At 58.4% G+C, this 57671-nt stretch carries 49 protein-coding genes and 1 pseudogene; 28 read left to right on the top strand and 22 right to left on the bottom strand.

All coding sequences use genetic code 11. The features are described from left to right. The 3 genes from H8F23_RS29280 to H8F23_RS09550 form a co-directional block, all read right to left on the bottom strand. A partial coding sequence (locus H8F23_RS29280) for a hypothetical protein (protein WP_194934177.1) occupies window positions 1–142 on the bottom strand: 142 nt, incomplete at its 3' end. A gap of 126 nt (window positions 143–268) precedes the next feature. After that, complete coding sequence (locus tag H8F23_RS09545; protein ID WP_008084998.1) at window positions 269–784, bottom strand: Hcp family type VI secretion system effector; 516 nt, start codon at window positions 782–784, stop codon at window positions 269–271. 453 nt (window positions 785–1237) lie between these two features. Beyond that, window positions 1238–3442 carry an OsmC domain/YcaO domain-containing protein gene (locus H8F23_RS09550; RefSeq protein WP_194934178.1) on the bottom strand — a complete coding sequence of 735 codons (2205 nt, stop codon included), beginning with the start codon at window positions 3440–3442 and terminating at the stop codon, window positions 1238–1240. Window positions 3443–3663: 221 nt separating this feature from the next. Here H8F23_RS09550 and H8F23_RS09555 point away from each other — a divergent pair, with 221 nt between their 5' ends. Next, the gene (locus tag H8F23_RS09555) at window positions 3664–6276 is read left to right on the top strand and encodes a bifunctional diguanylate cyclase/phosphodiesterase (protein WP_194934179.1); all 2613 of its coding nucleotides are present in this window, start codon (window positions 3664–3666) and stop codon (window positions 6274–6276) included. Window positions 6277–6320: 44 nt separating this feature from the next. Here the strand turns inward: H8F23_RS09555 and H8F23_RS09560 are convergent, their stop codons facing one another. Continuing rightward, on the bottom strand, window positions 6321–6536 hold the full coding sequence (locus H8F23_RS09560; RefSeq protein ID WP_093433233.1) for a hypothetical protein: 216 nt from the start codon (window positions 6534–6536) through the stop codon (window positions 6321–6323). A 211-nt stretch (window positions 6537–6747) separates the two neighbouring features. Continuing rightward, window positions 6748–7563 carry a polyphosphate kinase 2 gene (ppk2, locus tag H8F23_RS09565; RefSeq protein ID WP_194934180.1) on the bottom strand — a complete coding sequence of 272 codons (816 nt, stop codon included), beginning with the start codon at window positions 7561–7563 and terminating at the stop codon, window positions 6748–6750. A 189-nt stretch (window positions 7564–7752) separates the two neighbouring features. Here ppk2 and H8F23_RS09570 point away from each other — a divergent pair, with 189 nt between their 5' ends. Both H8F23_RS09570 and sseB read left to right on the top strand, forming a co-directional pair. Next, window positions 7753–9879 carry a TonB-dependent receptor family protein gene (locus H8F23_RS09570; RefSeq protein ID WP_194934181.1) on the top strand — a complete coding sequence of 709 codons (2127 nt, stop codon included), beginning with the start codon at window positions 7753–7755 and terminating at the stop codon, window positions 9877–9879. A 228-nt stretch (window positions 9880–10107) separates the two neighbouring features. Beyond that, on the top strand, window positions 10108–10899 hold the full coding sequence (sseB, locus tag H8F23_RS09575; RefSeq protein ID WP_228759177.1) for an enhanced serine sensitivity protein SseB: 792 nt from the start codon (window positions 10108–10110) through the stop codon (window positions 10897–10899). Between the two features lie 114 nt (window positions 10900–11013). Here the strand turns inward: sseB and H8F23_RS09580 are convergent, their stop codons facing one another. The 3 genes from H8F23_RS09580 to H8F23_RS09590 are packed head-to-tail and all read right to left on the bottom strand — an operon-like array spanning window position 11014 to window position 13315. Next, window positions 11014–11991: a hypothetical protein gene (locus H8F23_RS09580; RefSeq protein WP_194934183.1), complete on the bottom strand. Its 978-nt coding sequence runs from the start codon at window positions 11989–11991 to the stop codon at window positions 11014–11016. 48 nt (window positions 11992–12039) lie between these two features. Next, complete coding sequence (locus H8F23_RS09585) at window positions 12040–12909, bottom strand: hypothetical protein (protein ID WP_194934184.1); 870 nt, start codon at window positions 12907–12909, stop codon at window positions 12040–12042. Continuing rightward, window positions 12902–13315, bottom strand: coding sequence for a hypothetical protein (locus H8F23_RS09590; RefSeq protein ID WP_194934185.1), 414 nt, complete (start codon window positions 13313–13315; stop codon window positions 12902–12904). Before H8F23_RS09590 ends, H8F23_RS09585 begins: the two co-directional genes overlap by 8 nt. 292 nt (window positions 13316–13607) lie before the next feature. Between H8F23_RS09590 and H8F23_RS09595 the strand changes: the two are divergent. Further along, window positions 13608–14114, top strand: a pseudogene (locus H8F23_RS09595) (TetR/AcrR family transcriptional regulator); the annotation flags it as partial. Here H8F23_RS09595 and msrA read toward each other — a convergent pair. The 4 genes from msrA to H8F23_RS28840 all read right to left on the bottom strand — a co-directional run bounded on the left by msrA (window position 14077) and on the right by H8F23_RS28840 (window position 15912). Then, entirely contained in the window at window positions 14077–14583 is a 507-nt protein-coding gene (gene msrA / locus H8F23_RS09600; RefSeq protein WP_122609519.1) for a peptide-methionine (S)-S-oxide reductase MsrA, read from the bottom strand. The pseudogene H8F23_RS09595 and the gene msrA overlap by 38 nt on opposite strands. Before the next feature lie 85 nt (window positions 14584–14668). Next, window positions 14669–14962, bottom strand: a complete 294-nt coding sequence (locus H8F23_RS09605) for a hypothetical protein (RefSeq protein ID WP_194934186.1) — start codon at window positions 14960–14962, stop codon at window positions 14669–14671. Window positions 14963–15136: 174 nt separating this feature from the next. Further along, on the bottom strand, window positions 15137–15391 hold the full coding sequence (locus H8F23_RS09610) for a hypothetical protein (RefSeq protein ID WP_194934187.1): 255 nt from the start codon (window positions 15389–15391) through the stop codon (window positions 15137–15139). A 140-nt stretch (window positions 15392–15531) separates the two neighbouring features. After that, window positions 15532–15912 (bottom strand): hypothetical protein, encoded by a 381-nt coding sequence (locus H8F23_RS28840; RefSeq protein ID WP_228759178.1) that lies wholly within the window; start codon window positions 15910–15912, stop codon window positions 15532–15534. A 157-nt stretch (window positions 15913–16069) separates the two neighbouring features. Here H8F23_RS28840 and H8F23_RS09615 point away from each other — a divergent pair, with 157 nt between their 5' ends. From H8F23_RS09615 to H8F23_RS28845, 3 genes are all read left to right on the top strand, one after another. Continuing rightward, complete coding sequence (locus H8F23_RS09615; protein ID WP_095126401.1) at window positions 16070–16519, top strand: hypothetical protein; 450 nt, start codon at window positions 16070–16072, stop codon at window positions 16517–16519. Window positions 16520–16565: 46 nt separating this feature from the next. Continuing rightward, window positions 16566–17363 (top strand): enhanced serine sensitivity protein SseB C-terminal domain-containing protein, encoded by a 798-nt coding sequence (locus H8F23_RS09620; RefSeq protein WP_194934188.1) that lies wholly within the window; start codon window positions 16566–16568, stop codon window positions 17361–17363. 211 nt (window positions 17364–17574) lie between these two features. After that, window positions 17575–17970, top strand: coding sequence for a hypothetical protein (locus H8F23_RS28845; protein WP_228759179.1), 396 nt, complete (start codon window positions 17575–17577; stop codon window positions 17968–17970). Between the two features lie 31 nt (window positions 17971–18001). Here the strand turns inward: H8F23_RS28845 and H8F23_RS09630 are convergent, their stop codons facing one another. Continuing rightward, a complete protein-coding gene (locus H8F23_RS09630) occupies window positions 18002–18865 on the bottom strand; it encodes a M24 family metallopeptidase (RefSeq protein ID WP_228759180.1) in 864 nt (287 codons plus the stop codon). A gap of 454 nt (window positions 18866–19319) precedes the next feature. On the opposite strand from H8F23_RS09630, the gene H8F23_RS09635 reads away from it, so the two are divergent. The 6 genes from H8F23_RS09635 (at window position 19320) to H8F23_RS09660 (ending at window position 26580) form a co-directional block, all read left to right on the top strand. Continuing rightward, a complete protein-coding gene (locus H8F23_RS09635; RefSeq protein ID WP_228759181.1) occupies window positions 19320–20381 on the top strand; it encodes a fimbrial protein in 1062 nt (353 codons plus the stop codon). A gap of 283 nt (window positions 20382–20664) precedes the next feature. Beyond that, entirely contained in the window at window positions 20665–21213 is a 549-nt protein-coding gene (locus tag H8F23_RS09640) for a fimbrial protein (protein WP_093433268.1), read from the top strand. 91 nt (window positions 21214–21304) lie between these two features. Then, complete coding sequence (locus H8F23_RS09645; protein WP_194934190.1) at window positions 21305–22045, top strand: fimbrial biogenesis chaperone; 741 nt, start codon at window positions 21305–21307, stop codon at window positions 22043–22045. A 73-nt stretch (window positions 22046–22118) separates the two neighbouring features. Continuing rightward, window positions 22119–24623 (top strand): fimbria/pilus outer membrane usher protein, encoded by a 2505-nt coding sequence (locus tag H8F23_RS09650; protein ID WP_194934191.1) that lies wholly within the window; start codon window positions 22119–22121, stop codon window positions 24621–24623. A 419-nt stretch (window positions 24624–25042) separates the two neighbouring features. Beyond that, window positions 25043–25405 (top strand): DUF6124 family protein, encoded by a 363-nt coding sequence (locus tag H8F23_RS09655; protein WP_194934192.1) that lies wholly within the window; start codon window positions 25043–25045, stop codon window positions 25403–25405. 461 nt (window positions 25406–25866) lie between these two features. Further along, the gene (locus tag H8F23_RS09660; RefSeq protein WP_194934193.1) at window positions 25867–26580 is read left to right on the top strand and encodes an NYN domain-containing protein; all 714 of its coding nucleotides are present in this window, start codon (window positions 25867–25869) and stop codon (window positions 26578–26580) included. Window positions 26581–26609: 29 nt separating this feature from the next. Here the strand turns inward: H8F23_RS09660 and H8F23_RS09665 are convergent, their stop codons facing one another. Next, entirely contained in the window at window positions 26610–27413 is an 804-nt protein-coding gene (locus H8F23_RS09665; RefSeq protein WP_194934416.1) for a 2OG-Fe(II) oxygenase, read from the bottom strand. A gap of 205 nt (window positions 27414–27618) precedes the next feature. Here H8F23_RS09665 and H8F23_RS09670 point away from each other — a divergent pair, with 205 nt between their 5' ends. Beyond that, window positions 27619–28590, top strand: coding sequence for an AraC family transcriptional regulator (locus tag H8F23_RS09670; protein ID WP_194934194.1), 972 nt, complete (start codon window positions 27619–27621; stop codon window positions 28588–28590). A gap of 242 nt (window positions 28591–28832) precedes the next feature. Here the strand turns inward: H8F23_RS09670 and H8F23_RS09675 are convergent, their stop codons facing one another. Then, window positions 28833–30752 (bottom strand): tyrosine-protein phosphatase, encoded by a 1920-nt coding sequence (locus H8F23_RS09675; protein ID WP_194934195.1) that lies wholly within the window; start codon window positions 30750–30752, stop codon window positions 28833–28835. Between the two features lie 556 nt (window positions 30753–31308). Here H8F23_RS09675 and H8F23_RS09680 point away from each other — a divergent pair. Next, the gene (locus H8F23_RS09680) at window positions 31309–32826 is read left to right on the top strand and encodes an EAL domain-containing protein (RefSeq protein WP_228759182.1); all 1518 of its coding nucleotides are present in this window, start codon (window positions 31309–31311) and stop codon (window positions 32824–32826) included. A 63-nt stretch (window positions 32827–32889) separates the two neighbouring features. Here the strand turns inward: H8F23_RS09680 and H8F23_RS09685 are convergent, their stop codons facing one another. Continuing rightward, entirely contained in the window at window positions 32890–33156 is a 267-nt protein-coding gene (locus H8F23_RS09685) for a hypothetical protein (protein WP_194934197.1), read from the bottom strand. Window positions 33157–33297: 141 nt separating this feature from the next. On the opposite strand from H8F23_RS09685, the gene tspO reads away from it, so the two are divergent. The 4 genes from tspO to H8F23_RS09705 all read left to right on the top strand — a co-directional run bounded on the left by tspO (window position 33298) and on the right by H8F23_RS09705 (window position 35947). Continuing rightward, window positions 33298–33738, top strand: coding sequence for a tryptophan-rich sensory protein TspO (tspO, locus tag H8F23_RS09690; protein WP_007916213.1), 441 nt, complete (start codon window positions 33298–33300; stop codon window positions 33736–33738). Beyond that, window positions 33738–34739, top strand: a complete 1002-nt coding sequence (locus H8F23_RS09695) for an alpha/beta hydrolase (protein WP_194934198.1) — start codon at window positions 33738–33740, stop codon at window positions 34737–34739. The genes tspO and H8F23_RS09695 overlap by 1 nt, the downstream gene beginning before the upstream one ends. Before the next feature lie 93 nt (window positions 34740–34832). Next, the gene (locus tag H8F23_RS29130; RefSeq protein WP_194934199.1) at window positions 34833–35459 is read left to right on the top strand and encodes a DUF3885 domain-containing protein; all 627 of its coding nucleotides are present in this window, start codon (window positions 34833–34835) and stop codon (window positions 35457–35459) included. A gap of 77 nt (window positions 35460–35536) precedes the next feature. Continuing rightward, window positions 35537–35947: a hypothetical protein gene (locus tag H8F23_RS09705; RefSeq protein WP_194934200.1), complete on the top strand. Its 411-nt coding sequence runs from the start codon at window positions 35537–35539 to the stop codon at window positions 35945–35947. A 56-nt stretch (window positions 35948–36003) separates the two neighbouring features. Here the strand turns inward: H8F23_RS09705 and H8F23_RS09710 are convergent, their stop codons facing one another. Then, window positions 36004–36198 carry a hypothetical protein gene (locus H8F23_RS09710; RefSeq protein ID WP_194934201.1) on the bottom strand — a complete coding sequence of 65 codons (195 nt, stop codon included), beginning with the start codon at window positions 36196–36198 and terminating at the stop codon, window positions 36004–36006. 234 nt (window positions 36199–36432) lie between these two features. On the opposite strand from H8F23_RS09710, the gene H8F23_RS09715 reads away from it, so the two are divergent. Further along, window positions 36433–38292: an ABC transporter ATP-binding protein gene (locus H8F23_RS09715; protein WP_194934417.1), complete on the top strand. Its 1860-nt coding sequence runs from the start codon at window positions 36433–36435 to the stop codon at window positions 38290–38292. Between the two features lie 107 nt (window positions 38293–38399). Here the strand turns inward: H8F23_RS09715 and H8F23_RS09720 are convergent, their stop codons facing one another. After that, window positions 38400–39746: a DUF1254 domain-containing protein gene (locus tag H8F23_RS09720; protein ID WP_228759183.1), complete on the bottom strand. Its 1347-nt coding sequence runs from the start codon at window positions 39744–39746 to the stop codon at window positions 38400–38402. Between the two features lie 258 nt (window positions 39747–40004). Between H8F23_RS09720 and H8F23_RS09725 the strand changes: the two genes are divergently transcribed. Further along, window positions 40005–41471 (top strand): DUF1254 domain-containing protein, encoded by a 1467-nt coding sequence (locus H8F23_RS09725; RefSeq protein WP_194934203.1) that lies wholly within the window; start codon window positions 40005–40007, stop codon window positions 41469–41471. A gap of 155 nt (window positions 41472–41626) precedes the next feature. Here H8F23_RS09725 and H8F23_RS09730 read toward each other — a convergent pair whose 3' ends face one another. The 4 genes from H8F23_RS09730 to H8F23_RS09745 all read right to left on the bottom strand — a co-directional run bounded on the left by H8F23_RS09730 (window position 41627) and on the right by H8F23_RS09745 (window position 50085). Beyond that, window positions 41627–42040 carry a PaaI family thioesterase gene (locus H8F23_RS09730; RefSeq protein WP_194934204.1) on the bottom strand — a complete coding sequence of 138 codons (414 nt, stop codon included), beginning with the start codon at window positions 42038–42040 and terminating at the stop codon, window positions 41627–41629. 166 nt (window positions 42041–42206) lie between these two features. Next, window positions 42207–43598 carry a GABA permease gene (gene gabP, locus H8F23_RS09735; RefSeq protein WP_194934205.1) on the bottom strand — a complete coding sequence of 464 codons (1392 nt, stop codon included), beginning with the start codon at window positions 43596–43598 and terminating at the stop codon, window positions 42207–42209. 298 nt (window positions 43599–43896) lie between these two features. Continuing rightward, a complete protein-coding gene (locus H8F23_RS09740) occupies window positions 43897–49365 on the bottom strand; it encodes a trifunctional serine/threonine-protein kinase/ATP-binding protein/sensor histidine kinase (protein WP_194934206.1) in 5469 nt (1822 codons plus the stop codon). Window positions 49366–49413: 48 nt separating this feature from the next. Further along, window positions 49414–50085, bottom strand: coding sequence for a response regulator transcription factor (locus tag H8F23_RS09745; protein WP_194934207.1), 672 nt, complete (start codon window positions 50083–50085; stop codon window positions 49414–49416). Between the two features lie 202 nt (window positions 50086–50287). On the opposite strand from H8F23_RS09745, the gene H8F23_RS09750 reads away from it, so the two are divergent. The 7 genes from H8F23_RS09750 (at window position 50288) to H8F23_RS09780 (ending at window position 57629) form a co-directional block, all read left to right on the top strand. Further along, window positions 50288–51304, top strand: coding sequence for a GlxA family transcriptional regulator (locus tag H8F23_RS09750; RefSeq protein ID WP_228759184.1), 1017 nt, complete (start codon window positions 50288–50290; stop codon window positions 51302–51304). Window positions 51305–51434: 130 nt separating this feature from the next. Next, the gene (locus H8F23_RS09755; RefSeq protein WP_194934208.1) at window positions 51435–51800 is read left to right on the top strand and encodes a response regulator transcription factor; all 366 of its coding nucleotides are present in this window, start codon (window positions 51435–51437) and stop codon (window positions 51798–51800) included. A gap of 217 nt (window positions 51801–52017) precedes the next feature. Further along, window positions 52018–53220, top strand: a complete 1203-nt coding sequence (locus H8F23_RS09760; RefSeq protein WP_194934209.1) for an NAD(P)/FAD-dependent oxidoreductase — start codon at window positions 52018–52020, stop codon at window positions 53218–53220. Between the two features lie 54 nt (window positions 53221–53274). Then, window positions 53275–54204, top strand: coding sequence for an MBL fold metallo-hydrolase (locus H8F23_RS09765; RefSeq protein WP_194934210.1), 930 nt, complete (start codon window positions 53275–53277; stop codon window positions 54202–54204). A 154-nt stretch (window positions 54205–54358) separates the two neighbouring features. Further along, complete coding sequence (locus H8F23_RS09770; protein ID WP_194934211.1) at window positions 54359–55411, top strand: hypothetical protein; 1053 nt, start codon at window positions 54359–54361, stop codon at window positions 55409–55411. Between the two features lie 289 nt (window positions 55412–55700). Continuing rightward, the gene (locus H8F23_RS09775) at window positions 55701–57050 is read left to right on the top strand and encodes a HEAT repeat domain-containing protein (protein ID WP_194934212.1); all 1350 of its coding nucleotides are present in this window, start codon (window positions 55701–55703) and stop codon (window positions 57048–57050) included. A 105-nt stretch (window positions 57051–57155) separates the two neighbouring features. Next, entirely contained in the window at window positions 57156–57629 is a 474-nt protein-coding gene (locus H8F23_RS09780; protein WP_194934213.1) for a short chain dehydrogenase, read from the top strand. Window positions 57630–57671 lie beyond the last annotated feature (42 nt).

A 57671-nucleotide genomic window follows, 5' to 3' on the forward strand; every position in this document is an offset into this window, starting at 1 on the left:
AGGCCTTTTCGCTGACCAGTTCCAGCTCGAATTCGAACGGCGTATTGAGGGCCTCACGACCGGTGAACGACAGCACTTGAAAGTCGCTGTCGATGCCATCGACGGTCAGATTGAAATGAGGCTGGTTTGCCGGTGAGAACATCCCTTGTTCCTCGCGCAGTGCTGCGATGTGCAACAGCCCGCTGCGGGGCTATTGGCAAAAAATCTTTAAAAGTGAGTCCGCCCCGGCCAGCCTTGCCGGCCGGGGCGGTACAACTATCAGCCGCGATTAAACGACTGGAGCACGCCAGTCATCGGAACCCGAAGTACCGGAGACTTCGTGGGTCCAGGTGATTTTGCGGTAGGTGAACTGCACTTCTTCCAGGTGGGTGAAATGCGCGTTGCCTGGGTCCTGGCAGTTGTGCATTTTGTTGTTGATGGCGACGATGATCGCGTCTTCCAGTTTGGTGGTGTAGTAGTGCTCTTGGGTGCCTTGCGCCGAAGTGCGGTACCACTGGATAACGATTTCGCTCATGCGCTCGCCGGAAGTCAGCGCCGCTTGCAGCAGCGGCGAAGCCTTGTCGTAGACCTTGGTGATCACAACTGGCTTGTGAACGCGCTGACCGGTTGGCTGACCGGATTGCGGGTCACGCGGGATGATCACGTCGTGGGTGAAAGCCTGAACCATGACCTGGTCTTCGTGGCCTTCTTGAAAGGTGTTGCCAACGGAATCGGCAGTAAATGCGCCGGCAGTGATCAGGCCTTGTTTTTCGCCAGTGACGGACATGTACGCGGGGGTTGCCATGGAATGCTCTCCTTGCTCAAAAGACACAAGCGACAGGCACCATTGCCTGTCCGTGCGAGTTTGGAGATATCAACTTTCATGCCAGTCATTACATTGCCATTGTTCATCAACAACTTGTGTAAACAACTTCAACAGAAGTAGCTATTGCAACCAGGTAGAGTCGTCGTGACTGCGCAACTTCTTGCGCAGTACTGCGCAAGAAGTTGCGCACTTGGCTGCACGCCCTGAACGGCGAGGCCTGTAGCGGTTTTCAGGGATGTTTTCTGGAAACAACTGCGCAACTTCTTGCGCAGTTGCTAAAAAGCGTTTTTATCGTCAATCGACGAAAAATCTCCAGATAGCCTTACTCTCGTTGGCGTTGCATCCACGCAGTTTTGCTGAATAGGCAAAACATCGCGCGTAAAGAAAAGCCAGGCAACTGCCTGGCTTTTCTGGTCAGCGGAAATAATGTAGTCAGTGCGAAGAAGCCGTCACATTCGCCCGCGCCGAATGCAGCTTTTTATAGCTCTCAATCAAACGCAAATGCCGATCCAGCCCCTCCAGCTTCATGCTCGTCGGCGTCAAACCGTAGAAGCGCACACTGCCGTTAACCGAACCAATCGCCGCATCCATACGCTCGTCACCGAACATCCGGCGGAAGTTGGCTTCGTAGTCTTCCAGTTGCAGATCCTCGTCCAGCTCCATCTCCAACACCACGTTGACCGCTTGATAGAACAAGCCGCGCTCGACGGTGTTGTCGTTGTATTGCAGGAACGCTTCGACCAGGTCTTTAGCCTGTTCGTACTTCTGCAGCGCGAGGCAGATCAGCAGGCGCAGTTCCAGAATGGTCAGCTTGCCCCACGGCGTGTTGTCGTCGAACTCGACGCCGATCAGTGTGGTGATCTCGGTGTAATCGTCCTGCTCGCTGTTTTCCAGGCCTTGGGCGAGGTTGCGCAGACCGACCTTGCTCAGGGTGTGCAGGTTGAGGATGTCGGCGCGGAATTGCAGGGCTTTGTTGGTGTTGTCCCAGATCAGGTCTTCGACCGGGTAGATCTCCGAGTAGTCCGGCACCAGGATGCGACAGGCCTTGGCGCCGATATGCTCGTAGACCGCCATGTAGACCTCTTTGCCCATGTCTTCAAGGATGCCGAACAGCGTCGCGGCTTCTTCGGCGTTGGAGTTTTCGCCAGCGCCTGAGAAGTCCCACTCGACGAATTCAAAATCCGGTTTGGCACTGAAGAAGCGCCACGACACCACACCGCTGGAATCGATGAAGTGCTCGACGAAGTTGTTCGGTTCAGTGACGGCCTGGCCGGAGAAGGTCGGCTGCGGCAAGTCGTTCAAACCTTCAAAACTGCGGCCCTGCAACAGCTCGGTGAGGCTGCGTTCCAGCGCCACTTCCAGGCTAGGGTGGGCGCCGAACGAGGCGAACACGCCGCCGGTACGCGGGTTCATCAGGGTCACGCACATCACCGGGAATTCGCCGCCCAGCGACGCATCCTTGACCAGCACCGGGAAGCCCTGCTCTTCCAGGCCTTTGATGCCGGCGAGGATGCTCGGGTACTTCTCCAGGACCTCTTGCGGCACGTCCGGCAGGGCCATTTCGCCTTCGAGGATTTCGCGTTTGACCGCGCGCTCGAAGATCTCCGACAGGCACTGCACCTGCGCTTCGGCCAGGGTATTGCCGGCGCTCATGCCGTTGCTGAGGTAAAGGTTTTCGATCAGGTTGGACGGGAAGTACACCACTTCGTTGTCGGACTGGCGCACGAACGGCAGCGAGCAGATGCCACGCTGGGTGTTGCCGGAGTTGGTGTCGAACAGGTTCGAGCCACGCAATTCGCCGTCACGGTTGTAAATCTTCAGGGTGTATTCGTCGAGAATTTCGCTCGGCAACTCGTCCTTTGGCCCTGGCTTGAACCACTTCTCGTCCGGGTAATGCACGAACTCTGCGTTGGCGATTTCCTCGCCCCAGAACTGGTCGTTATAGAAGAAATTGCAGTTCAGGCGCTCGATGAACTCGCCCAGCGCCGAGGCCAGTGCGCCCTCTTTGGTCGCGCCCTTGCCGTTGGTGAAGCACATTGGCGAATGCGCATCGCGAATGTGCAGCGACCAGACGTTGGGCACGATGTTGCGCCACGAAGCGATTTCAATCTTCATGCCGAGGTCGGCGAGGATGCCCGACATGTTGGCGATGGTCTGCTCCAGCGGCAGGTCCTTGCCGGCGATGAAGGTGCCTGCGTCCGAACCGCCCACCGGCATCAACAAGGCCTGGGCATCGGCGTCGAGGTTGTCGACTTCTTCGATGATGAATTCCGGCCCAGTCTGCACGACCTTCTTCACCGTGCAGCGGTCGATGGAACGCAGGATGCCCAAACGATCCTTCTCGGAGATGTCCGCCGGTAATTCCACCTGGATCTTGAAGATCTGGTTGTAGCGGTTTTCCGGGTCGACGATGTTGTTCTGCGACAGGCGAATGTTTTCCGTCGGGATGTTGCGCGTGTCGCAGTACAACTTCACAAAGTACGCCGCACACAACGCCGACGACGCCAGAAAGTAGTCGAACGGCCCCGGTGCCGAGCCATCGCCCTTGTAGCGGATGGGCTGATCGGCGATCACCGTGAAGTCGTCGAACTTGGCTTCAAGTCGAAGGTTGTCGAGAAAGTTGACCTTGATTTCCATGCGGGATTACCAGAATACGGCTAAACGAATGGCCGCCATTATCCGGTTTTTGCGCGGGAAGTCTTGCCCTTTCGGGAATCGCCGCTGATCGGCGCACTGCACTCGGGGAGGCAAATCACGCGGGTTTCACTACGCTTTCAATGCAGTCCCCCAGAAGAATCTGAACATTGCGCCCGCGCCGTGGTTCTAGATTCAGAAGACAGCGGATCAAGGACGAGCACATGGACCTTTCCAGCTTTGCAGCCCCGCTTCCACCGCGCCAGAGCGCCGTCACCCGCCGCCTGGCCTTCGCGGTCGGTGCGCTGTTTGTCAGTGGCGTGATTGCCGCCGCCGTGGCCTTGCTCGGCATTGCCGAACGCCTCGACAGCGACGAGATCAACAAAACCCGCTTCTATTCCGCTCGCGCGCTGGAAAACCGCATCACCGCCTCGAAAAACTACATCACCAGCTACGCCTACTGGACCACGGCCTACGAGCATTTGAGCGGTCAGGTCGACACCGACTGGGCCTACACCGAGCAGAACCTCGGCAAAACCCTGTTCACCAGTGACGGTTATGACGGCGTGTTCGTGCTCAACCGTGAAGGCACCCGTTACGCGGTGGTGCGCGGGCAAATGGTCGATGCCGAGTTGTCCGCGTTCGTTCAGGTGAGCGCCACGGAGTTACTCGATCAAGTGTTGGGCCAAGGTGACCTGACCAAACCGATCAGCCGCTATTCGCTGTTCGAAGGCTGGCCGGCGCTGGTCTCGGCGGCGGCGATCATTCCCAACGATGAGCGACCACTCGGCGATCCGCAGACCTCTTCGGTGCTGGTATTCGTCGACAAACTTACGCCGACCAAATTGCGTCTGATTGGCAGCGGTTACGGCTTGAACAACCTGACCCTGGCGCCGGACGAGACCATCGACCCGCAGCGCCCTCGGGTGCCGCTGGACAGCACCGGTTACAGCCTGATCGCCGATCTGGAGCGGCCCGGGCAACATTTATTGTGGTCACTGTTGCCACCACTCGGCGCGACGATAGTGGTACTCATGCTGCTGACCGCGTACTTCTTCCGCCACGCGTTGCGGTCATCGCAGTACGTCGATCAGAGTTTTGCTGTCATGCAAACTTCCAATCACGCTCTGGAGAACGCCAACCGCGAACTGGAAGCCAGCGAAGAACGCTTTCGCGCGGTGGCCGAAGCCGCGTCGGACTGGATCTGGGAAGTCGACCGCACCCTGGCACTGACCTACCTTTCGGCACGTTTTAGCGAGGTGACCGGTTATCCGCAAACCCTGTGGCTGGGGCAAGACATCGGTCAACTTCTGTTTTGCGACACCACGCCTCTGGAACTGTGGCTGAGGAATCTCACCGAGCAAGACAGCGCCAGTGACTTGCGTTGCACCTACCGTGACCACGCCGGCCAGCAACGCCACTGTCGGCTCTCTGCCCGGCCGATCTTCGACAAGCACGTGGTTATCGGCTATCGCGGCACCGCCAGCGACATCACCGACGAAGTCGCCGCCCATGCGCAGATCCAGCATTTGTCGATGCACGACGCCCTCACCGGCCTGCCCAATCGCAACAAACTTGCGCGTTATCTGGATGAAGCGTTGCTGCTCAAGGAACATGCACCGCCGTTGTCACTGCTGATGATCGACCTCGACAACTTCAAACCGATCAACGATTCGCTCGGCCACCCGGCGGGTGATGCGGTGCTGCAGGAAGTTGCCGTGCGCCTGCGTGAATGCACTCGCGAAATGGACATCGTCGCTCGTCTGGGCGGCGACGAATTCATCGTGGTGCTTAATGGCATGGATAGCCATCACGAAATCGACAAGTTCTGCACCCGCCTGATCGGCAGCCTGCATCAACCGGTGGTCTTCGAGCACCACCCGCTGCACATCGGCGCCAGCATCGGCATCGCGCTCAGCCGGCGCCACAGTTATGTGCCCAGCGACCTGATCCGTTACGCCGACATTGCCCTGTATCAGGCCAAATCCGAGGGCAAGAACACCTGGTGCTATTTCGAAGCGCACATGAGCGATCAGATCCAGACCCGCCGACAACTTGAGGATGACCTGCGCCACGCGCTCAAGCACAACGAATTCATCCTGCACTATCAGCCGCGCTACAAGGTCGATGGCAAGCACATCGTTTCGGTCGAAGCGCTGGTGCGCTGGCAACATCCGACCAAGGGCCTGCTCGGCCCTGACCTGTTCATTCCGTTGGCGGAGCAAACCGATCTGATCGTCCCGCTGGGTCGCTGGGTATTGCGCGAAGCCTGCGAAACCGCCCTCGGCTGGCCGGAAGACATCCTGCTGTCGGTCAATCTGTCACCGGCGCAATTTGCCCTCAGCGATGTGGTCGAGGATGTTCGCGAAGTGCTGGTGCAAACGCGTTTCCCGGCCAGTCGCCTGGAACTGGAGATCACCGAGAACGTGATGCTCAACGACACCGACTGCGCGCTGACCACCATGAATGCCCTGAAAGAACTCGGTGTGCGCCTGAACATGGACGACTTCGGCACCGGTTACTCATCGCTCGGTTACCTGCGCGCTTACCCGTTTGACGGGATCAAGATCGACAAGCGCTTTATCGCCTCGATCAGCAGCGGCACTAACGATCGCGCGGTGGTGCAGGCGATCATCGGCCTGGGCAAGGCCATGGGCCTGACCGTGACTGCCGAAGGGGTCGAAACTGAAGAACAACTGGATATTCTCGGGGTCGATCAATGCAATGAAGTTCAGGGTTACTTCATGAGTCGGCCGATCGACAAAGCAGCGTTTGCGCGGTTGCTGCAGGATTCCAGAGGTGCACAGTTGAAAGCGAAGACAGGTCGTGTGACCTGAACGGCTACAGGGCGGATCCATCGCTGTAGCCGTTTGCGGCGGGTTCAACCGTTTGATCGCCCCGTATCCCCGATGAACACATTGCCCGCATCCCGCACCAATTGCCGCCACTCGGCGCTGGTGATCAGTCCCTGCTCCTCCATTTCATCGGCTGCCTTGAGCAGTTCGTCGTACTGTTCCTCTGGGTCCAGACGCATCTGCGATTGCGTCGCCAGCTTTCGCCATGCCGCCAGTTTTTCCTGTTTGCGCTGATCGAACATCGGGGATGATCTCGTGAGGGACTCCCTTGATAGAAAGAAAGGTCATCGCAGTGGTTCAGCGCAGTCGACGGATGGACTGTTTGCTTTGGATACACCACCGAACCCTGTAGGAGTGAGCCTGCTCGCGATAGAGAATTGTCTGTAGCGGATGTGTTGGCTGACACACCGCTATCGCGAGCAGGCTCACTCCTACAGGGATTGGGGCAGTTTGTCAGAATTTCTCGGCCACGCGCCGGTATGGGTAATCCGGATCCCGGTACTTGCCCGGTTTCTGCCGTTTGGGCAACTCGATTTTCTCGCGTTTCACATCCTCATACGGAATGCGGCTGAGCACATCGGTGATGATGTTCAGCCGTGCGCGGCGCTTGTCGTTGGAGTCAGCTACCAGCCACGGCGCGTGTTCGGTGTCGGAGTGTTTAAACATTTCATCCCGCGCCCGTGAGTAGTCGTACCAGCGGCTGTAGGATTTCAGGTCCATGGGTGTCAGTTTCCAGGTCTTGCGACCGTCGTTGATGCGCGCCTCAAGCCGGCGAGTCTGCTCTTCGGGGCTGACTTCCAGCCAATACTTGAGCAGGATCACCCCGGACTGGACGATGGCGTGTTCGACCCAGGGAATCGACTTGAGGAATTTGTCCGTCTGCTCATCGGTGCAGAAGCCCATCACCCGCTCGACACCGGCGCGGTTGTACCAACTGCGGTCGAAGATCACCACTTCGCCCGCCGCCGGTAGATAAGGCAGATAACGCTGCACATGCATCTGGCTTTTCTCGCGATCGGTCGGTGCAGGCAGCGCCACCACGCGAAAGACACGCGGGCTGACGCGCTCGGTCAACGCCTTGATCGTGCCGCCCTTGCCGGCGCCATCGCGCCCTTCAAAAACGATGCAGACCTTGACGCCCTTGGCAATCACCCATTCCTGCAACTTGACCAGTTCGACGTGCAGTTTGCGCAAATGCTCGAGGTAATCCTTGTTTTTCAGTTTCAGACTTTCAGGCGCCGTGGCGGCCTTCTTTTTGCCTTTTGCCATGACCTTGGCCTCTCTCCAATAAATGCAGAAACAGAGTGTTGATTGACGGGACAAACCAGACACGTGAGGTTAGTCCATGCCGTGCTGATTGCCATTGCCGGGCAAAAAGCAAAATTGCCATGTGTTTCATTCGTTCTTTGTTGCGTCGCACTGTTCATTGCCTGCCCTTGTCTGCCTGGAGTTTTCTCGATGCCCGCGTCCAAATCCCTGCCCACCGCCCTGCTCGGCCTGGCCCTCGCCTGCCCGGCAATGGCCGAGACTCAAGGTCTGGAACTGGGGCAAGTGCTGATTTCGGCCGACGAGCAAAGCGGTTCAGATGCGAGCGTCGAAGAAGCCAAAACCCGTCTGGAACAAGTCCCCGGCGGCACTAACGTGGTCGACATGCGTCAGCCATTGCAGGGCCGCGTGGCGAGCAATCAGGATGTGCTGGCCTATCAGCCGGGGGTTTATGCGCAGTCGGCGGGCAACGAAGGCGTGAAGATCTCAGTGCGTGGCTCGGGCATCAACCGCGCGCCGGGTGCCCATGCGTCGGGGCTGTACACCATGCTCGACGGCCTGCCTCTGACTGGCCCGGGCGGCACGCCATACGAATTGCTCGAACCGCTGTGGGTCGATCACGTTGAAGTACTGCGCGGCGCCAACGGTTTTGATCGCGGTTCGCTGGCACTGGGCGGCGCCATCGATTACGTCAGCCACACCGGCTACAACGCGCCGAAACTGCAAGTGCGCTACGCCACCGGCAGCCACGGCTATCAGCAGCGCCAGATCAGTTCCGGGCAAGTGCTCGGCGATTTCGATTATTACGTGTCGCTGACCGATTCCAACGCCGACGGCTATCAGGATCACACCACCAGCGAGAGCAAAGGCGTAATCGCCAACTTCGGCTATCGCTTCAACCCGAACCTGGAAACCCGCTTCTATATCCGTTACCGCGAGACCGACAACGACCTCGCCGGCCGCGTGACCAAGCACTCCATCGAACACTCGCCCCGGGCGGCCAATCCGTCCTATGTGGCGCGCGATGACAGCCGCAAACAGCCGGGCAGCACCTTCATCGGCAACAAGACCACCTATTACATCGACGACGACTCGAGCATCCAGACCGGCCTCGTCTACCACGATTACCCGATGGACCTGCGCGAAGGTCCGAACCGCTTGAAGGTCGCCTACACCGACGTCAGCGGCACCTTCGACTACAAGCGCCGTGACACGATTTTCGGCATGGAAAGCCGCAGCAACGTCGGCCTGCGCGTGACCAAACACCTGCCCAACGACGGTGCCAGCGAGTTTGTGCGCATTCCCACTGGCAACACCGCCAGCTACGCGCCGGGCACGCGCATGCGCAACTTCACCTATCAGGGTTCGGACACCGTTCTGCACTTTGGCAACGATCTGGAAATCGCCGACGACCTCTGGCTGACCACCGGCCTCGCCGCTATCTACACCCGCCGCGAAAGTGCTGTCACCTACCCGCAAAGCGGCGGCAAAACCAGCATGAACGACTGGGACTACGCGCCGCGCCTCGGCCTGCGTTACCAGATCACCCCGGACCTGCAAGTGTTCGGCAACCTCAGCCGCTCGGTTGAGGCGCCGCATCCGTGGTCGCTGATCTACAGCTCCAACGTGCGCTTCCCGGCGGGTAATGGCGCCGCAACCGGCACGCAGAAAGACCCGATCAAACTGCAGAACCAGACCGCGACCACGCTGGAGCTGGGCGGTCGTGGCGACAGCGCCGTCGGCGAGTGGAGTCTGGCGTGGTACTACGCGCAGGTGCGGCATGAACTGCTGTCGGTGTTGCCGGATGCCAACGCCGTTACACCTTATGAGTTGAACGCCAGCCCCACGGTGCACCAAGGCGTTGAAGCGAGCCTGAACAGCAAACTCTGGTCGGCGGCCGATGGCCGTCAGTTGAGTTTGCGTCAGGCGTATACCTTCAGCGATTTCCATTATCGCGATGACGATCGTTTTGGTGACAACCGCCTCCCCGGTCTGCCGATGCATTACTACCAGGGTGAATTGCGGTACGACTGGCCGCAGGGATTCTTTGCTGCGGTGAATACGCAACTGGTGTCCAAAGTTGCGGTGGATTACGCCAACAGTTACTACGCCGATCCTTACGCACTGTTCGGCGCGACGCTGGGTTACAACGCGCCGAAGGGTGACTGGCAGGGTTGGGTGGATATGCGCAATTTGACCGACAAGCACTATGCGGCGACGGTGACGCCGGGGTATGACGACAAAGGGCTGGATGCGGCGCGGTCTACGCCGGGTGAAGGGATGGGGGTTTATGTCGGGGTGTCGTGGAGTTTGCTCTGAAGCCTTCCCCCTGCTGGCGATGGCGGATAGGCTGTGCCAAGGAAGTTGACTGACCCACCGCAATCGCTAGCAAGCCAGCTCTCACAATGATCTGCGCTGTACCGCGACCTTGTGAGCGACCCGGAAACCTGTGGGAGCGGGCTTGCTCGCGAAGGCGTCAGTCGAACCAGTGTCGATGTAACTGATCGACGCTTTGCCCTGTTTTTGACCGAGTCACGGATGAACACCATGGATACCCAACCAGAAAACCTGCTGGAAAAAAGCCTCAAACGGGCCGCCGACGAACCGGCACATCGCCCCGAGTTTTTCAACACACTGTTGAACTCAAACGTTTACATTCTCGGCACCGCCGGAGATGCCGACGACCACGTCAATCTCCAAGCCGGCAGCAACATCAGCATCGCCCATTGGCAAAAACCGGACGGCACCCCGGTCATCCCGTTTTTCTCGTCACTGCAAACACTGCAACAGTCCATCGACAGCGAGCAGACCTACCTCGAAATACCCGCTAGATCATTGTTCGAAATCACACTGGGCGCCCTGCTCTGCCTGAATCCGAAGTCGCCGTACGGCAAAGAGTTTTTCCCGCAAGAGGTGCAAAATTTGCTCGCCGATGCCGTTGGCCAGACCGCCACGCAACGCACGGTCGAGAAAGAAACCAACGTGCTGCTCGGCCAGCCTGCCGAATACCCGTCACAAATGGTCCACTCGCTCACCCAACTGCTCGCCAAACATTCCAATGTGAAGCGCGGATTTCTGGCATTGATGCATGACACCTCGGTGGACGAAAAACCGCACTTGATCGTGGGCATTGAGGCGGACGGCGATATTGAGCGGGTTATGCGTGAGGCGGGCAATGTTGCCGGGGATACCGCGCCACAGGGCGAGCCGGTTGATTTATGCCGGGTATCCCAAGGTGAAGCCGGCCTGAGTGATTACTTTCTCAGGGAGACCACGCCGTTCTATGAACGCAAGTGGGGCAATAAACTGCGTTCTTTTCTGGGGTTTGGCAGTGCGTGATCACGTTCGGTTTTAGCAGTGCAAGCCCGCGCGATCGGGCTTGCTTGTCATGGAGGTGTCATGAGAACTGAAGCAGCTTGAATGCACGGTTCTCAATCTTTAGTGGCTACCTCATCAGATCGAAAGGATGTCCTCGAAGAAAGGTTCTGCCTGCTCCCACTTCCTACCGGATTTGATCATGTTCATGAAGTTTGATGTTTCCTGGATGGCTTTCTCGATATTGGCCTTGTTCATCTCGTAACCTCCATCGAACATGCAGTGCTGCGCACGGTTCTTATCATCGTACCGGTACATTTCCATCAATTTTCCGGTGCCTCCGACCCGTCGTGTGTGCCCGGCACTGTAACTGTCCTGAATCACATGGGCGATAGCGCCAGTCGCTAGCTCCTGCAGAGTCAACTGAAGCATGGCCGGGCTTGCCGGTTTTCCATTCTTGACTCGAAAGTGCAGCTTCATATCGTAAAGATCCAGAACTGTGCACCTCCCACCCGGCGAGGGGCATCCGACTTTTGCAAAGAACTCATTGTAAGGAGTGCTTCTTCGCAGAGTGTTGTAAGGCACTTCGCCGATTGCCACTCGGTAGGAGTACTCCAACCATCTGCGAAGTCGCTGCAAGGCTATGGTCTGGTCGGCATCACTTGGCAACATCGCGTGCAAGAACTGCAAATCTCCGTAGTGCGACCGGTTCATGATGGTGGTGCCTTTTTCCTCCAGAGCAATCTTGCGTCTGAACTCCAAGGCGTTCCGCCAGCCACCGTAATAAAACGCTTTGCGAAGCAGTTCTTCAGGATCGTCATTCCACTCCACGCCCCCCAGTAGAGGTGAAAGCCAAGTCTGCTCTTTTATCGTTGAACCGTAAGCCTTCAGATAAGCGATCCTGATGATGGCCTCGTGGATGGGCTGACCTTTGCCATCTCTCACATAGTTTTTGTCCTTTAGGCAGCGGTTCGCCAGATTGTTGGAGTAGAAGTAGATGTTGGACACGCTCGACAGAGGATCATAGGCCCCACCATCAAGGCTTTCCGGGCGAATCTCGAAGGCCCCCAGATTCGTACAGATCAGTAAAGCAACCGCAGTCACGATACTTCGCATAGAAGCTCCTTCCTCAATCGACTTGAGTCGAAAGCAAATCGTTAGCCGCTAAGGTTCCGCAATTGGGTTGGCGGCACCGGTCGAACGACTGCACATTGCAATCAGATCTTTTTTCTGTGCTGCGTCCGCAGTACTTTTGATCAGGTTCAGGCACTGCTCCAACACGGCATAACGCTGAAGTCCCTGCGTCAGGTTTTGAGCGGCGACTCCGGTGGAAAACATTTTCCCCAATTGATGCGAAACACCGGATGTCCCTTCGCTTTTTAACCCTGAATCAAAGCTGCCGAACACCGACATCGCGTCACGCTTGCTGATGCTCAGTACTTGAGCGATCTCTTTTTTCGTTTCGCCCGCTTCGACTTCTTTCTTATTGATACCTTCGGTCACGCTGCCGACAGTTTCCTTCACTTGCGTTGGAGTGAGTACTTGCTTGGACTCAAGTTTGGTTTCTATGTCTGGGGGTAAAATTAGCAGTTCGGACAACTTTTTAGAAAGCGGCTTTGAGCCAAGAGAAGTTTTATTGTCAATTAGTGTTTTGTGCTCGATAAGCTGGGTTCTCGCCGACTTCAGTAAACTCACCTGTTGTTCTTTTACGACAAGGTCTTTTGTCAGCTTCGCTACTGCCTGTTGTTGCTCCGGGGTTGCAGCAGCCCGTTCAGCTTGCGGTCCCTCGCCATACGTTGCATAAATTTCTTTTATTGGCGTAATAACACCTTCGGTTTCCTTCGACACAGCCAATGGGACATACGCGGCATCGATGTTCTTGAAGCCAAGGTTCATGCTAAAACCCGTTGATTCAGTCGTAGGCGCTGAAATATCAATGCCCAGTACTTGTTTAGAGGTATACACCAGAGGTGCTTGCTGCAACGGTGAACATCCACCGATCAGAAGAGTTGTGGTCAGAATGTATTTATTCATGGAAGGCTCCTTGGGCGGGATAGATGCACAGGGTATTGACATCGACCCCGGCGGATTCAAGAGTCGCTCTTAATGTGTTGGCAGCTTCGGCACTGGTATTGATGAAAACCGCTACGCATTTACTGGTGGGCAGGCTTAGGAAGGTCTCTCTGTTGTAGCCGATAGATAACCCGGTCGGGCCACTAATAATTCCGACACCGCGGCTTTCCAAGAAAAGAGTTTTTTGCGCTTGGGTCGAATCGATGGTGTAAATGGGCAACCCGTAATACTTTTGAACCAATGTGCCCTCGTCATAAACATTAATAACGCTGCAGCCCGATAGCGTCCCCATTGCCAATAGGAGTGTGACGATCGCAATGAACCACCCTCTTCCTGGAGCGGACTTTGTTTTCCGACTATTGAGCATCGAGCATCCTTGCTTGGTGAAAGGTTACGGGGGCTCCACGCACTTCGCGTTGACCTAAAAACCAATATAGACGTGTTTTCTGAGATTGCTGCCAGCACCGCATATTTCTTTATGCAATGTTGTATGTAATGCAATGAACACTATGCTACGGCGTCACTGATCAAAAATATGGCGCCATTATTTTGCAGAGGTGAGTTAACAGGGAATTCAAAACTTGGAAACTAGTGAATAGTTGAAATTAAGAACCTGTAATGAAAAGAGACTGCTTCGACCCGTTTTACCATCACACGAGTCGCAGCATCAGTACTTCCCCAACAAAGCCGCAATCCTGTTCCGCTTGCAGAGCGATGAGTGGCTGCACACCACCCAGATGCTGCAGCGAATTCTGCAGGAGTTTGAACAGCCGCCACTCCAACGCCTGGGTACGCTGGTGCAGGCATTCATTCGTTCAGAGTGCGACGAAGCGCAGATGCGCGGCGCGCTGAACGACGCCGCCCCGCTCTACCGCAACGCCCCCGAGGCCCACGCAGTGCGTGCGGCCGGGCGGCAGATTTTCGCGACATTCATGGAAGAGTTACTGCCCGAGGTCGGTGAGCAGATCCGTACCGCAGCGTGCGATTTGATCCTGACCACGCTCAGTTCGGTCGGCAAGGATTTTTCCGGCAGCCCGCGTACCGAGGAGGAAATCTCGGTATGCGCCGACGGGCTGGCGGATATGTTCAGCGCCTATGTACTGGCGCTGAATGAGCGGCGTGCACCGCTCACGCGCGCTTCGGCAGCTTCCAGTTCGGTCGAATGAAATGGCAGGTGTAGCCATTCGGAATACGCTCAAGGTAATCCTGATGCTCCGGCTCCGCTTCCCAGAACGGCCCCGCCGGTTCGATTTCGGTCACCACACGACCTGGCCACAGTTTTGAGGCGTCGACATCGGCAGCCGTGTCTTCAGCGACATCGCGCTGTTCTTCGCTGAGGTAGTAAATCGCCGAGCGATAGCTGCGACCAAGGTCGTTGCCCTGGCGGTTGGGCGTGCTCGGGTCGTGAATCTGGAAGAAAAACTCGAGGATCTGTCGATAGCTGATCACCGCCGGATCGAAGGTGATTTCGATAGCTTCGGCGTGGTCACCATGGTTGCGATAAGTAGCGTTCGGCACGTCGCCGCCGGTGTAACCGACGCGGGTCTGCAACACGCCGGGATAGCGCCGCAGCAGATCCTGCATGCCCCAGAAGCAGCCGCCGGCGAGGATGGCGGTTTCGGTTTGAGTGGTCATGGCGTGTCGTTCCTCTTCGGGGTGTTGGGTATAGCGATGGTTATGAGGGCGGGTTGGCGGATTCCAAGGGGCTGAGCCAATAGAACTATTCCTGCGCAGAAACCTGATTGGCTTCCTCAAGCAAAGAACCCGTAATCCTTCGGCCGCTGTAATCACTGACAAAGTAATTGATTCGGTTAGCCAGATACTGAATCGATAACCAGCCCAAACCGTGGTAGTCACGCATCTCCTCGGCGTTGAGCTTGATCATGGATTGGTACCCCACAAAAGACGCTTCACATTCAACGAGGATGTAGAAAGAACCATCTTCAGCCTTGAAAAGTCGCCAATAGCTGTCGTCGGTGTGATATTGCGCGGGGGTGAGTCGAATCCGTTCCATGATTTTAATTCCGTGGATTTTCTCTTGGTTTTGAGACCTTAACATGGCTGCAAAGCCACAATTTAGATCAGGTGTTTCTGGCCGGTTGCCGGCGTTAACAACATTCAGCTTCGGGTCCAAAGCGCCAATCGCGGATTGAAGAGACAAAAGTTATGACAACAGCACATTCACCCGCTAAACACCATTAGACGCGAGCTCCAGCAACTTGGTGAATTGAGCAATCGCCCGATGAATTTCATCCTGAGTATCACCATCCCAATCCTCAACGGTCGCCAATTCAGCCTTAAGCGCGTCAATTCGATCGCGAATTTCAGCAATCTCTTCATACCCACACTGGTGCGCAATTGCCGCCCACTTCTCATCCGAAATACGCTGCTGTACGGAAAGGCCCACACTCGCTTGCGCGATCATTGCTGACAGTTTGCTCATCAAATATCCCTCCTCTATTCCTTGCAGACAGTCGGCCCTATGCCCTCACCGGAAATGGGCATGATGTCATTGGCCGCGCTGAGCCTCAGCGCTTTATTACTGAACAGACGCCCAAATCAGCGGGCTAAACGAGACCGGATCTATGCCGACATACGGTCCCGGGATACCTCAACGTAACTCGACTCCCCGCCTCCACTGGCACCGGACAACCACCCCCACACGAAGCTCAAAGTCGTTCGTCCCGCGTCATCCACCCCGACAATGCCACGGGACCAACCGGACAAAACCTCGTCCTCAGTCGTCAGGCAATGAAACAGCAACTCAATGGTGTCAGGGCCGGTCACGCGCCCCACTTGGTGCCCCATACGAATCCGGCCGCCCTGGTAAGTGCTGGAAATGCCCGAACCCTCAACACAGTAATGAAACACCGTGCCGCGACCCGACAGTCCCTGCGTATTATTCGCTACCGCGAATCGGCGATCGTGCAAACGTTCGCTGACTTGAGAAAAAAGGGTTCCCATAAATATCGCGTCCTTGATGTAGAAGGCTATTCCAGTGTGTGAGCATCCTACCCCATCGAATTTTGGATTTATCAGCCGGCTTTTCTGAAAGTTTTTTCAGGCGCGTAAAAAACTGCTCAGGGTTCTGCCGGGCAAGCCGTTACAACAAGGGAGGCGTATGAAAGTAAGTCGCGACGACAGGCCTGAAGCATTCCAACGTTTGGAACACCTTCTATACGGCTTCAACTATCAGGTATGGGTAAACGTCTATGGCCCGCTCGATGCAAGTCAGCCATTAGTTGATGCCCTTGAAAACGCAATCTCGCCGCGCAGTGTGGTCGCCAACATAACGACCACATCCATTGCCGAGGTGCAAAAGGACGTGATCGAGTTACTGCTATATCCCGGTGAGCCAGGGATTGGTCCGATTGAGCTTGACGTTAAACGCGAAGAAATCACGCGACTTGCCAACGAGATGATGCAACTTGCACATGTCGATGAGGCTGACCAGATAAGCGCCTTCAGATACGTAAAGGGGCACCCGGGTTATCCGGTGTTCTGGGAGTTTGCCTACGACGTACACGCTCAAGGGAAACGCTGGATCCTGCTAGGGTGCAGCAGCGACTGATCTACTCTTTGCCATTCATTTTTTGTCTGTTTTTATGGAACCACCGATGGACATCAGCAATACCCTGGAAGAAAACACCCTAGAACAATCGCTCGAGTTGGCTGCGAAAGAACCTGCCCGCCGACCTGAATTTTTTAAGACGCTGTTGAACTCAATGGTTTATGTCCCGGGCTCGACCGGCGCGGGCAAGGGACACATTGACCTTGAGGCTGGCAGCCAAATCAGCATCGCACATTGGGAAAAGCAGGACGGCACGGCAGTCATCCCGTTTTTTACCTCGCTGCAAACGCTGGAACAGTCCATAGCTCGTGGCGAGTCTTACCTGGAAATTCCGGCCAGATCCCTGTTTGAAATGACACTGGGCACTCCGTTGTTCCTGGAACCGAAGTCGCCCTTTGGCAAAGAGTTTCTCCCGGAAGAAGTGCAAAATCTGCTGTCCGCCGAGATTGGCCGGACCACACAACGCACATTGGAAAAAGACGCCCACGTGCAACTCGGGCAGCCCGCGCAATATCCAACAAAAATGGTTAACGCGCTCACGCAGCTATTCGGCAAACATCGCAACATCAAACGTGGGTTTCTGGCGCTGATGTACAACGTAACGACGGATGAAAAACCTCACCTGGTCGTAGGCATCGAAGCGGACGGCGATATTGAATTGATCTTGCGCGAAGCCAGTCAAGTTGCCAGGGACACCGCACCCGATGGCGAAGACGTTGGCCTGTATCGCATTCAGGAAGGCGAACAGGACCTGAGCGATTACTTCTTTACACAAACCACTCCGTTCTATCAGCGGACGTTGGGCAGCAAACTGCGTTCATTGTTTGGTTTTGGTAAAGCGTGACCGAGTTCAACCCCAAACTGACCGCAGATCAGGCGTGCGCAATCGTGCTCGCGCTGTTTGACGGTGTGATGAGAGATGGCAAACCCGAGCGGTTTGTCATTCAGCACTGTGAGCTGTCCGCCAACGGTGATTAATGGGTCATTCGCAGTAACAGCGAGGACTGCGTCGTCCAAGGCATGACAGAGTTCTGCTACGTCGGTTCAATGCACACTTGATCAATGTGGTGACCGGCGAGCGCGAGACGGTCGCCAATTGCTTTAGTGTCGAGGAGTATCTACAGGACAAGTACGACCTGACCGCGGCGGCGGCGGGCAAACAGTATGTACTGACCCCGCAACTCGACCGGGCCGATAAACCGGCACTGATCAATCTGCGCCGGAAACTGCAATGCACCTACCCGCAAACCCTCGCGTTGCTGACGGGCCCGCAACGGCTATGGCTCACGGGTACACGCAGACGTCTGGAAGATGCGCAGCGACTGCTTCGTGAACAAGGCATCACCACTCAAATCGAGTTAGTGCCTGATGCCAGCGAAGCCGTCGCCATCGGCGTCGAAACCTGGTACATCGAGGCGGTGCTGAAGGCGGTGCGTAAGCGCTTGAGTTGAGCGGCGAATGACTCGTCGCGCTCAGTCAGACTCAGTCGATCAACTTGCTCAGGACTCGGTGCCCATCCTCCGTCACCTCGACCATCGCCGAAAGCATCACGCTATCTGCACCGTCCCGGGTGAGCACGGTCCAGAGTTTCGGCGGCAGAAACCGCACGCCGACGCGACCGGACTTTGCCACCACATAAACGTTTAACACCTGCCCGGTCTCCATCAAGGCTGCATCAGCGTACTCGCCCCTGTAACCGAGCACGTGAGGTGCCTGAACCCGCATCTGGCCCATGGCATAACCCGACAGCTCCTGCACGGCGACCGCATCGCCGGCATCAAGCTCCTGTTGAATCGCGCTACCGATATTCGATACACGCTCGCCGGCCCGAATCTGAGCGATACCACTTTGCAGCGCGCGGCGCGCCGTCATCAACAGTTGCCGCTGCTGTTCAGTGGCATCGGGGGTAGCGAATGTCCATGCCTGGGCAACATGGGCTTGGGGTGATGCGGCGATCAACTCCACTTTGACCAATGCAGCCTCGGGGAAAGGCTTGTCAGTGGGAGGAGCGTTGCCCACTTGGTTATTCACTGATACCGGCACTGCCTCCGGGTATCCCTTGTACCCCACGGCCATCGGCCGCCAGCCGTATTGCGAAAACTGCTTCAGTAAAAAGTCCTGAATCGCGATACCGCTACCGCCCTCGCGGATCATCGGTTTGACCTTGAGCAGAAGGTCACTGGCCATGGGGGCGAGCAGTGTTTCCTCAGCCAGAACTGTCCCGCTATCCAGCTGAGCAATGCGCGCACCCAGTTTTCCGTTACCGGCGGCGTACTGGTCGTAGCGCGACTCGGTGGCAATCACACTGTTACAAAACAAAAATGAAAATATTCCAAGCTTTTTCAAATCGTCGCTCCTTTGACGCGAATGACGGGGATCAAGGATCGAAGCCTGCATCCTCACCACAGATTATTTTTCGTTCAGCTTGTATCGGCTCAGTGAGCAGATCTTGAACCAGTCGTGGCCGAGGCAGTGAATTCTCTGCAAGTTGACGGGATCGAGCTGCGCTGGAGCGTAAAACGAGATTCAACGTTAAGTTGATTTTCGGCAGTTTCGAATGACTGCATCAGCAATGTTCGCTGATCAACATCAAGCCGATGCAATTACCTCGAGAAACACGCCTTGAATCTCGCCGCGACCGAAACCTCTGGGAAATTTCCTACACGCCAGCGGGAAGCCGGCTATTCGATGCATGCCTTGTGATCGTGATAATTCAGCCCTTCGTTGGCCAACGCCAACAACGTCCAGATGCAGTCAGCCTGCATTGAATGGCCGTTTTCTTCTCAGGAGGACACATACCATGAAGATCGGGTTAGGGATGCTGGGCGGGCTTGGCGCATCGGCGTTGATGCTGATGGCGGCGCCGGCGATGGCGGCTTGCACCTGGGCGACGGGCAACAATACGGTCAAGCAGTTGACGCTCACCGGTGGTGCGGTGTTCGCACCGCGAGACGTGCCGATCGGCACCACGTTGAACACCAACGCCACCATGCGACAGCTGAATTTCGGTGACACCTTGCAGTGCTATGGCTCCGCCACCTATAACACAACACTGGTCGGTCCGGTGGCGGTGAACATTCCGGTGGACGTGCTGGATGTGCCGGCCAATGCCTTACTGCAGACCAACGTGCCCGGCATTGGCCTGGCCATCTACATGACCGGTTTCGCTACCGCATGGAATACGCCGCCGGGCAACCCCAACCGATTCATTCCCTTCAACATGTATCGCACCGCCGCCAGCCAGGCGAACATGACCCAGGCGATGATGCGGTATGCGCTGATCAAGACGGGTGACATCGCGCCCGGCACCCACACCATCAACCAACTGGTCGCCACGGGCACTTCGGACATGGGCCCCATGTTCGACCTGACCTTCACCGCCACTGTAACTCTGGCCGGTTGCTCCCTGCCAGCCGCACCGGGCAACCAGATCAACGTGCCGATGGGCACTTGGGAAAAACGCGTTTTCAACGGCAAAAACTCCACCACCCAGGCCCAGCCGTTCGCCATTACCCTCAACGCCTGCATCGCCGGCAACAACTACCCGTCGAACACCAACGGCTACTTCAATGGCAACTTCGCCAACATTCAGATCGATGCCGACAAGACCTCAACCATCCTCGACGCGGCCAACGGTGTCCTGAGCCTGTCGAGCGATTCGACGGCGCAAGGCGTGGCCATTCAAGTGTTGCAGGACAACGGCACGCCGATGAATCTGGGCCAGCCCGTGCGCCTCAATCGGATCGTCAACGGTGTGACTTCAGTGCCGCTCCGAGCCCGTTATATCCAGACCGGCGATGGGCCGACGCCGCAGCCCGGCACCGCCAATGGCCATGCGAGTTTCACCGTGACTTACCGCTGAACCCCGCTGCAAAAAAAACCGTTTCAGTTACCCAACGCTCCCCTTTGCCATCGCCGATTCCGCGCGCTGCCAAGTGGGAGCGTTTTTTATGGCGGCGCTGGTTAGCCGGAAGCAAGCGCTGGGAATTTTCCTACAAGCAAAGGGATTTTCCCTACATAGCGCCCTGATCCGCATCCCGATAATGAGCCTCAGACGCCACGCTCTGCCCCCAACGGGATGGCGACGTCGAACCGTCTCAGGGCCCCCGGGCTTAAGGACACCTACTCAATATCTGGAAGTGATCATGAAAAATTTTGCGCTCAAAGGTTTGTCCCTGGCCCTGGTTCTGGCAGCCGCTTCGCAAGCTGCAATGGCCGCCGACGGTGAAATCAACTTTGTCGGCAGCGTGACCGACAACACCTGCCCGGTGGTGGTTTCCGACCTCAACGGTTCGGCCGGTGCCGGCGACGTCGGCCTCGGCAGTGTGCCGGCAACCTCTCTGGCCACGGCCGGCGCAGTAGCGGGCGGCGGCGCGTTCACCCTGACGATCGACACCACCGCACCGGGCTGCAACGTCACCGGCAAGAAAGCCGTGGTCAAGTTCCTTTCGCTGAGCGGCAACGCCGGTTCCAGCGGCCAGTGGATCGGCCTGCTGCCGGAAGCCGGCGTGGCCACCAACGTCGCCGTGCAGATCAAAGATGCGTCCGGCAAAGACGTGCAACTGGGCCTGGAATCCTCGCCTTATCTGGACCTGACCCAGCCGCTGCGCTTCACCGCCAACTACGTCGCCACCGGCGCAGCCACTTCCGGTCCGGCGAACGCCAAAGCCGCGTTTACCGTCGACTACCAGTAAGTCCGGTCAGCCTCCGGCGGCGATTGGCGCCGCCGGATGCCCTTCCCTTTGCCACGGTTTTTGTGGCCGTGCCGACAAGAGGATGAACGCAATGAACCCAGCAAAAACCTCCTTCAAAACCGCATCGGTATTGGCCGTGTTGTTGAGCGCAACGTTGCTCAGCAGTTTCAGCCAGGCCGGTGTGATGCTCGGCGGCACGCGTATCGTGTACGACGGCAACAAACGCGATGCCTCGATCACGGTCAGCAACACCACGGCCGAGCCCTACGCGGTGCAAGCCTGGATCAACACCGAGGCCGACGACAACACCACCGCGACCCCGTTCGTGGCCACCCCGCCGCTGTTTCGCCTCGATCCGCGCAAAGAGCAAATGGTGCGCATCCAGAAAGTCCCCGGCGATCTGCCGCAGGACCGCGAATCGGTCTTCTACTTCAACGCCCAGGAAATTCCACTGGCCGGCAAGGCCGACGCCAACACCCTGAAGATCGCCATGCGTACGCGGATCAAAGTCTTCTATCGCCCGCCCACCCTCAAGGGCAGCCCGATGGATGCGCCGCCGCAACTGCGCTGGAGTCTGCAGCAGGAACAAGGCAAACCGGTGCTGGTGGTCAGCAACCCGACAGCGTTTCACGTGTCCTTTATCGGCGTGAAAGTCGAGGCAGGTGCGCAGGTCGTTGAGGTCAATGAACCGAAGATGGTCGCACCGATGAGCAGCCAGCGTTACGCGCTGCCGGGTTTCAGCGGCCGCAGCGGCGCCGTGGTGTTCTCTGCGATCAACGACTACGGCGGTTACAGCGAGCCGAAAAAAGTCGAGCTAAGCAGCGCCCCGTAAAACCGCCCCCTTTCCTTGCGAACCTGCCTGCACGCTGCCGATGCCGCGTGGCGGCCGAGTGTTGAGTATTGTCATGCGAATCGAAGCCCTGAACCGTCATCGTCAGTCCGCGCCTTTTGTTCCATTGCATCTGTCGGTCGCCATCCTCGCGGCGCTGATGGGCAGCTCGGTAAGCGCAGATGAACCGGCGAAGTTTGATGCCAGCTTCATGCAACCCTTCGGTGGCGCCAGCGCCGGGCCCAACCTCGATCTGGACGCCATCGCTAACAGCGGCAGCATCGGCCCCGGCACCTATCCGGTGGTGATCCGGCTGAACCAGAGCTTTTTCGACCGCCGCGACATGACCTTCGCCAAGGACGCAAAAAGTGCTGAAGTGCGCGCCTGCCTGTCCGAGGCGTTTCTCAAGGAACTGGGGGTCAAGGTCGATGCATTCCTGACCCCGGGTGAAACATTCCCCGCGTGCATCGACCTTGCCGAATTGATCGAAGGCGCCTCGGTGAGTTTCGATGCCGGGCGTCTGACCCTCGACATCAGCGTGCCGCAGATCGCCCTGCGCCGCGATGCCGCCGGTTATGTCGCCCCCGAGGAATGGGACCGCGGGATCAACGCGGCGATGCTCAACTATCAGTTCTCGGCGGCCAACACGCAGTCTGACGCCCGAGGCAACGGCACGCAGTACAACCTCTACGCCAACGGCGGATTCAACCTCGGCGACTGGCGTTTTCGCTCCAGCTCCTCCTTTCGTCAGGATGAAGATGGCCAGCAGGACTGGCAGCGCAGCAACACCTACGCGCAGCGCGATCTGACCGCGATCAAAGGCACGCTGACCCTCGGCGAAAGCTTCACCCCGGGCGACGTATTCGACAGCATTCCGTTTCGCGGCGCCCAGGTGGCGTCTGACATGGGCATGCTGCCGGACTCGATGCAGGGTTATGCGCCGATCATTCGCGGCATCGCCGAAACCCAGGCCAAAGTCGAAGTGCGCCAGAACGGTTACTCGCTGTACACCACGTACGTAGCGCCCGGCGCGTTCGAAATCGACGACCTCAACGCGGCATCGGGCAGTGGCGACCTGGAAGTGATCATCACCGAAGCCGACGGCCGCGAGCGGCGCTTCACCCAGCCGTACGCCACGCTGGCCAACATGCTGCGGGAGAAAACCTGGCGCTACAGCGCCACCGCCGGTGAGTACAACGCCGTCGACGGCGGCCAGCGTCCGGTCTTCGCCCAGGCGTCGCTGGCGTACGGTTTGCCGTTCGACCTGACGTTGTATGGCGGCCTGTTGGGCGCCGACTTCTATCGCGCCGGCGTCGTCGGCGTGGGCAAAAGCCTTGGCAGTCTGGGCGCCGTGTCGTTGGACGTGACCCAGGCCCAGACCGATGTGCCGAGCGGTTCCGGGGTCGCGGCCGGTAAAGAGAAAGGCCAGAGTTTTGGCGTGCGTTACGGCAAGGCCTTCGAGACTGGCACCTCGGTACGCTTCGCCGGGTATCGCTATTCCACCGAAGGCTATCGCGACTTTGATGAAGCGGTGCGTCTGCAAGAGCCGAATGAATTCAACACGTTCTCCAAACGCAGCAAAGTCGAAGCCAGCATCAACCAGGCCCTCGACAGCTACGGCTCGTTCTACCTGAACATGAGCAAGCAGAACTATTGGGGCACCTCGCGAGAAGACAAACAGATGCAACTGGGTTTCAACACCCAACACAAAGGCGTGACTTACGGCATCTACGCCAGCAAGACCCTGACCGACAACTTCGGCCAGAACAATCAAGTGGTGTTCAGCGTATCGATGCCCATCGGCCAGACGCGCAGCACCGGCACTTACACCGTCACGCGCAACAACGACGGCAGCCTCGACCAGCGCGCCGGCCTGAGCGGTCGCGACGGCAACCTCAACTACAACGTCAACGCTAACCGCTCCGACAACGGCGGCAACAACGGTTCCGCCCTGATCGGCTACCGCGCACCGTTCGCCCAACTCGGCGCGGGCGTCAGCGTCGGCAGCGGCTACCGCCAGACCTCGGTGAGCGCCGCCGGATCCGTGCTCGGCCACAGCGACGGCCTCGAGTTCGGCCAGACCCTCGGCGAAACCGTGGCCCTGGTCGAAGTCAAAGACACCCCGGACGTCGGCGTTCTCAACGCTCCCGGCACCCTGACCAACGCCAAGGGTTACGCCCTCGTGCCGTACGTCACGCCGTACCGCAAAAACCGCGTGGCCCTCGATACCGGCGAGTTGGACAACAACATCGACATCGAAGAAGGCGTGACCAACGTCGTACCGCGTCGCGGCGCCGTGGTCAAAGCCAGCTTCGCCGCCAGCCGCTCGGAAAAAGCCCTGCTCAACGTCCGCCTCAAGGACGGCAAACAACCGCCGTTCGGCACCACCATCACCAACGAAAAAGGCACCAGCGCCGGCGTCGTCGGCCAGGCCGGTCAAGTGTTGTTGTCGGTGGGTGAAGGCAAGGTTTACCAAATGAAATGGGGCGAAAAAGCCGAACAGAGCTGCCGCATCGAACTGGATGTAAGCAAAGCACCGATGGTCGACGGTTATCGCGTGGCGGACGCCGTGTGTAAGTAAAACCGAGGGATGATACGCGTTGATGATCGACGCTGTTTAAGGATGCCAGGCCTCACACGCCTGGCATTTCAACGACCGGTTTAAAAACGTTCCGAGATACGTCCGGCAGGCTACAACGCCTTGCGCCGTTACCTACGACTACGCCAGAATCCGCCGGCTTGTGCGCCGGGTGGGCGGGTTCTATCGTGGGTCGGTCACTGAATAGCAGTGATCGGGTTTGGTAGCCCGTGTATACAAGGTGCGCAATTTCACTATTGGCGAAAGTCTTCGCCTGGCTTTTATGGTGGTCATGCGCAGGGCGCTTTCGAGCGCGCCGGTTTTCCTTGTGTCCCGGTCTACCAACCTGTGCATGGCCGCCACCCATCGTTTGGTAGCGAGAGGGTGATGGCTCCTTTTAAGCGACACAAGGGAGTTACATCATGTTCAAAATCACACCGAATCCGCCAGAAACCGATCCAATTTCGGGCGACGAATCCCCCGACGCCAGGAAATTCAACGAAGCCGTCGACCGCGCCCTCTCCCATTACCTCGGCCCCGCCCCGGAAATCATGCTCACCCCGTACCAAACCAACAAGATGTTTATCGCCAACCCGAATACCAAGACTGAGGAATTGCTGGTGAATGCCAGCGAATCACTCGGCTCGGCCTCGGTGATGCTTGGGGATGTGATCGGGCTGGTGCAGGGGCCGGCACGCAAGACGCTGCAAGGCATTGCGCAGGTAGTAATGCTTGGGGAATTGGCGGTGAATCGGGCGTTGGATAACGTGGTGCCGGTGGAGTAGCGAAAATTCCTCCATGACGGGTGGGATGCCGTCATGGAGGTTGATCAGACATGCCCACCAAGACTGCAAATAAATCCGTCCCTTTTTTCTCTTTTCTACTGCCTAGATCGGCAATCGATATGCATCAATATGACTGCCCCGTACAGGCAAGAATGAAAATTCAAAAATGTCTTTTTTCCACCACATTGGGGCTACAACGAGCCGCGCTTTTGCCTACAGAATTTGCGGAAGTAGCCGGCTTGTAGGCTTCCCCCCGGAGCTTTATTGTTTCCCCCGTCACTGCCTTCCAGCAAAAAGCGTCAGGCATACAAGATCCAACCAAAGTTGTTCAAACCGAAAAGGTGTGGTTGACGTCGATGTTGGCTCCACCTAATCTGCTCCCATCCCGCCCAAGGCAGTAAGCAGTCCTAATCATCCAGGACGCGCCAAACCCTTGGGCGTTTTGTTATCAGGAAGAAAGCATGCCTACAGCGGTATTGGTCGATGGCGCTTTTTTTATCAAGCGCTTTCGAAGGATTGAACCTCAAAATGCGTTCAATGCTGAACGTGCTGCCGACCTTGTCCATCGATGGGCAACCGCCCACCTCTTTAGCAAAAATGCTAGTCGCCCGCTCGGCCATCACCAGGATTTAACTCAGCGCCACAGGAAAGAACTGTACCGGATCTTCTTCTATGACTGTCCTCCGCTGGATACCAAGCAACACAATCCGATATCCAAGAAGGCCGTGGATTTCTCCAAGTCTAAAGAGGCGGTATTCAGGAGGGAGCTTCACGCAAGACTGCGTAGTAAACGCAAAATGGCATTGCGGCTCGGCCACTTGTCGAAAGATGTGAAATGGACAATCAAGCCCTTGAAGATCGCAGAGCTCCTGAAAGGAAAAATTCAGATCACAAACCTTACAGAGCATGACGTAAGCATCGAGACCCGACAGAAAGGCGTTGATATGAGGATAGGTGTCGACGTTGCGTCTTTATCGTTTAAACAACAGGTCGATCAGATCGTGTTGATTGCAGGTGACGCAGACTTTGTACCCGCAGCAAAAATGGCCAGGCGTGAAGGCGTTGATTTCATACTTGATCCAATGTGGCAGAACATCCCTGATGGATTGATGGAGCATATCGATGGATTGCGTTCGACATGCCCGAAACCACCTTTAAGGACAAGTGACCTGTAAATGAGCGCTTCCCTGATTGCGCAGCCTCCTCACCCCTTCTTCTTAAACAATTTATTCACGTAATACCTCAAACTCCACCGATCCTTCGGCCGCGGCTTATAGTGCGTTTTATTCCTCTGCCCCGGCTCCCCACCCACTCCACTCGCCGTGTAGTAATAAAGCGCAATCGACCGCCGAGTGATGTGCTCCGGCGTAGTCAACGGCTCCGGATGTCCATGATTACTGTCCTTATCCGTATTGAAAATCACACACCGGTTATAAACGGGCAGCACTTTCTTCAGACACTTCTTCATCCCCACATCCCAAAGCTCCAGGTTGCCGCCGTACGCCTCCTGCCAATCTTCGGTCAGGTAAATGATCACGTTCAACCGACGCTCAACGTTGAGCTTTTTGTTCAGTCGAAAATCCGAGTGCACGCCGAGGAAGCCGCCGGTTTTGGTTTCGTGTAATCCGCCACCCGTAAAGTAGGGATCAGGAATCAGCCCTTGAATGCCGGTGAGTTTTTCGAGGAATTCCAGCATGGGTGCGGAGTTGAAGGTGTTGAACACGTTCTTCAGGTACGGGCTGCAGGCGTTGGGGCTGATCTGGCGTTTGAGTTGGCCTTTGTAGCCGCGCTCGTAGATCTGTTCGTTGTCGGTCGGTTCGACCGGGAAGTGTTCGCGGATGCTGGCGATGACGTCTGCTTGCAGGAAGTTGTCGATGACGATGTGCGGGAATGGCGTGGCCTGGGTGTATTCGCTGGTCAGCGATTCGCCGAAAGCGCTGGCGGCGGTTTGGTCGAAGTCGAGTTCCGGGGTCAGGGTGATGGGGAGTGTTTGTGTGTTGGCGTGCATTGCCGCTCCGATAATCCGTTGAATACAGTGCGAGCAGGTTGCCATGTCGGCCATGGCCTGCCGAGTGTCCTTCGCTTAAACGTGGTGCGGCGCTGTAACGACATGTTTCCGACTGTCACAAACGCGTCATATTGCCTCTGCTAATCTCCTCGGCGCCCTGCCCTACACCACAGTCCTAGAGCCCCCAACCGAAGGTGCCGCCAAGGTGTTTCCGACCCCCGTTCGCCAGCCAATCATCCTGCGCTCCGACAATCTCCGTTCCGATGACTTCGGCGCGCTGTTCTCCCGATTCTTCGGCAACCGTTATTCCGACTCCCCGCCGCTGCCGTCGAACATCATTATCGGCGGCGTTTACGGGCGGCACGATGGCGTCAGTTTCCGGCGCATGCATTACCAAGGCGATTTCAGCGTTTCGTTTCCCGATCCACAGGACGAGATCACGTTTGTGATCCCCACGGCGGGCAAGATCGTTTTCAACCACGCGACCGAGTCCATCGGTGTGACGCATGTGGGCCTGGCGGTTGATAAGGCCGATATTCGTTCGATGCGCTTTGTTGATGATCATGCGCATCACGGCATGTCGATCAATCGTCATCAACTCACCGAACGGCTGTCGATGCTATTGGATAAACCGATTCTGCAGAAGATCGTTTTTGCACCCAGCGTGGATCTAAACACCGCAGCGTTTCAGGGCATTCGGGCGTTGATTGATCTGGCGACGGGGGCGGAGTTTGATCTGTTGCTCAACAGCGGGACGTTGATGCCGTCGCGATTGCGCGAGATGTTGGTTGATGCGGTGCTGGAGGCTTGGCCGCATAACTTTTCCGAGGCGTTGCGGCGGCCCACGGCAATGGTTGCGCCACGGCATGTGAAGTTGGCGGTGGAGTTTATTCAGGCGCATCCGGAGCAATTGGTTAGTGGTGTGGATCTGGCGCGGTTGAGTCATGTGAGTCAGCGGGCGTTGCAGGAGGGGTTTCGGCGGTTTGTCGGGATGTCGATTGTGGCGTATCAGCGGCAGGTGCGGCTGGAGCGGGCTTATGAGGTGTTGAAACGGCGGGATTCGGGGTCGGTGACGGAGGTGGCGTTGCGGTTTGGGTTTAGTAATGTGGGGCGGTTTTGTCGGTATTTTCAGGGGGCTTATGGGGTGAGTCCGGCGGAGTTCAGGGCTCAGGACTAATCAGTTCATAAGATGAAATGCTAATTGTGGGAGCGAGCTTGCTCGCGAAAGCGGTGTATCAGTCGACGATGTGTTGGCTGGTCTGGCGCTTTCGCGAGCAAGCTCGCTCCCACATTGGTTTATGGGGTGTCTTTGGAATTGATGGCATCCCACAAGTTTTTTTGGTGTGCCTGAGATTGATGGCATTCCACAGGGATCTATGGTGTTTGTTGGATGGGGGTCGTCCTTGACCACCACTTGTTTTAGAACGCGTAACTGGCCTTGAGGCCGCCGTTGAAGCCGTGGCTGTCGCCGCCGCCATTGGCGCCCACTTCTGCGCCCAGGCTCAGGGCGCCAAGGCTGGCCATCACATTCACACCGCCACTGAACTGATCGCGATTATCAAAAGCCGCGCGTTGTTCGATGTCCAGGCCCAGCAGGTGACTTTGGCTGTCGACCTGGTTGTCGCCGAGTGTGCGTTCGTAACCCACTTGCACGCCGGGCACCAGTTGCCATGTGCCCATCGTCACCGGGGCGAAACCTACGTTGAGGTTGGCGACGGCGCTGCGGCGGGTGGCGCTGTTGTCGTCGACGTCGAGGGACAGTTCACTGCCCTTCTCTTTGAAGCCGTTGAGGTCGAGGTGGCTGACGCGAAAACCGAGGCTGGGTTCGACGGTCATGCCGTTGACCGGGGCGCGATAGCCCAACGCAAGCGTGGCGCCAGTGAGGTTACCGTGGCTGTCCCCCTTCGCGGTGCCGAGGCCGCCGCCGAGGTCGCGTTTGCTGTCGTAGTCGACATAGCCGGCGCTGGCGTTGGCGTCGAGGAACAGGCCTTGTTCGAGGCTGGTGAAGCCGTAGCGCGCGCCGACGTTGAGGAAGGTGAAGTCGGTGTCGGCTTCGCCACCCGCGCCGCCCACCGTGCCTTTGCTGTAGCCAAAGCCGCCACGTGCGCTGAGCTGTTCGCTGAAGCGCTGGGTGATGCCGACCATCAGGCCTTGGCTGTGTTCGTTGCTGCTCTCGGCGTGGGCCGAGCCGTCGGTGCCGAGGTAGCCAGCGAGCGCGGTGGTCCAGAGGCGATATTGGCCGACCTTGAGGTCAGTACCGCTGGCGAATGGCGCGGCGGCTTGTTCGATCATCGCGTTTTGCCGCAGCAGGTAGCTGGCGGCGTCGGCGTGCACCTGGCCGCCGACCTGGGATTCAACACCGCCGAGGGTGCCGGCGTCGATGGCCGATTGCAGGTAGTAGTTGTAGGCGCTGTAGGTGCCGGACAGGTTGGTGTTCTGCAATTGGCGAAGCAATTCGGCGCCGGCGGCGGCGTTGCCGATCAGCCCGGCCTGACCCGGCAGGCTGTTGTATTCGACCAGTTTGCCGCGCAGGACGTAAATGGTTTCCTGCGACAGACCGAGACCTTGTTTGAGGTAGTTGTCCATGCTGCCGTATTGCGCGGTGACTTCGTCGAGGCCGGCTTGCAGGTAACTGGCCTGCACGCCGAGCAGCGGCTCGTAAATGGCGGCCATGCTCGGCGGCAACGCTTTGAGCGTGGCGGCGACGCGGGCGGCGGTGTAGTCGTTGGTGGCGAGGTAGTTGGCCATGATGGTCGCGTTGTCGACCCCGGCGATGCTCTGCAACACGGCGGCGGTCCAGCCGGTGCGGTCCTTGCCGGCGGTGCAGTGGAACAGTTGCGCGGCGTCGACGCTGGCGAGTGCGTTAAACAGCTTGCCGAACTGGCCGCGCATGCCGGCGTCACTGACGAAGGCGCGGTTGGTCTGCTCCATCATGGCGATGGCGTCGGCGGCGCTTTTAAAGGAGATGTTAGTGATGTTAGAGCCGGAGGTGGTGCTGCCGATGATGTCGATATTCTGGTAGGTCGCGCCGCTCAGCATTGTGTCGGGAGTCGCGGCGATTTCGCTGGGAGTGCGCAAGTCGTAAACGGCTTTGATGCCGAGGCTGTTGAGGGTCGCCAGGTCAGAGGCCGTTGGAGTTACGGCGTTGGCGCGGTAGAACACGCCAGCGCGCATCGTGCCATCGTGTGCGGTGGAATACGCGGTGGTGGTGCCGGCAACATCGCGAAAATTGTCCATGCCCTGAAGGCGCGGAGTGTCGAGCAGCACGGGCTCGGCAGCATGGGCGGCGGCGATGGACAGGCTCAGTACGGACAGCGAACACAGCAGACGTTGAAACACAGTGCAGCCTCATTTCGGTTAGCGTTGAGCTGCCTACTATCTGTACTGAATTGACACGAAATATGACAAATTCGCGTAGCGCGAAAATGCCTGCGCGAATGGGCCGTGGGGTGCGTGAATTGTCCATCGGGTCGGATGGTGGAGTTTGAGCGGCGACACTGTAGGAACTCAGGTTTGTTGGATATCCTGAATTTGACACTAATTTTGTAGGAGTGAGCCTGCTCGCGATAGCGGTGGGTCATTTAGCAATGATGTGGCAGATAGACCCCGATCGCGAGCAGGCTCACTCCTACAGGGTTCTTTGGGCTACTGGAGATCTGTGATTTGCCACAAACCTGTGGGAGCAAGCCACAGGGATTGAAGGCCGGCATTGGAATAATTGATCTACAACAATATCCGCCGATCCCGGCGGCGCTATTCTGCAGTGGCTGAAAACAGCCGTGCTGTGCGCACGTCACAGGCCTTGTGGCCAAGGTGGCGCTAAATGAACAAAAAACGCATTGTCTGGGGGAGCATTCTCCTGGGCCTTCCGTGTGTCTTGCTTCCGGTACTTTTGATGGGTTATGTCGCCTGGATGTTGAATCTGGCGGCTGCGCAGCAACGTCTGGAAACCCTCGCGGCGGTGGCATCCAGCCGCGCCAATGGCACCTTCAGCGAAGCGGCCGGTGCGCTGAAGAGCGTCGCCGGTTCGAACCTCGCCCCCTGCACGCCCGAGAGCATCGACGAGATGCGACTGCTGACCATCAACACCCTGTCAGTGAAGTCGATCGGTTACGTCGAAGAAGAGATTTACGCCTGCGGTTCGTGGGGTACGGTCGGCCAGCATGCGGCGCCGTGGCAGGAAGACTTCATCACCTCCGACGGCGTGCGCGTATCCCTCGGTGTGCAGTCGCGCATCGTCGCGGCCAAGCCGATGATGGCGCTGCAATACGCCGCGTTCAATGTGCTGGTCGATCCCCAGCAGTTCCTGCATGTAACGCTCGATGAGGATCTGCATCTGGCCGTCGGCACCGCTGCCGGGCAACTGGTCAGCGCCTCGCGCCCCGGCGCGGAACACTTTCTCGCTCGGGTGCATTCTGGTCCGCACTCGGGGCTCGACGACGGCTACCTCTACACCCTCGTGCACAGCGGCGACTGGGTGGCGATCGCCGCGCTGTCACGCCATGAGTTGATGCAGGGCTTGGTTCGCCGGGAAATGCTGATGTTGCCCATCGGCGGTTTACTCGCCGGCCTGCTGGTGTTGCTGATCGTGCGCCGCACTCGCCAACGCCTGTCGCCGCTGGCCGAATTGCAACTGGCGGTGCGTAATCGCGAGTTCGTCGTTCACTATCAACCGATTATTCGCTTGGACGACGGCGCCTGCGTTGGCGCTGAGGCACTGGTGCGTTGGCAGCACCCGGACGGTACGCGGGTCTGCCCCGATGCGTTTATCCCACTAGCCGAGCACAGCGGTTTGATTCTGCCGATCACCGATCAAGTGATTGACCACGTGATGGACGAGCTCGGTTCGCTGCTGGTCAAGGAACGCAGTCTGCACGTGGCAATCAACCTGGCGGCGAAAGACGTCAGCAGCGGCCGCTTCCTGCCGAAACTGGAGGCCGCGCTGGGCCGGGCCAACGTGCAGCAGCATCAGATTTGGCTGGAGGCAACAGAGCGCGGTTTCGTCGAGATCGACGCCGCGCGCACCACCGTCAATCGCGCCCGCGAGCTGGGCTATCTGGCGGCCATCGACGATTTCGGCACCGGGTTTTCCAGCCTCCAGCATTTGCAGCAACTGCCGCTGGATGTGCTGAAGATCGACAAGTCGTTCGTCGACAATATCGATCAGGATGCCGCGACCGGCACCGTGACCGGCCACATCATCGAAATGGCCAAGAGTCTGCGTCTGCAAATCGTTGCTGAAGGCATTGAGACCGAAGCGCAGCGCGATTACCTGCGCAGTCAGGGCGTCCAGTTTGGTCAAGGCTGGCTGTTTGGCAAGGCTATGCCGGCAGAGGAGTTTCTACGGTTCTATCAAGACTGCACGAAAGAAGCGGTCGAGCACAATGCGCAGGAAGCAGCGATGCCGGTTTAAGCGCGCATAAACACGCGGACAAACCCATCTTCGGTCGCACGATGGGTTTGCCGTCAGCCTGCTTCAATTGGTCTGGCTGACAACCTCAATGTCCGTAATCCCTACTCGCTCGGCGTGTTCAAGAATCTGCTCGGGCGTTGAATCCGCTGTAGGCATGATCAAGCCGTTTTCCGCATCGCCCAGATGCAGTTCCAGTAGATGCATCGCAGCCTCATGCTCGGCCAACTGCTGCTCCTTGAGTTCAAGCAGAAAAGTCCGAGGCTCGCCGTTGAATAGATATTTGATGTGATAGGTGTACATGATGTCATCCACGTCAGTAGGAAAAGGCATTGATTATCCTGACGCAACGGTCAGTTTTTAGTTCAAATTGGATCGCCCTCAGACCAATCTGGAATTCATGGCAAACTTTTCGCTCGCCGAGGCGTCCCTTTCTTAACCCCCCAACCGGCTGATTTCAGCCAAGGACTGGCGATGACCTTCTTCATTTTTCTTCTGGCCTGCGCAGCGGCGGCAACCACTGGCGTGATGTTCAAACCGGGGCCGTGGTACGAAGGGCTGAACAAACCCGGTTTCACCCCGCCCAATTGGGCGTTCCCGGTGGCCTGGACGATTATCTATCTACTGTTGGCCTGGGCCGGTTACCGCTTGAGCCTGATTCCCGGTAGCCAGACCGTGCTGGCGCTATGGGCGGCGCAGATTGCGCTGAACACGCTGTGGACGCCGGTGTTCTTCGGCGCGCATCAGGTGCTGGCGGCGATGGTGATTCTCACCGTGTTGTGGCTGGTGGTCGCGGCGATGGTGGTGCTGGCGATACAACTGGACCTGATCACTGGCTTGATCCTGTTTCCTTATCTGGCGTGGCTGTGCGTGGCGGCGGCGTTGAACTTTTCCATCCTGATCAAGAACCGCTGATGACCAGTGCCAATCGGGGCAGTGCAACACCATGGCCGCAGGGTGAGCGCGAGTTGGCGCAGGTGCGCGCCTTCAACAGGAAGCTGGCCTGGCTGCCGCGGTTCAAGATCCGCAACCGCCTGACGCCACGCTTGATTCAGGCGCTGTTGCGTTTCAGCCAGATCGGCGGCTCCGGCGTGTTGCGCAAATTTGGCCTGACAGCTGAGCGCCGACTGATCAATAAAGTGCCCGTGCGGATTATCCGCCCCAAGGGCCCGGCGAAAGGCGTGGTGCTGGATTTTCACGGTGGCGGCTGGGTGATCGGCAATGCGCAGATGGACGACAACTTCAACGCGGCCATCGTCGACAGCTGCCAGGTGACCGTGGTCTCGGTGGATTATCGACTGGCGGTGTCCACGCCCATCGAAGGACTGCTGGAAGATTGCCTCAACGCCACTCGTTGGCTGTTACAAGAGGCTGAGTTCGCCGGCCTGCCCGTCGTGGTGGTCGGTGAATCGGCAGGCGGCCATCTGGCGGCGGCGACACTGTTGGCGCTGAAACAATCGCCCGATCTGCTGCAAAGAATCTGCGGCGCATTGCTGTACTACGGCGTCTACGACCTGACCGGCACGCCAAGTGTGCGCAGCGCGCCCGCCGACACGCTGGTGCTGGACGGCCCCGGCATGGTCGAGGCGTTACGCTTGCTCACACCCGAACTGACCGACGAGCAGCGCCGTCAGCCATCGCTGTCTCCGCTGTACGGCGACTTCAGCGGCCTCCCGCCCGCGCTGCTGTTTGCTGGTGAACTCGATCCGCTGCGCGACGACACCCTCGACATTGCCAGGCGCTGGGCGCAGTCGGCCCCGGTCGAAATGTACCTGCTGCCCTCCTCGCCCCACGGTTTTATCCACTTTCCCACGTCCATCGCTCAAGGCGTACTGGCCTACAGCCGGAAATGGATTTCGGCGCGCGTCGAGGCCGTTGGTTCGCCACAAACGCCAGCAGCGGCGCCGTCTCACTGAGTCCACCGACTTAGCTCTAGAGTCGGGATTAAAGTAAGATCTGTCCGCAACTCCTTGGTTGAGGAGAAAGGCTCATGAATACGAAGGGACAACGTGAACCTACGAGATGAAATCGAGAGGACTTTTCAAGGCAAAGCCTTTGCCCGACCGCTTTACTATTTCTACCCTGGAGGACTGCGTTTTGAGCTCTCCGAAACGGGTGGGATCATTGAGCAGTTCCTGACCGCCCTTCGAAAATCGACAACGATCTGCAGCGATATCTTTTCTGATGCAGAAACGTTTGTGGTGTGTCTGCGCACTCACTCAGGCAGCCATGGATTTATGCATCGGGCCGCGATTCGGGCATTTCGATCTGCCGGCATTGATATTCCCCTTGAGCGCTCAATCTGGAGCGAGGAAATAGATGTCGAAGAATGGTATTGCGAAGAAGAGCCTGAGTACTGGATCAACATCGCGTTCGAAGCGCCGATCACAAGCCTTCAAGCATTTCTTTGGTGTGCATTGGCTAAAGATTTTGGCGTTATCGAGCCCAATCCCCACGTTGATGTGTATCTGTTCAATCTGCCGAAACAGGTCATGGTCTTCCCCTACGACGACAGAGGCATGGATGTCGTCGGCCCTAATGCGCAGCTGCTTTCGCAACTGTACGAGCGGCACAATCAATACCTGCTGGACTATGACCGCTCGGCCATGGATGCCACGTTCGCAGGGGCGCGTTAGTTGCTAAACATGGCGCTGACATCAGCGACGAATCCCAAAAGGGAGCTTTTGGGCGTGAGCAATACTGGGGGCGCAATATGGAAATAGATCGTCTGCTCAAGAAGCGGCAACTCAATGTGCAGGAACAGAATGCGGTGACTGCCCATCGCCTGACGGAAACTGCTCGATTCTGGCGTGATACCGGTATTCCCGAGGCCTTGGCACGTTTCGGCGAGCGCCAAGGTGTTGATTGGTCAGAAACCGTCGTACTCGATCTTGAAGTCGACTTTCCCGGAATGCCACGCCTGTATGGCTTGATCCTCGATCAAGCGGAACGGTTCATAGCGTTTCAAATTGACACCGACAGCGATCATCAACACGTTGAACTCGTAAGCCAATGGGAGGATGTCTCGGCGCATCAGAACTTTACGATTGCCCAACGCGGCACTGGCCAAGGGTTTGCCGTGATTGCTTTGCAGGTCAGGCGCGAAGTGCTTGCACAACGATAGGCGCCGGTTTTCAGGCAAAGGTTTCCTCATCCCTGGAAGGCCGACAATCGCCACACTCAGGCGATGTAGAAGAAGTAAAGCGCCAAACCCAGCAACTGCATGAGCAGCAGGATGGAGAGCAAATGATTGCAAGCCTTCCACGCCTTGCTCACCGGTTGGTTTTTTGCCACTCGATAGCGAAGATAACTGTCGAGTGACAGCGACGCCGTGGGAATGAGCACGAACACAAACGTCAAAAAGAAATTAAACATTTCCTTTGCCCATCGACTCCCAACATGAAACCGGATTTGCTCGCTGCATCGTGCACTGCTCATGTTGTTTGAGCAGACAGCTTAGCTGATCGGCATGTACCCGGAATTCGTGCGGTTCTGCACTGTAGTGATCCCGGGCGATAACACTTGTGGGGACAAGTCAGTGACATGCAAACCCGCAAAGCCGCCATTAAGTGGCAGAATCCCCTGACCCTGATGATTTCGGAGACCACAATGCTGCGCGTGTTTGAACAACGGCTCGACCCCTTCCCGCCCGACGAAGCACCACCCCCGCCCGTCGGTCTGATGCGGTTCCTGTGGGCCTGCACGCGCGGTGCACGCGGTTATATCCTCGCGCTGGCGCTGCTCAGTGCCGGCGTGTCGATCTACGAAGCCTGGCTGTTTTCTTTTCTCGGTCAGGTCGTCGATCTGCTCTCGACGTGGCAGGCCGGCGGTGGAGTCAACGCGCAGGAAAGTCGCGTGCTGTGGGGCATCGGTATTGTGCTGTTTATCAGCATCGGGCTGGTGGCGCTGCGCACCATGGTTCAGCACCAGATCCTGGCAATCAATTTGCCGTTGCGGCTGCGCTGGGACTTCCACCGGCTGATGCTGCGACAAAGCCTTTCGTTCTTTTCCGATGAGTTCTCCGGGCGGGTCACGACCAAGGTCATGCAGACCGCACTGGCCGTGCGCGAAGTGTTGTTCACCCTCATCGAAATTGCACCGGGCATCGGCGTTTACTTCATTGCGATCATCGCCCTGGCCGGCGGCTTTGCCCTGAAACTGATGCTGCCGTTCATTATCTGGGTCGCGTTGTTCGGGCTGGCCATGGTGTACTTTGTGCCGCGTCTGGGCCAGGTCGGTCAGGAGCAGGCTGATGCGCGATCGTCGATGACCGGGCGCATTGCCGACGCCTACACCAACATCACCACGGTAAAACTGTTCTCGCACTCCAAGCGTGAAGCGCACTTCGCACGCGCGGCGATGGAGGATTTCAAACTCACCGGGTTCCGCCAGATGCGTCTGGTCAGCCAGTTCGAAATCGTCAATCAGGCGCTGGTGGTCGGGCTGATTATCGGTGCCGGCGGCTATGCCCTGTGGCTGTGGCATCTGGGCCAGGTCGGTACCGGTGCGGTGGCGGCGATCACCGCCATGGCGCTGCGCATCAATGGCATGTCGCACTGGATCATGTGGCAGATGACGTCGCTGTTCGAAAACATCGGCACCGTGCAGGACGGCATGGCCACCCTCACCCGAGGCCCCAAAGTGCAGGACGCGCCGAACGCCGGCTTGCTGGTGCCGGCGGGCGGCGCGGTGACGTTCGACAAGGTGAACTTCAACTACAACGGTGAACGTCAGGTCCTCGACAACCTGAGCCTGAACATCCGCGCTGGCGAGAAAATCGGCCTGGTCGGCCGCTCCGGTGCGGGCAAATCGACGCTGATCAATCTGCTGCTGCGCTTCTATGATGTCGACAGCGGCGAGATTCGCATCGACGGCCAGAATATCGCGCACGTGACGCAAGACAGTCTGCGCAGCGCCATCGGCATGGTCACCCAGGACACGTCGCTGCTGCACCGCTCGATTCGCGACAACATCGCCTACGGCCGCCCGGACGCCACCGACGAAGATATCCGCCGCGCCGCCGCCAATGCGCAGGCCGACGGTTTCATCAGCCAACTGAGCGACAAGCAAGGCCACAGCGGCTACGACACGCTGGTTGGCGAGCGCGGCATCAAACTCTCCGGCGGCCAGCGCCAGCGCATCGCCATCGCCCGAGTGATGCTGAAGAACGCGCCGATCCTGCTGCTAGACGAAGCCACCAGCGCGCTGGACTCGGAAGTCGAAGTGGCCATTCAGGAAAGCCTCGATGAAATGATGCAAGGCAAAACCGTGATCGCCATTGCCCATCGGCTGTCGACGATTGCGGCGATGGATCGACTGATTGTCATGGATGAGGGGCGGATTATCGAGCAAGGGACGCACACTGAGTTGCTGAACAGAAACGGTATTTATGCGCGGCTCTGGCAGCATCAGAGTGGTGGTTTTCTCGGGGAGGATCAGGGCGTGGCGACGGCGATGGATCAGGCTTGAGGGTGTGGGGCTGGTTGGAAGCAGTCGCTTGTGGGTGACTGCTTACGGCCAATAGCGGACACTCAGCCGCGCTACTGACCGATCATCAGATCTTCAAACACGAACGTTCAATTGACTTTGTTCAACTGCGGCAACTGCCACTTTCCGGACAATACCTCTTCTTTCGGCTGGTACAAACGCAGCAGGACATAGAAGCCGCCCTGGGGCGCCGGCAACCAGTTGGCGGCATTTTCGCCTTGCGGTTTTTTGTGCGAGATCGGAATCGTGATCGAACCGTCCGCCGCAACTTTCAGACCTTGCGTGTCAGTGCCGACTTTGTAGCGATCGATCTCGTTATCGACCAGCATTTTGTCACTGGCGTCATACATGGTCAGTGACCAGAAGGCATTCACCGGCGGTGCCGACGCCAGTTTAACCTCGTATTGATTGTCGCCTGTCAGCGGTTGGTTTTTGCTGTCCGTAAAGCGAATCGGGTACATCGCTTCATGCTCACCCTGGCCGCCGAGATACGGCCCCGCCACCATGGCGCGCAGTGGATAGTTATAGCCAAAGCTATCCAGACCCGTCACCCAGTTCCAGCCATTGCGCACTTCTGACGTGCTGGCCAGCGACGCAATCGCTACGTAGGGCGCATCTTTCAAACCTTCCTCAAGTCCCTTGCGCGTAGCCGGATTGAGTTTATCCGGAGAAAAGCCTTTCTCCGTCAGGCCGATACGGGCGAATTGGGCAAACAGTGCGGCGTCAGCAGGTTTGACCGGATTGTCCTTGAGCACCGCGGCCAATTCCGTGAAGAAACCCAGCGGATCGTCCGTTTGCGGCAACGCCGGCAAGGTCTCGTCCTTGTGCGACTTGCCACTCAGTGGCGCAACACTGAACTGCTTTTGCAGCGCCAGAATCGGCGCGACATCTTCGCCCTGCTTGACTTGAATGCGACCCCACAGCCAGATTTTTTGGGTCGTGACGTCCAGACGCTTGGCATCTTTGGGCAATTCACCTTTCCACCCCGGCGGCACTAACACGAACTTTCCAGCCTGGGTGCCCGTGGTGCGGCGCCCGACATAGTGCTCAAGTTCTTGCCACATGTTGAACACGTCGACCACGTAATAGCGGTCATGGGTATCCGGCACGCTCAACACATACGGTTCGATTAGATCGAGCACCGCGCTCATGTAGTAGGTGTCATTGTTGGCGGTGGGCATGTCCTTGGCGGACGGTGAAGCCAGCGCAGTGGCCCAACCGATCTGGTTCAGACCTGCGCGATAACTGGTGTCAGGTTTAGGCGAAGGGACGGTGACGTAATCACGTACAACCCTTTCCATACGCACCAGCGCATAACCCCAGTTGTAAGCCGAGATTGCCAGGCTGTAACCATCGGCCTTCATCCCCTTCTCTACGGCATCGGGTGTCGCTGGAGTGGACAGCAATAAATCCGGAGTACCGGCTTGTGCGGACATTGCGCTACCGAGCGCGGCACAGAGGGGCAAAACACAAAACAACAACTTGCGAGATGAATTCATAACGAGCGTCCTTTCACGAGGAGGTGCGCCGGGCAAACCGGGCTCAAGCACTGGCCTGACGGCTGAATATCTGCAAGAACCCTAGGCGCGGAGTCGCTTTGCGTCAAACAGGTATGCTGACTCTGGCGGTTCAGCGGTTGTCTATAGTGTTGATCGTTTGTTGGAATTTCAGGGATCAATTGCGGGGATCAATCGATGCGCAACAACGGAATGCTTAACGTGAGCCTGCTGGCCTTGGCGATGCTGTCCAACCCGCACGCGGCCCTCGCCCAGACCAGTATGGAAACGCAGGGTGGACAGCCACCTCCCGGTGCGCGCAGTTCCATTGTGGATTTCGACTACCAGATCAAATACCAGCGCGCTTTTGAAGCCGTGCTGTGGAATATGCCGGCGATCGCCATCTACAGCTTCAGACGCGCCGCGTTTGACAATCTGGGGGTCAAAGACAACGACATTATCGCCTACTCGGCGCCAGCTACACCGAAGCTGGAAGCCATCACCGCCAACAGCAGTACGCCTTACATCACGGCATTCACCGATCTGCAAAAAGGCCCGGTGGTTCTGGAACTCCCCGCCGCCAGCGAGGAAGGCAGCGTCTATGGCCAGGTCGTCGATGCCTGGCAGTTGACCATCGCCGACGTTGGCCCCTCGGGTCTGGACAAGGGCAAGGGTGGCAAGATGCTGTTCACTCCACCGGGTTTCACCGGTGAAGTGCCGGCTGGCTACATCCACGTTCCATCACCGAATTACCGAATCGCCCTCGCCTTCCGCTCCGTGCGCGCACCGGGCAAAACCGCGGCTGACGCCTATCTATATGCGAAGAAGCTGCGCATGTATTACCTGGCCGACGCGACCAATCCGCCACAGCAACGCTTTATCGACCCGATCGACAAGGTTTACCCGACGCTGCCTTTCTATGACGAGCGCCATTTCGCGGATATGCATGCAGTCATGAGCGTCGAACCTGCACGTCCGCAGGACAAGGTGATGATCGGGATGCTGCGATCGCTGGGCATCGAGAAAGGCAAGCCGTTTGCCCCGGACGCGGTGACCAAAAAAGCCATGCGCCAGGCGGCCATTGATGCCTGGTTCTACCTTCAGCACTGGTTCGACAACCTGCCGAAAGACAAATTTTACTGGCCAGATCGGCACTACGCGTCGCTGCTGATGACCGATGAAAACAAGCGCTTCTCGTTCGAATACGAAGACAATATTGATCTGATTGGACGCGCGGCGGAGTACTTCTGGTGCACCTATATGCCGAAGGAGTTGAGCGACTCGCCGGCCACTCAATACCTGATGGCCATGGCCGATAAAAACGGCAAACCGCTCGAGGCTGGCAAGACTTACAAAATCGACGTCCCGGCGAAAATGCCGGTCAAGCAATTCTGGGCGTTGACCGCTTACAACCGCGACACCATGTCGTTCATTTACAGCGAAACCAATCGCACAACCCTGTCCTCCTACGACCTTGACGCAATGAAGAAAAATGCCAATGGTGGTGTCACAATCTACATCGGCCCCAAAGCTCCCGCCGGGCTGGAAAGCAACTGGATTCCAACCGCGGGTAAGCGACCGTTGCCGGCCATGCGTTTTTATGGCGGCACCGAAGCACTGAACGACAAGAGTTTTAAACTGCCGGATTTCGAGTTGTTTGAGTGACCTCTCTATCCGGCCCTAGGTTGAGACTTTGTCGATGTCCGCTGACAGCAGTCATTCGTGAGCGGATATCGCCTCATCCAAGACATGCAAACACTCACCCGCTATTGCCCAAGACGCAGTCTATCGATGGTCCACCGCTTGATGGACACACATTTTTAACTCACCGGCACCGCAAACACCGCACTGGCCCGCGCAACCGTTCGCTCCCCGACATGCAAGCTAACAGCAGCAAACGCCAATTGACGGCCTTTTTTCGAGTACTCAAGACGCACTTCCAGCCACTCGTTCATTTGGACGGCGCCGAGGTAATCCAGGGTCATGCTCGCCGTGATCAATGGCTGCGGAGGGTCACTGGAAAAGGCCATGGCGTAGCCCATACCGACATCGGCCAACGTCGCCAATACACCGCCATGCAAGGTGCCACGGCCATTGGCATGGCGTGCGTCGGTCAATAAACCCAGTTCCAGTTGCAGCCCGCTGCCCCTCGCGTAGATCGGGCCCAGCAAATCAAGCAACGGGCTGCTGCGGGTAAACGCGGTGAAACCTTCGGGAATTGCGGTGGCGTCCATGGTCCCTCCTGGTGCCGGTGACTCACCGGCTTCATTGACCTTAATGGGAGGGTTTATTGGCAATCGCCTGATGGAGCAAGAACTATACGGATGCGGAATCTCCAGTGATCAACTGTCGAAGCAGGACCGACCGATCATCCCGTGGACGCCAGATCGCCACGCTCCATCATTCGAACACGGCAAACGTCGAGGGATGACGCGACGTCAACAGGCCAATGAAGGAAATCGCCAGCGCCAGGCCAATGGTTGTCGTGACTTCAGTGCGGTGTTGCGGGGTGATCATCATCACCGCCAGCGCGGCGCAGATGAATACGATCACCAGCCACGTCAACCAGGGAAACAGCCACATGCGGAAGGTCAGCTCGACGTTGCGCTGTTGCAATATCCGCCGCATGCGCAACTGCGACACCGCGATGGCGAGGTACACCAACAGGGCAATCGCTCCGGAGCTGGCCAGCAGGAATTCAAAGAGCCCGGCAGGCATGAAGTAGCTCCACACAGTGATCGACGCACCGAGCACGGTGCTGGCGATAACCGCTGCGCGCGGCACACCTTCGGAAGAGGTCGCCTTCAGCGCTTTCGGCGCATCGCCACGCCGGCCCAGCGAGTACAGCATCCGCGAGGCAATGTAGATCGAGGAGTTCATGCAGCTGGCCACGGCAATCAGCACGACGACGTCGACCATGAATTTGGCGTGGGGAATGTTCATGATTTCCAGAGCGCGCTGATAAGAGCCGACCGAGGCCAGCAACGGATCATTCCAGGGCACCACGGAGATCACCACGAAGATCGACAGCAGGTAAAACACGCCAATGCGCCAGATCACCGAACGGGTGGCCTTGGCAATGTTTCGCGACGGGTCATTCGATTCGGCGGCGGCGATGGTCACCGCTTCGGTACCGATAAAGCTGAACATGATGGTGATGAAAGCACCGACCACCGCCGACAATCCGTTGGGCGCAAACCCGCCGTGTTCGGCCATCAATCCGCTCAAGCCGCTGACGTCGCGATCCGGCACCCAGCCCATCAACACGGCAAAACCGACGCCGATAAAACCGACGATTGCCACGACCTTGGCCATGGCGAACCAGAATTCGAACTCACCGTACTTGGACACGCTGAACAGGTTAGTCACCACCAGCGCAATGATCGAGCCCAACGCGAACAGCCAGGCATCGACCTGCGGAAACCATTGATTCAGCACATGCCCGGCGGCGAGCGCTTCGATGGGAATTACCAGAACCCAGAACCACCAATAGAGCCAGCCAATGGTAAAGCCGGCCCAGCGCCCGATGGCCTGGTCGGCATAGGTCGAGAACGAGCCGGTATCCGGATTGGCCACCGCCATCTCACCGAGCATGCGCATGACCAGCACGACGAGCAAACCGGAGAACAGATAAGCCAGCAGAACCGCCGGCCCCGCCGCCGCAATGGCATGTCCTGAACCTACGAACAATCCGGCGCCGATAATCCCGGCAATGGACAACATAGTGACGTGACGAGGCTTGAAGCCCTGCGCCAATTGGCTACTCGAATCCATGGAGTTAGGGCTGATCATTGGTTTTTTTGTTCTCTGCTGATCGACATTTAAGCAAGTTGACTGGGCAAACGAGCACGATCGTTGCCTGCTGAACTTCCCGAAAGAAGTCCGTCCAACCGCCGCAGTTCTTATCAACCCCATGATCTGGATGGGATTATTTTGATGTGAAGACACCTCACCTTACCCGGCCTGTCAGATGATTCAGTAGCCTGATTGCGTCATGGTTGTGTCTGATATCGACACATCGAAACCTATCGGTCGCAATGAATACCGATAAGTCCCCCAGTATCTGACGACAGATACCCGCATCTCGCCCTCACCTCCCTGCACACCCCGGCAACGTAAACACCACACGCGCCCCACACGGCGCGTTCGCCTCCGCCCACAAGTGACCGCCGTGGGCTTCGATGATCGACCGGCAGATCGACAACCCCATCCCCAACCCGGTGACTTTGGTGGTGTAGAACGCGGTGAAAACCTCCTCCACCTGATCGCAGGCAAATCCCGGTCCCGAGTCGCTTACGACAATCCGCACGTCTTTCCCGACAGACTCGCTGACAATGATTAACCGACGCTCGCCCTCCTCGATCACCGCCATGGCCTCCAGACCGTTGATGATCAGATTGAGCAGCACCTGTTGCAGCTCGACGCGGTCAACCAGCACGGCAGGCAAATCGTTGACAAGGCGCGTGGTGACCGCCGCGCCATAGCGGGCCGCTTCACCACGGGTAAACCCGACCATCTCGCCCACTACCGCGTTGAGGTCCACCGGATGTCGTTGCGGCGGTGTTTTGCGGATCAATGCGCGGATACGTCCGAGCACGTCGGCCGCGCGGTTACCGTCGTTGATGATGCGTCTGAGGCCCTGTTCAACTTCATCGGTGTTCGGCGGTTGCGCGCCGAGCCAGCGCAACGCCGCGTTGGCATTGATCACGGTGGCGGCGATTGGCTGGTTGACTTCATGGGCGATGGACGCTGCCAACTGGCCCATGGTCGCCACGCGGTTAGCGTGGGCCAGTTCCGCTTGTACCTGGCGATATCGGCGCTCGCCTTCGCGCACTTGCTCTTCGGCCTGTTTGCGTTCGCTCAGGTCAAGCACGAAGGCCACGCCCTGCTGCTGACTGGCTTCGAATGCGGCCAGACCGACGATCACCGGCAGGCGAGTGCCGTCCTTGCGGATGTATTCCTTCTCGAACGGCTGGGCGCGCCCGGTGCGGATTGCCGTCGCCAGCGCCGCTTCACTTGTCATGCGCAGTGGCGGCGGTGTCATGTCGCGCCAATGCACCCTGCCTGACAGCAGATCGTCGCGCTCGTAACCGACCATGCGCAGGAACGCGTCGTTGGCCTCAATGATTTCACCGTCGACACTCCAGACGATGATGCCGATGATATTCGCGTCGACCAGCCGGCGAATTCTCGCCTCGCGCTCGGCGACGTCACGATACAGCCGCGCATTGTCCAGCGAGATCGCCGCCTGCGAAGCCACCAGTCGCAATACGGCAATGCGCGCCGGACTGAACACACCCGCAGACAGATTGTTCTCCAGGTACAGCGCGCCGGCAATCCGGCCCTGATTCATCAACGGCAGGCACAGGATCGAGCGAGCGCCGCGTTGATGAATGTACAGATCAGCGCCAAAAGCCGGATCGGCGACGGCATCGTCCAGACACAGATTTTCACCGGTGCGCAGGGTCTGGTAGAGCACCGATTCGGCCAGCATCGATGAACTTACCGGCTCATGGCAAAGCAGCGCGCTGTCGTCACCGACACTGGTTTTCGCGGCGATATACGGCGCCTCGCCTTCGGTCAGAATCAGCCGGCCATGCTCGGCGCCAGCCTGTTCGATAGCGGTGCGCATGACCATTTCGATCAGTCGATCCAGCACGATCTCGCCTGAAACGGCCTGGGACACCTTGAGCACCGTGGCCAGATCCAGATGCTCGACCGGGGTGGCGATGGTCGCAGTCGGACCGGGCGCCGTATCTCCATTGCGCAGATAACGGTGCTGTAGCTCCAGTTGCCGCACCTTGCCCTCAGCCCCCCAGCGCAAGTAACCGTAGCGCGCATCTTGCAGGTACAGGCGGGCGATTTTGCTCAGACCACGGGCACTGTAGAACCGCGCTGCGAGTTCGTTGGCCAAGGCCTCGACATGCACAAAGCCGTTGTCCCTGGCCAACTGAATCGATTGCTCGTACAGCATCTCGGCTTCGATCAACTGCCCGGTGACCCGAGCGATTTCGGCTGCGACCAGCGCCGTCTGACTGGCGAAGGTTTCCGCACACTGTTGCGCCCAGGTTTGCAGTTGATCGTGGTGCTCGCCCAAGCGTTGCAGTCGGTCGGTATCGGCTTCGCCGTGGGCAGCCAACGTTAACGCTGCGTAAAAGTGAAACTCGGCCTCTTCAAAAAACGAGGAGATCACCCACAACAGTTCCCGGGCCTGCCCCGCGCAATCGGCGGCCGCTGCGTAATCCCCGGCCAGATAACGCGCCTGCAACTTGCGCACCCAGTACTTGCCCCGAGCCAAGGCCAGGTCCGGAGCAGCGAGGTTCGCCTCAAAGCGTGTCTCATCGAATTCTTCATCATTGAAACTGCCAAACACCGGGGTCTGCCCTCGCAACATGCGGATCAGTGCCCGTTGGCAACTCATGAAACTGATCACCAGACCGAAGCGGATTCTTTGCGAGTAAGCCAGACCCGTTTCAGCCTGCACCTGCACTTCCGCCAGCGGCTCGCCAATGAACAGCAAGTCGGAAATCAGGCTATTGCCAGCGTAGGCTGCATAGGGCAAATCGCCGGTGCGGTTGCCGGCGCTGAGCGCACGCCGCAGCAATTCGCGGCACTCGCGCACCGGGCGCATCCAGCGCACCACGAAGATCGAGAAGCACAGGTAGGTACGCGCTTCGTATTGCGCAAGGCCACGGCGGTCGACCAGATCGCAGCCCAAGCGGCCAAACCGGTAACCGCTGGCATAATCGCCGAAGCGCCGCCCGGCAACCCGCACAACATTGGCGTAGAGCATGCAGGAGGCGTCGCAATTACCGTGCTCCAGGCTCAGGTTAACGGCTTTGCATATGGTCAGGCAGGCGAGGTTCGCATCGGACTGCAACGCCGGGGCCAACAGTTTGCTCAACGCATCCAGTGTCACCAGCGTGGCCGGATCCTCCATCAGTGGCAGGTCGATCAACTGCTCGATACTGCGCTCACCCAGTTGCCTCCAGATCTGTTGGTATTCGGCGCGCACTTGCTGATCGTCCGGATGCGCCGTCCAGTCGATGCCGACCTGACGTAAATAGGTCAGGCACACATTCACCGCGCGGTCACTGCGGTCGAGCAGCAGGCAGACATCCATCAACAAACAGGTGACTGCCGCCCGCTCTACCGTGGTCTCGACGCGCTCGGCCAGTGCAGTCAGGCGCGCATCGGCCAGCGCCAGTTGCCCAGTGAGAAATTCGCACTCGGCGCGGTTCAGCTCCAGAGCAAACCCCAGTTCATGGCGACGGTCATCACCGTGCTCGCCGAGCAACGCCGCACCCGTGCCCAAGTAGCTCAACGCTGAGGTGTAAGCGGTCGAAGCCTTGGCACGCTGACCAGCGAGCAGGTTGAATTCGGCCAGCTGTTCGCGTTCGGCCCGCGCGCTGATCAGACTGGCGCCGCGATTGAGTTGCCCGACGATTTCGAAGATCGCGTCTTCACGCCCCTCCGCCGGCGTCTGCAGGGCGAGCAAACGGCCGATGCGCAGATGAGTTTGCGCACGTTCGGTTTCCGCGGTTAGTGAGTATGCCGCCTCGTGAATACGGTCATGGACAAACGCACAAGTACCGTCGTGAAACTCCACCAGTTCCTGGCGCACCGCCGGCCACAGCGCCGCGTGCACCCGCGCCGTCGGCAGGTCGAGCACGGTGGCCAGCGTGTCAATACGCGCTACGTTGCCCAGGCAGGCCAATTGTTGCAGGGCCTGACGCGTGTCCAACGGCAGACGCGCCAGTTTGCCAACCATCAGATCGACCACGTTATCGGTGTAGCCCTTGGCGTTGATCAGTGCCAGATCCCAGCGCCAACGGTTGAATTGGTGGTCGTAGATCAGCAGCTGTTCTTCGGCCAACGCGTGAAGAAACTGGATGACGAAAAACGGATTGCCGCCGGTCTTTTCCAGCACCAGGCGCGACAGGGCAACGATGCTCGCGGGTGGGCAGCGCAGAGATTCTGCGATCAGTTGCTCGATGTGCACGCTGGCCAGCGAGGTCAGGCAGATCTCGTCGATATGCACGCCGTCATTACGCAGCACTTTGAGTTTGCCGTTGAGCGGGTGGTCGGCATCGACCTCGTTATTGCGGTACGCGCCCACCAGCAGCAAATGCCCAAGCTCCGAGCGGGTCAGCAGATCTTCGAGCAAATCGAGGGTCGCTGCGTCGAGCCATTGCAAATCATCGAGAAACAGCGTCAACGGATGTTCCGGCCGAGCAAACACACCGATGAAACGCTGCAACACCGCCATGAAGCGCTGCTGCGCCTGCTGCGGTTCAAGCTCCGGCACCGCTGGCGGCTCACCGATAATCAACTTGAGTTCCGGGATCAGCTCGGTCATCAACCGTGCATTCGGTGACAGTGCCTGTAACAACGCCGCGCGCCAGCCAGCGAGCACCTCGCGACGCTTGCCCAGCAGCGTTCGCACCAATCCTTGAAAGGCCTGGACCAGCGTCGCATAGGGGATGTCGCGCTTGTACTGATCGAACTTGCCAGCGGCGAACAATCCCCGCGACGGCACCAGCACTTTGTGCAGTTCACTGACCACCGAGGATTTACCAATGCCGGAGTAACCGGACACCAGCACCAGCTTCGGCGAAGGAGCCTGCACCACCTGGGCGAAAGCATCGATCAGGGTTTGCACTTCGCGCTCACGACCGTAGAGCTTTTCCGGGATCAGCAAGCGATCGATCGCGCCCTGCTCGTTCAACGTGAACACATCGATACGCCGCGCCCGACGCCAGTCGTCCAGACAACGACGCAAGTCATGTTCGACGCCGGCGGCGGTTTGGTAGCGCGCTTCGGCGGTCTTGGCGAGCAGTTTCATGACTACCCGCGAGAGCATCAACGGCACCGTGGCCACGCGTTCGCATGCAGGCATCGGTTGCCGCGCAATGTGGCAATGCACCCACTCCATCGGGTCGTTGGCGTTGAACGGCAGCGAGCCGGTAAGCATCTGGTACAGCGTCACACCAAAGGAGTACAAATCGCTGCGCGAATCGATCGAACGATTCATCCGACCGGTTTGTTCCGGCGCCATGTAGGCCAGGGTCCCGGCAATGGTTTCTGGCGGCGCGGGTGCCTGACGTTCGCGCGGCAGTCGCGAGGCCAGACCGAACCCCATCAACCGGGCTTGTCCGTCGTGGCAGTTGACAAGGATGTGCTGCGGTTTGAGATCCTTGTGCACCAGCCCGCACAGGTGCAAACGGCCAAGCGCTACGGCTATGTTGATTGCGTGCAACAGGCAGGTTTCAGTGTCCAGCGGCGTGATCAGCAAACGCGACAGCGGCTCGCCGCCGGGGTCGTCGAATAACAAGTGCGTGGTTCCGCCCGCGCGTTCAAGGGCTTGCGGTTGCAACGCCCATTCATTGTGCAGAGCGTCTTTGAGGCCGTATTCATGCGCCAGCCGGTCGAGGGTTGCAGGCAACGGCTGAGCGATTGCCGGACGCACTATCAGCACGCTGGCGCTCTCCCCCTGTCCTCGTTTGCGGGAGAACACCCGCTCGCCGTCGTCCCACAAAATCTGTTGTTTGCTGGCCATCGGAGTCGACACCGTCAAAGGGGTTTCTGTCACACGCTGAAGCTCAGTTCAGCTTGTCCGCCGCGCCGGCTCGATGCCCAGCGATTCGGCAATACGCACCAGATCGGCGACCGAACGTGCAGCGAGTTTCCTCATGACCTGCCCGCGATGGACTTTCACCGTCACTTCGCTGAGGTTGAGTTGCGCGGCGATCTGCTTGTTCATCAGCCCGCCAATGACGAAACCGAGCACTTCGCGCTCACGTACCGTCAATGTTTCGTAGGCTTGACGCAACGCCGCGCCGGATTGTTCGGCGAGCAGTCGCGCACTGTCGCGGGCTAACGCACTGGCCACCGCATCGAGCATGTCCTGATCACGAAAAGGCTTGGCCAGGAAATCCACCGCGCCGGCCTTCATCGCCTTCACGCTCATGGCGATATCGCCGTGACCGGTCATGAACACGACGGGAATGCGCAGGCCGTTTTTTTCCATCTGCTCCTGAAAGGTCAGGCCACTTTCGCCGCGCAAACGCACATCGAGCACCAGACAACCGGGCACGTCGCGTTTGGCCGAAACGAGGAAGTCTCGAGATGTTTCGAAGGTCTGCACCTGCAGGCCGATCGAACGCAGCAAACCGTCGAGGGCCTGACGCATGGAGGCGTCGTCGTCGACCACATAAACCACCGGTTCCCTCAGCACGGGCGGGGCTGCGCTGGGGCTGGAATGCGACCACAGGGTCATCGTGAGTCCTCGGCGAGATCGCAACGCGTGCGATGTGCAGGTGAATAAATCTAGTCCATGATGGCGAACGCAGCCAGAGGCCAGCCAAACGGTCGCGCAGCAGGCTAGCAGTCGACGCGCATTGCCGACAGGCCAGAAACCCCTGAAAATCGGCCATGCCCTATCCCCTCCTTCTTCAGCCGTTTGAACAGGCAGGATTTCAATGTCCAGCATTCCCGAGCAGTCCTTCACCGCTACGCCCGAACCGCGCGACGTGGTGTTTATTGCCTACCCGCGAATGAGCCTGCTCGACCTCAGTGGCGCGCAAACGGTGTTCTGGGCCGCGAGCAAAGCCTTGGCCGAAAGATGCCACCCCGGTTATCAGTTGCACACCGCCAGCCTTGAGGGTGGTTTGGTCAATACCGTTGAAGGTTTGGCCGTGGACACCCGAGCGCTGCGCGAATTGGACATTGCCGCGCTGCACACCCTCGTCGTACCCGGCGCACCCGATATCTGCCAGACCCTCGACGAGCACGCCGAACTTACCGCGTGGTTGCGGCGTAATGCCCCTGTTGCGAGGCGAGTGGTGTCGGTGTGCAGCGGCGCTTTCCTTCTGGCCCAGTCCGGTTTGCTCGACGGCTGCCGCACCGCCACGCACTGGGCCATGTGCGACAACCTGCGCGAGCGCTTCCCGGCGATCGACGTGGATGCCGATGCGATCTTCATCCAGCAGGGCAAGGTCTGGACCTCGGCGGGGGTCACGGCCGGTATCGATCTGGCCTTAGCGCTGGTCGAGGCCGATTACGGCCGCGAGGTGGCGTTGCAGGTTGCCCGCGAGCTAGTGGTGTACCTCAAGCGCCCCGGTGGTCAGGCGCAATACAGCACACTGCTGCAATCGCAGGTGCAGGACAGCCCGCAGTTCGACCCGTTGCACTTGTGGCTGATCGATCACCTTGACGATCCGAAGTTGACTGTAGAGCGACTCGCCGAACAGGCGAAAATGAGCCTGCGCAATTTCACCCGTGTCTACAAGCAGAGCACCGGGCGCACGCCGTCCAAAGCCATCGAACTGTTCCGCCTCGAAGCGGCCAGGCGCATGCTGGAGAACTCGGCGCACACCATCGACAAGGTTGCGCGTCTTTGCGGCTTCGGTGATGAAGAGCGGCTGCGCGCCTGCTTCCAGCGTCACCTGTCGATTTCACCGCGCGACTACCGCAGCCGCTTCAGCCGCGAAGGTTGATGCCGAAAACCGCTGACACTCAAAAAGTCTCCACGGACTATACCTAGGTATAGTTTTGCGCCGGTGCTGAGGGCGTATGGTGCAAGAACGACAGGAGTCGCCATACGTGCCCGTCCGGCCAGGGAGCCCTATGCAGCACAAGGTTGTCATTGCGGTGGTTGACGACGACGAGGCCATTCGCAATGCACTCGCAGGTTTGCTTCGCGCCTTCGGTTATCAGGTGTTCACCTATCCGGGCGCGCAGGCATTCCTTGAGTCAAAAAGCCCGGCACAGACACACTGCCTGATCTCCGATATCCAGATGCCTGGCATGAGCGGCCCGCAACTGCACGAAGCATTACGCGCACAAGGCTGGCGCATTCCGGTGATTTTCGTCACCGCCCATCCCGATGAACTCCACACCCGCGCGCCCGGCGTCATCGCTTGTTTGCCCAAACCCTTCCCGTCCGACATCCTTCTCAACCACATCGACATTGCCCTGAACCGTCCTCTGTAGCTTGTTCGATACTTTCGTATACCGCCCTTCGACCCATGCGTAATCCGCACACACCGATGGACAACTGCGCCCGCAGCGCCCACGCCATAGCATTGATTTCGACAGCGGACGATTAAGCGCCATGCAGTACGGCAAGCAGTTTGCGGCGGCCAGTGATCATCACGCCAGTGTCGAATAAAACTCGGGTTATCCATCCATCAGCATCAGGGAGCACATTATGAAACAGCAATTATTGGTGATCGGTGCGGGGTTCGGCGGGCTGTGGAGCACGTTGAGCGCCGCGCGGTTGCTGGATATGCATGACCGCCACGATGTGGAGATCACACTGCTCGCCCCGCAAGCCGAACTGCGCATCCGTCCCCGCTTCTACGAACCCGATGTCCACAGCATGTACGCGCCGCTGGACGCGCTGCTCGCTGCCGTGGGTGTACGTTTCGTCAAAGGCACCGCCGAGAGCATTGACAGCCAGGCACGCCGTGTCGGTTATCGCGATGAGGCCGGTCGGCCGGGTGAGCTGACTTACGATCGCCTGGTGCTGGCCAGCGGCAGTCAACTGGCGCGTCCGCCGGTGCCGGGCCTGAAAGAGAATGCGTTCGACGTCGACCAGATCGAGTCGGCGGCACGCCTTGAGCGCCACCTGCACGCGCTGGCCAGCCAACCGGCCAGCGCCGCGCGCAACACCGTGGTCATCGCCGGTGGTGGCTTCACCGGTATCGAAACCGCGACCGAAATGCCGAATCGTCTGCGCGCCATTCTCGGCGAGCTGCAAGACATTCGAGTGATCATCGTTGATCGCAGCAAAGACATCGCCGCGACCATGGGCGACGGCATCCGTCCGTCCATCATCGAAGCGTCAAAAGAACTGGGCATCGAGTGGATCATCGACGCCACGGTCGCCGCCGTGGATGCCAACGGCGTCACCCTCGCCGACGGTCGCCACATCGAGAGCAATACCGTGATCTGGACCGTGGGTTTCCGCGCCAGCCCACTGACCGAACAGCTCAATGCCGAACGCGATGGCCAGGGGCGTCTGCACGTCGACGGCAATCTCAAAGTGCAAGGTCTCGAGCACGTGTTCGCCGCCGGCGATGTCGCCCGTGCTGCCACCGACGACGTCGGCAATATCTCGGTGATGTCCTGCCAGCACGCGATCAGCCTTGGTCGTCATGCCGGCAACAACGCCATTGCTGATCTGCTTGGCGTGACGCCGACCACCTACCGTCAGCCGAAGTACGTGACCTGCCTCGATTTGGGTGCTTGGGGCGCGGTGTACACCGAAGGCTGGGATCGCCAACTGAAGCTGGTGAAAGCCGAAGCCAAGGAACTGAAGACGCAGATCAACAGCGTGTGGATCTACCCGCCGGCCGCAGACCGTCGCATCGCCCTCGCCGCTGCCGACCCGATGATTCCGGTGGCCTGATCTCGCCCCCATTGTCCAAAAACCGATGTCTTGCCTGATAAAAAGGAGAACACCATGACCATACATCTGGATTCCTTCACCGCCCACAACGCTACCCTGCAAACCCCGACCGAAGAGCTGGTGCCATCGCGCTACGCGCTGCGCCTCGGCAACATCGACGTGATGGTAATCAGCGACGGCGTCCTGCCGCTGCCGACCCAAACCATGTCGACCAACGCCGATCCCGCCGAGCGCGCTGCGTGGTTCAAAGAGATGTATCTGGGTCCCGACGCGTTCGACTGGGCACTCAATGTCCTCGTGGTGCGCAGCGGCGAGCAGGTCATCCTTGTCGACGCCGGACTCGGCGGCCAGTTCCCCGGTTTCCCCCGCGCCGGGCAGTTTCCCAAACGCCTCGCGGCGGCCGGTATCGACCTCGCAGACGTCACCGATATCGTCATCACCCACATGCACATGGACCACATCGGCGGCTTACTCGTCGAGACGGTGAAAAACCGTCTGCACGACGACGTGCGCATCCACGTCACCGCCACCGAAGTCGACTTCTGGACTTCGCCGGACTTCACCAGCACCGACATGCCCGCGCCGGTGCCTGACGTGCTGCGCTCCACCGCCAACGCCTTCATCCAGCAATACCAAAGCAAACTGCATATCTTCGAGGATGCGTTCGAAGTCGCCCCCGGCGTGGTCGCAAAACTCACTGGCGGCCACACCCCGGGCCACTGTGTGGTTTACGTGAACTCCGGCGACGAACGCCTGACCTTTGCCGGCGACGCACTGTTCCCGGTGGCCTTCGACCATCCGGACTGGCACAACGGCTTCGAGCACGATCCTGATGAAGCGGTGCGCGTCCGCGTCCGCCTGCTGCAGGAAGCAGCGGCCAGTGGCGAACTGTTTGTCGCCACGCACCTGCCCTTCCCGTCGGTCGGCCACGTCGCCGTCAATGGTGAGGGGTTCCGCTGGATTCCGGCGATCTGGGATTATTGATCGAGATCGCGCAACACTGCTTCGCTCGACCTTGGTCGGGCGAAGCAGTGTTGCGATTACACAGATGCAGGGTTACCAAGTGGAATGCACGCGTGAGGCCGAGTAATCTACGACCGTTTCGAAAAAACTCCTCCCTCAGCATTTGGAATGCCTAATGGCACTGCACGACGCAATCGCCTTTGAAATCCACGCCGGCGTGCTCCCGCGACATTTCCGCGCCGCAGACCTTAAAACCACTGAACGCAGGACTTACCGAAGCCCCACCGACGCCAACCATCGCTACCGCGTGGGTCTGGATTTCTTCGCCGCCAGTACGATCAGTACGCAATTGGCAAATCTGTGCGAACACACCGGTTTTTTTACGCGCAACGGTCAAGCTGCGCGTTACCGACGGGTATCAAAGGGCGTATATGAGTTGCTTGGCCTCGATGAAACGCAAGAGCTGACGGCGGAAGTAGAGCCCGATTGCGAAATACCTGTCTCGCCGAGCTGCCGAAGTCTGAAATCTTTGGAAGCGCGGTTTGCCTGTTACCTTGAGCATGAACCCTTTCAAATTTACGATCGCCGCCGCCGGAAACTCTATCCAGCCGAGGCGGTCGTTGGGCTGGACGCGAGATTGAACAGCTACTTCTGGCCCTCGCCAGGAGTGAGTTTTACAGCCACCGAGCAAGAGTTGCAGGGTTATATTGAGCGGGCGCAGGAACTCATTCCTCATCTTGCCGGTAATGCCGACTCGGTGCTGGCGCTGTTCGCGTCCATCTGCAGGTGGGGCGGAGTGCGCGTGCCCACGCAAGATGCCAATGCGGTCGTCGTCAACTTGCAGCGCGCTGCAAACCGCAACGCTCAGCAACCAGCCGCGATGAACAGTGCATGGACGAAGCTTTACGCCATGTTTTATCCGGATGTCTTCGTGATCTACGACTCCCGCGTAGCCACTGCATTGGTGGGCATTGCCGAGGCGGTGCTCGACGATGCCGAGCTCGATAGCTTCAAGGCGCAATATCCTGACTTGGGTCTTATCGCTGGGCGTGGCGGTAGCCGCCCACGAGCGACCCGTGCCGGTTGGCGCAATGCCTACATGTCCTGGCCGGCGCAGCTCGACGCAAACCGCCTTGTTGCAGCCATCTTGCACGCGCTGCAAGCGCGGTCAGGCTTGGCGTATAGCGCTCGACAACTGGAAGCGGTGTTGTTTATGGAGGGCTATTGAGCTGGAAAAATACAATTGACGCGGGCCAGGTTTCCAGTTTGGTCATTTTTGCTTTTTCTATTAAAGACATGGCAATGCCTACACAGGCTTCTAAGCCCCAAACCACTACCAATCGAAAAAATAGTCGTCACTCATGAGGTAACGTTTGAAGAGCTTGAAAAAATCAAGTCGCTCTTGGCGGAGATTAGGTTCTTAAAAAGTGAGGTTTTTTTGCCCTCCGGCGCCAGTCGCGTAGGCTGGCGCTTTTGCGCAAACAATTTGCCCCCGCAAGGACGCACAGGACTGCCCCATGAACACGACACAAGAATGGCTGACCCGATTGGCACGCAAGCAAACACAGCTTTCCGCCTATGAGAACTATCGGCGCAATGAGGCGCTGGAGATACTCGCTCACTTCGGCAACACCGGCACTTGGGCAGACGTGAGCAATCACTCCAACGGTTTTGTTCGAGAAGTTGCGGTGCGAGAACTGTGTAAACAGCCGTCCCCCGAAACATTAGCGGTGTTGATCGAACGTCTGAACGATTGGGTTCCACAGGTTCGCGACCTGGCGGCGGCGGCCCTGCAACAATACTTGTCGCCCGCCCACACCCAGGCCTGGTTGTCCGCTCTCGAACCCTTGATGGCATTGGCAGCGCAGCGCCGGGTCGACCACAGCCAGACGCTGTCGACGATACGCGCCATGCTGCAATCGGCGGAATGCCGGGATGAGGTTTACGCAGACTTCTTGAAGCGCCAGGGCAAAGCCGCGCGTTACCTGTTTACGCTGTTGCTGGAAAGCCCTGCGGATCGCAAGACCCTGCTCCTTAGTGCTCTGGCTCATCGCGAGCTGACCGTACGCTTGATGGCGGTGCCGGCGAGCGCGATGTTGCCGGCGGCACAAAGTCTGCCGTTGCTCCTTGAAGCGATGTCACGCCCCGGCGGCAAAATCCGTGTGCGCGTGCTTTATGCGCTACTGCCGCTACTCGCCGATCCGAAACCTGTTTTGCGCGAAGCCCTGCTGGATGCGTCACCAGCCGTTCGCAATCTGGCGCTGTGGGCCGCGCCTCGTAACGACGTTGATGCGCACGCGGTCCTCGCCGAGCGCTTGAGTCAACCTCTACCCACGGCAAAACAACACTGGTTAGGCGTGATCGGCCTGACCACTGAGCTCAATGACACGTTGCCAGAGCATTGGCATACACCCGCACTTCGCTCAGTCTTTGTCACCGTGCGACAGGCCGCAGCGCGCCTGCTTCGCGATGATCAATTGCCTGAGCTGCTCGAGGCCCTCGATGATCCGTCGGACAAAGTTTTTTCGGTGGTGATTGCGCGACTGGACAAAGTTGCCTGGTCTTTGTTGATCCGCGGATTGACAGCCAAACTTGATCGAGACTGGCATGAACTCCCCCTGACGCGGCGCAACGCCATTTTTCTACTGCTCCCCACGTGGCAACAAATCGGCTACTTGTTGGGGCGCCTCGACACGGGCCACGCCGGGCAAACTTACTGGATCGGCCAAATCGAATGGTGGTGCGACAGGCAGTATCTGGCTGTCGATCCGGTAACGCCCAAGGCCGAGCGCGAAGCAACGCGGGAAAAGCTTCGGGCATTGACTGCGAAGGGCCTGATCCGCTCGGGTGCGCGTTTGTTCTCCTGAATGATCCGGGCTGTTGATCAAGACAACCGCTACCTTTCTTCTTTTACATGGAACGACGGTCGATCCTTGTTCTCTACCGCTGAACCTACAGCGGAGGGATTGACCATGATTGCCCCTGAAACCGGTATGAAACCGGGTGAGCGTTATCGCATTGAAAGCGTCGAGCGCGCGCCGCAATTTTCTGGCTTTTTCCTCGACGGCAAGTATTACCTGGGCCCCGAGTTGCAGACGGCCGTGGGCTGGCTCGAGGGGCAGAACTTCCTGTATGACCAACTCGATCCCAATGGCGAGCCGGTTTATCCGGACAGAATCGTTGGCACGATCACCGCGCGGACACTGGAGCTGACAGACGGCCTGCGTCTGAGCATCGAGGAAATACCGTTTCAGGCAGAAGCCGTTTCACCATTGCGGACGTTTGACGAAGTGACCGTTGAAACCCGACCTCTGACGATATCGCAGCGGCATACAACAGCCGGCCGCCAGCCGATGCAACCTTCTGCGCTTTTGGTTGCAGGCGCGGCATTGCTGGTAGGGCTGTGCTTGTTGGCGATCAATCGTTCTGGCGGTCGAGTCAAATAGGCTTTGCACGACGCGGGCGGTGACCGTTTTTTTACGGACCGC

The sequence above is a fragment of the Pseudomonas neuropathica genome, from assembly GCF_015461835.1.
Classification (GTDB): domain Bacteria; phylum Pseudomonadota; class Gammaproteobacteria; order Pseudomonadales; family Pseudomonadaceae; genus Aquipseudomonas; species Aquipseudomonas neuropathica.

Coding starts and splice junctions, on each gene's coding strand:
- H8F23_RS09645 (WP_194934190.1), top strand. CDS start 21,305: ATGAACCCAGCAAAAACCTCCTTCAAAACCGCATCGGTATTGGCCGTG.
- H8F23_RS09580 (WP_194934183.1), bottom strand. CDS start 11,991: ATGCGAAGTATCGTGACTGCGGTTGCTTTACTGATCTGTACGAATCTG.
- H8F23_RS09775 (WP_194934212.1), top strand. CDS start 55,701: ATGAACACGACACAAGAATGGCTGACCCGATTGGCACGCAAGCAAACA.
- H8F23_RS09740 (WP_194934206.1), bottom strand. CDS start 49,365: ATGGCCAGCAAACAACAGATTTTGTGGGACGACGGCGAGCGGGTGTTC.
- H8F23_RS09585 (WP_194934184.1), bottom strand. CDS start 12,909: ATGAATAAATACATTCTGACCACAACTCTTCTGATCGGTGGATGTTCA.
- H8F23_RS09650 (WP_194934191.1), top strand. CDS start 22,119: ATGCGAATCGAAGCCCTGAACCGTCATCGTCAGTCCGCGCCTTTTGTT.
- H8F23_RS09610 (WP_194934187.1), bottom strand. CDS start 15,391: ATGAGCAAACTGTCAGCAATGATCGCGCAAGCGAGTGTGGGCCTTTCC.
- H8F23_RS09605 (WP_194934186.1), bottom strand. CDS start 14,962: ATGGAACGGATTCGACTCACCCCCGCGCAATATCACACCGACGACAGC.
- H8F23_RS09655 (WP_194934192.1), top strand. CDS start 25,043: ATGTTCAAAATCACACCGAATCCGCCAGAAACCGATCCAATTTCGGGC.
- H8F23_RS09730 (WP_194934204.1), bottom strand. CDS start 42,040: ATGGACGCCACCGCAATTCCCGAAGGTTTCACCGCGTTTACCCGCAGC.
- H8F23_RS09770 (WP_194934211.1), top strand. CDS start 54,359: ATGGCACTGCACGACGCAATCGCCTTTGAAATCCACGCCGGCGTGCTC.
- H8F23_RS09745 (WP_194934207.1), bottom strand. CDS start 50,085: ATGACCCTGTGGTCGCATTCCAGCCCCAGCGCAGCCCCGCCCGTGCTG.
- ppk2 (WP_194934180.1), bottom strand. CDS start 7,563: ATGGCAAAAGGCAAAAAGAAGGCCGCCACGGCGCCTGAAAGTCTGAAA.
- H8F23_RS09715 (WP_194934417.1), top strand. CDS start 36,433: ATGCTGCGCGTGTTTGAACAACGGCTCGACCCCTTCCCGCCCGACGAA.
- H8F23_RS09635 (WP_228759181.1), top strand. CDS start 19,320: ATGAAGATCGGGTTAGGGATGCTGGGCGGGCTTGGCGCATCGGCGTTG.
- H8F23_RS09755 (WP_194934208.1), top strand. CDS start 51,435: ATGCAGCACAAGGTTGTCATTGCGGTGGTTGACGACGACGAGGCCATT.
- msrA (WP_122609519.1), bottom strand. CDS start 14,583: ATGACCACTCAAACCGAAACCGCCATCCTCGCCGGCGGCTGCTTCTGG.
- H8F23_RS09695 (WP_194934198.1), top strand. CDS start 33,738: ATGACCAGTGCCAATCGGGGCAGTGCAACACCATGGCCGCAGGGTGAG.
- H8F23_RS09720 (WP_228759183.1), bottom strand. CDS start 39,746: ATGTCCGCACAAGCCGGTACTCCGGATTTATTGCTGTCCACTCCAGCG.
- H8F23_RS09555 (WP_194934179.1), top strand. CDS start 3,664: ATGGACCTTTCCAGCTTTGCAGCCCCGCTTCCACCGCGCCAGAGCGCC.
- H8F23_RS09680 (WP_228759182.1), top strand. CDS start 31,309: ATGGGTTATGTCGCCTGGATGTTGAATCTGGCGGCTGCGCAGCAACGT.
- H8F23_RS09545 (WP_008084998.1), bottom strand. CDS start 784: ATGGCAACCCCCGCGTACATGTCCGTCACTGGCGAAAAACAAGGCCTG.
- H8F23_RS09685 (WP_194934197.1), bottom strand. CDS start 33,156: ATGCCTTTTCCTACTGACGTGGATGACATCATGTACACCTATCACATC.
- H8F23_RS09550 (WP_194934178.1), bottom strand. CDS start 3,442: ATGGAAATCAAGGTCAACTTTCTCGACAACCTTCGACTTGAAGCCAAG.
- H8F23_RS09660 (WP_194934193.1), top strand. CDS start 25,867: ATGCCTACAGCGGTATTGGTCGATGGCGCTTTTTTTATCAAGCGCTTT.
- H8F23_RS09590 (WP_194934185.1), bottom strand. CDS start 13,315: ATGCTCAATAGTCGGAAAACAAAGTCCGCTCCAGGAAGAGGGTGGTTC.
- H8F23_RS09640 (WP_093433268.1), top strand. CDS start 20,665: ATGAAAAATTTTGCGCTCAAAGGTTTGTCCCTGGCCCTGGTTCTGGCA.
- H8F23_RS09760 (WP_194934209.1), top strand. CDS start 52,018: ATGAAACAGCAATTATTGGTGATCGGTGCGGGGTTCGGCGGGCTGTGG.
- H8F23_RS09710 (WP_194934201.1), bottom strand. CDS start 36,198: ATGTTTAATTTCTTTTTGACGTTTGTGTTCGTGCTCATTCCCACGGCG.
- tspO (WP_007916213.1), top strand. CDS start 33,298: ATGACCTTCTTCATTTTTCTTCTGGCCTGCGCAGCGGCGGCAACCACT.
- gabP (WP_194934205.1), bottom strand. CDS start 43,598: ATGATCAGCCCTAACTCCATGGATTCGAGTAGCCAATTGGCGCAGGGC.
- H8F23_RS09560 (WP_093433233.1), bottom strand. CDS start 6,536: ATGTTCGATCAGCGCAAACAGGAAAAACTGGCGGCATGGCGAAAGCTG.
- H8F23_RS09780 (WP_194934213.1), top strand. CDS start 57,156: ATGATTGCCCCTGAAACCGGTATGAAACCGGGTGAGCGTTATCGCATT.
- H8F23_RS09615 (WP_095126401.1), top strand. CDS start 16,070: ATGAAAGTAAGTCGCGACGACAGGCCTGAAGCATTCCAACGTTTGGAA.
- H8F23_RS09725 (WP_194934203.1), top strand. CDS start 40,005: ATGCGCAACAACGGAATGCTTAACGTGAGCCTGCTGGCCTTGGCGATG.
- H8F23_RS09620 (WP_194934188.1), top strand. CDS start 16,566: ATGGACATCAGCAATACCCTGGAAGAAAACACCCTAGAACAATCGCTC.
- H8F23_RS09570 (WP_194934181.1), top strand. CDS start 7,753: ATGCCCGCGTCCAAATCCCTGCCCACCGCCCTGCTCGGCCTGGCCCTC.
- H8F23_RS09665 (WP_194934416.1), bottom strand. CDS start 27,413: ATGCACGCCAACACACAAACACTCCCCATCACCCTGACCCCGGAACTC.
- H8F23_RS28840 (WP_228759178.1), bottom strand. CDS start 15,912: ATGGGAACCCTTTTTTCTCAAGTCAGCGAACGTTTGCACGATCGCCGA.
- sseB (WP_228759177.1), top strand. CDS start 10,108: ATGGATACCCAACCAGAAAACCTGCTGGAAAAAAGCCTCAAACGGGCC.
- H8F23_RS09705 (WP_194934200.1), top strand. CDS start 35,537: ATGGAAATAGATCGTCTGCTCAAGAAGCGGCAACTCAATGTGCAGGAA.
- H8F23_RS09750 (WP_228759184.1), top strand. CDS start 50,288: ATGTCCAGCATTCCCGAGCAGTCCTTCACCGCTACGCCCGAACCGCGC.
- H8F23_RS09765 (WP_194934210.1), top strand. CDS start 53,275: ATGACCATACATCTGGATTCCTTCACCGCCCACAACGCTACCCTGCAA.